The 57671-nt window shown below is 48.4% G+C and carries 57 protein-coding genes, 1 tRNA gene and 1 other annotated feature (1 of these 59 running past the window's edge); of the genes, 4 read left to right on the forward strand and 54 right to left on the reverse strand.

Annotated elements, in window-relative coordinates; genetic code table 11:
- From SOW26_RS04580 to SOW26_RS04635, 12 genes are all read right to left on the reverse strand, one after another.
- Positions 1–257 (reverse strand): ABC transporter substrate binding protein (locus tag SOW26_RS04580; RefSeq protein WP_320651969.1); only part of this gene is annotated, 257 nt, incomplete at its 3' end.
- 121 nt (positions 258–378) lie between these two features.
- Positions 379–617: a binding site (T-box leader), on the reverse strand.
- 113 nt (positions 618–730) lie between these two features.
- A complete protein-coding gene (locus tag SOW26_RS04585) occupies positions 731–2116 on the reverse strand; it encodes an alanine/glycine:cation symporter family protein (RefSeq protein WP_154478496.1) in 1386 nt (461 codons plus the stop codon).
- Between the two features lie 245 nt (positions 2117–2361).
- Positions 2362–2535, reverse strand: coding sequence for a hypothetical protein (locus tag SOW26_RS04590; protein ID WP_320651970.1), 174 nt, complete (start codon positions 2533–2535; stop codon positions 2362–2364).
- 243 nt (positions 2536–2778) lie between these two features.
- Positions 2779–3153: a RidA family protein gene (locus tag SOW26_RS04595; protein ID WP_154478494.1), complete on the reverse strand. Its 375-nt coding sequence runs from the start codon at positions 3151–3153 to the stop codon at positions 2779–2781.
- Positions 3150–4103 (reverse strand): ornithine cyclodeaminase family protein, encoded by a 954-nt coding sequence (locus tag SOW26_RS04600; protein WP_276958622.1) that lies wholly within the window; start codon positions 4101–4103, stop codon positions 3150–3152. Before SOW26_RS04600 ends, SOW26_RS04595 begins: the two co-directional genes overlap by 4 nt.
- A gap of 100 nt (positions 4104–4203) precedes the next feature.
- Positions 4204–5391, reverse strand: a complete 1188-nt coding sequence (gene dnaJ / locus SOW26_RS04605) for a molecular chaperone DnaJ (protein ID WP_154478490.1) — start codon at positions 5389–5391, stop codon at positions 4204–4206.
- A gap of 91 nt (positions 5392–5482) precedes the next feature.
- Positions 5483–7357 (reverse strand): molecular chaperone DnaK, encoded by a 1875-nt coding sequence (gene dnaK / locus SOW26_RS04610; protein ID WP_276958621.1) that lies wholly within the window; start codon positions 7355–7357, stop codon positions 5483–5485.
- Between the two features lie 13 nt (positions 7358–7370).
- Positions 7371–8018: a nucleotide exchange factor GrpE gene (grpE, locus tag SOW26_RS04615; RefSeq protein WP_416389717.1), complete on the reverse strand. Its 648-nt coding sequence runs from the start codon at positions 8016–8018 to the stop codon at positions 7371–7373.
- 17 nt (positions 8019–8035) lie between these two features.
- Complete coding sequence (gene hrcA, locus SOW26_RS04620; protein WP_320651971.1) at positions 8036–9085, reverse strand: heat-inducible transcriptional repressor HrcA; 1050 nt, start codon at positions 9083–9085, stop codon at positions 8036–8038.
- Positions 9086–9202: 117 nt separating this feature from the next.
- On the reverse strand, positions 9203–9496 hold the full coding sequence (locus SOW26_RS04625) for a hypothetical protein (protein WP_276958619.1): 294 nt from the start codon (positions 9494–9496) through the stop codon (positions 9203–9205).
- A 57-nt stretch (positions 9497–9553) separates the two neighbouring features.
- Positions 9554–10867 (reverse strand): replication-associated recombination protein A, encoded by a 1314-nt coding sequence (locus SOW26_RS04630; protein WP_276958653.1) that lies wholly within the window; start codon positions 10865–10867, stop codon positions 9554–9556.
- Positions 10764–11123: a hypothetical protein gene (locus SOW26_RS04635; protein ID WP_276958618.1), complete on the reverse strand. Its 360-nt coding sequence runs from the start codon at positions 11121–11123 to the stop codon at positions 10764–10766. Before SOW26_RS04635 ends, SOW26_RS04630 begins: the two co-directional genes overlap by 104 nt.
- Before the next feature lie 236 nt (positions 11124–11359).
- Here SOW26_RS04635 and SOW26_RS04640 point away from each other — a divergent pair, with 236 nt between their 5' ends.
- Positions 11360–12751, forward strand: coding sequence for an MATE family efflux transporter (locus SOW26_RS04640; RefSeq protein WP_320651972.1), 1392 nt, complete (start codon positions 11360–11362; stop codon positions 12749–12751).
- 106 nt (positions 12752–12857) lie between these two features.
- On the opposite strand, the gene SOW26_RS04645 is transcribed toward SOW26_RS04640, so the two are convergent.
- The 6 genes from SOW26_RS04645 to SOW26_RS04670 form a co-directional block, all read right to left on the reverse strand.
- Entirely contained in the window at positions 12858–13436 is a 579-nt protein-coding gene (locus tag SOW26_RS04645) for a hypothetical protein (protein WP_276958616.1), read from the reverse strand.
- 15 nt (positions 13437–13451) lie between these two features.
- On the reverse strand, positions 13452–13721 hold the full coding sequence (locus tag SOW26_RS04650; protein WP_276958615.1) for a capsid assembly scaffolding protein Gp46 family protein: 270 nt from the start codon (positions 13719–13721) through the stop codon (positions 13452–13454).
- Positions 13715–13870 (reverse strand): hypothetical protein, encoded by a 156-nt coding sequence (locus tag SOW26_RS04655; protein ID WP_276958614.1) that lies wholly within the window; start codon positions 13868–13870, stop codon positions 13715–13717. Before SOW26_RS04655 ends, SOW26_RS04650 begins: the two co-directional genes overlap by 7 nt.
- A gap of 297 nt (positions 13871–14167) precedes the next feature.
- Positions 14168–14512 carry a hypothetical protein gene (locus tag SOW26_RS04660; protein ID WP_276958613.1) on the reverse strand — a complete coding sequence of 115 codons (345 nt, stop codon included), beginning with the start codon at positions 14510–14512 and terminating at the stop codon, positions 14168–14170.
- Positions 14458–15162 carry a flavin reductase family protein gene (locus SOW26_RS04665; RefSeq protein WP_276958612.1) on the reverse strand — a complete coding sequence of 235 codons (705 nt, stop codon included), beginning with the start codon at positions 15160–15162 and terminating at the stop codon, positions 14458–14460. Before SOW26_RS04665 ends, SOW26_RS04660 begins: the two co-directional genes overlap by 55 nt.
- The gene (locus SOW26_RS04670) at positions 15159–16805 is read right to left on the reverse strand and encodes a putative manganese-dependent inorganic diphosphatase (protein WP_276958611.1); all 1647 of its coding nucleotides are present in this window, start codon (positions 16803–16805) and stop codon (positions 15159–15161) included. Before SOW26_RS04670 ends, SOW26_RS04665 begins: the two co-directional genes overlap by 4 nt.
- 173 nt (positions 16806–16978) lie before the next feature.
- Between SOW26_RS04670 and SOW26_RS04675 the strand changes: the two genes are divergently transcribed.
- On the forward strand, positions 16979–17662 hold the full coding sequence (locus SOW26_RS04675) for a S1 RNA-binding domain-containing protein (RefSeq protein ID WP_276958610.1): 684 nt from the start codon (positions 16979–16981) through the stop codon (positions 17660–17662).
- Positions 17663–17818: 156 nt separating this feature from the next.
- Here the strand turns inward: SOW26_RS04675 and SOW26_RS04680 are convergent, their stop codons facing one another.
- The 21 genes from SOW26_RS04680 to SOW26_RS04780 all read right to left on the reverse strand — a co-directional run bounded on the left by SOW26_RS04680 (position 17819) and on the right by SOW26_RS04780 (position 36110).
- On the reverse strand, positions 17819–18643 hold the full coding sequence (locus tag SOW26_RS04680; protein WP_276958609.1) for a hypothetical protein: 825 nt from the start codon (positions 18641–18643) through the stop codon (positions 17819–17821).
- Complete coding sequence (locus tag SOW26_RS04685; protein WP_320651973.1) at positions 18640–19209, reverse strand: hypothetical protein; 570 nt, start codon at positions 19207–19209, stop codon at positions 18640–18642. Before SOW26_RS04685 ends, SOW26_RS04680 begins: the two co-directional genes overlap by 4 nt.
- Positions 19203–19847, reverse strand: a complete 645-nt coding sequence (locus tag SOW26_RS04690; RefSeq protein ID WP_276958607.1) for an ABC transporter ATP-binding protein — start codon at positions 19845–19847, stop codon at positions 19203–19205. The genes SOW26_RS04685 and SOW26_RS04690 overlap by 7 nt, the downstream gene beginning before the upstream one ends.
- A gap of 3 nt (positions 19848–19850) precedes the next feature.
- Positions 19851–20657 carry a hypothetical protein gene (locus SOW26_RS04695; RefSeq protein ID WP_320651974.1) on the reverse strand — a complete coding sequence of 269 codons (807 nt, stop codon included), beginning with the start codon at positions 20655–20657 and terminating at the stop codon, positions 19851–19853.
- Positions 20647–21399: a hypothetical protein gene (locus tag SOW26_RS04700; protein ID WP_320651975.1), complete on the reverse strand. Its 753-nt coding sequence runs from the start codon at positions 21397–21399 to the stop codon at positions 20647–20649. Before SOW26_RS04700 ends, SOW26_RS04695 begins: the two co-directional genes overlap by 11 nt.
- 35 nt (positions 21400–21434) lie before the next feature.
- On the reverse strand, positions 21435–22142 hold the full coding sequence (locus tag SOW26_RS04705) for a hypothetical protein (protein ID WP_320651976.1): 708 nt from the start codon (positions 22140–22142) through the stop codon (positions 21435–21437).
- A gap of 110 nt (positions 22143–22252) precedes the next feature.
- Positions 22253–22645 carry a DUF2712 domain-containing protein gene (locus SOW26_RS04710; RefSeq protein WP_320651977.1) on the reverse strand — a complete coding sequence of 131 codons (393 nt, stop codon included), beginning with the start codon at positions 22643–22645 and terminating at the stop codon, positions 22253–22255.
- A gap of 245 nt (positions 22646–22890) precedes the next feature.
- Positions 22891–24816: an NAD(+) synthase gene (locus SOW26_RS04715; RefSeq protein WP_154478458.1), complete on the reverse strand. Its 1926-nt coding sequence runs from the start codon at positions 24814–24816 to the stop codon at positions 22891–22893.
- 14 nt (positions 24817–24830) lie between these two features.
- Positions 24831–25709: an Hsp33 family molecular chaperone HslO gene (gene hslO, locus SOW26_RS04720; RefSeq protein WP_154478456.1), complete on the reverse strand. Its 879-nt coding sequence runs from the start codon at positions 25707–25709 to the stop codon at positions 24831–24833.
- Positions 25706–26479, reverse strand: coding sequence for a class I SAM-dependent DNA methyltransferase (locus SOW26_RS04725; protein WP_276958735.1), 774 nt, complete (start codon positions 26477–26479; stop codon positions 25706–25708). The genes hslO and SOW26_RS04725 overlap by 4 nt, the downstream gene beginning before the upstream one ends.
- 27 nt (positions 26480–26506) lie before the next feature.
- Positions 26507–27532: a branched-chain amino acid aminotransferase gene (locus SOW26_RS04730; protein ID WP_154478452.1), complete on the reverse strand. Its 1026-nt coding sequence runs from the start codon at positions 27530–27532 to the stop codon at positions 26507–26509.
- A gap of 58 nt (positions 27533–27590) precedes the next feature.
- The gene (gene ilvN, locus SOW26_RS04735; protein WP_154478450.1) at positions 27591–28103 is read right to left on the reverse strand and encodes an acetolactate synthase small subunit; all 513 of its coding nucleotides are present in this window, start codon (positions 28101–28103) and stop codon (positions 27591–27593) included.
- A 15-nt stretch (positions 28104–28118) separates the two neighbouring features.
- Positions 28119–29822 (reverse strand): biosynthetic-type acetolactate synthase large subunit, encoded by a 1704-nt coding sequence (ilvB, locus tag SOW26_RS04740; protein WP_276958736.1) that lies wholly within the window; start codon positions 29820–29822, stop codon positions 28119–28121.
- 18 nt (positions 29823–29840) lie between these two features.
- The gene (locus SOW26_RS04745) at positions 29841–31187 is read right to left on the reverse strand and encodes a glycosyltransferase family 4 protein (protein ID WP_320651978.1); all 1347 of its coding nucleotides are present in this window, start codon (positions 31185–31187) and stop codon (positions 29841–29843) included.
- The gene (locus tag SOW26_RS04750) at positions 31184–31675 is read right to left on the reverse strand and encodes a dihydrofolate reductase (protein ID WP_154478444.1); all 492 of its coding nucleotides are present in this window, start codon (positions 31673–31675) and stop codon (positions 31184–31186) included. The genes SOW26_RS04745 and SOW26_RS04750 overlap by 4 nt, the downstream gene beginning before the upstream one ends.
- A 12-nt stretch (positions 31676–31687) precedes the next feature.
- Entirely contained in the window at positions 31688–32536 is an 849-nt protein-coding gene (thyA, locus tag SOW26_RS04755) for a thymidylate synthase (RefSeq protein ID WP_154478442.1), read from the reverse strand.
- A 184-nt stretch (positions 32537–32720) separates the two neighbouring features.
- Positions 32721–33002: a DUF2325 domain-containing protein gene (locus tag SOW26_RS04760; RefSeq protein WP_154478440.1), complete on the reverse strand. Its 282-nt coding sequence runs from the start codon at positions 33000–33002 to the stop codon at positions 32721–32723.
- A 40-nt stretch (positions 33003–33042) separates the two neighbouring features.
- Complete coding sequence (locus SOW26_RS04765) at positions 33043–33474, reverse strand: flavodoxin (protein WP_320651979.1); 432 nt, start codon at positions 33472–33474, stop codon at positions 33043–33045.
- Between the two features lie 25 nt (positions 33475–33499).
- The gene (locus SOW26_RS04770; protein ID WP_320651980.1) at positions 33500–34096 is read right to left on the reverse strand and encodes a DUF3793 family protein; all 597 of its coding nucleotides are present in this window, start codon (positions 34094–34096) and stop codon (positions 33500–33502) included.
- Positions 34097–34303: 207 nt separating this feature from the next.
- Complete coding sequence (locus SOW26_RS04775; RefSeq protein ID WP_331679569.1) at positions 34304–34594, reverse strand: type III toxin-antitoxin system ToxN/AbiQ family toxin; 291 nt, start codon at positions 34592–34594, stop codon at positions 34304–34306.
- A 136-nt stretch (positions 34595–34730) separates the two neighbouring features.
- Complete coding sequence (locus SOW26_RS04780; RefSeq protein WP_276958740.1) at positions 34731–36110, reverse strand: MATE family efflux transporter; 1380 nt, start codon at positions 36108–36110, stop codon at positions 34731–34733.
- A 207-nt stretch (positions 36111–36317) separates the two neighbouring features.
- Here SOW26_RS04780 and SOW26_RS04785 point away from each other — a divergent pair.
- A tRNA-Gly gene (locus SOW26_RS04785) sits at positions 36318–36390 on the forward strand.
- A 199-nt stretch (positions 36391–36589) separates the two neighbouring features.
- Here SOW26_RS04785 and SOW26_RS04790 read toward each other — a convergent pair.
- Positions 36590–37624 (reverse strand): DMT family transporter, encoded by a 1035-nt coding sequence (locus SOW26_RS04790; RefSeq protein WP_320651981.1) that lies wholly within the window; start codon positions 37622–37624, stop codon positions 36590–36592.
- A 33-nt stretch (positions 37625–37657) separates the two neighbouring features.
- Positions 37658–39208, reverse strand: coding sequence for an MFS transporter (locus tag SOW26_RS04795; RefSeq protein WP_320651982.1), 1551 nt, complete (start codon positions 39206–39208; stop codon positions 37658–37660).
- Between the two features lie 111 nt (positions 39209–39319).
- Here SOW26_RS04795 and SOW26_RS04800 point away from each other — a divergent pair, with 111 nt between their 5' ends.
- A complete protein-coding gene (locus tag SOW26_RS04800) occupies positions 39320–40156 on the forward strand; it encodes a glycerophosphodiester phosphodiesterase family protein (protein ID WP_320651983.1) in 837 nt (278 codons plus the stop codon).
- Here the strand turns inward: SOW26_RS04800 and SOW26_RS04805 are convergent.
- The 13 genes from SOW26_RS04805 to uvrC form a co-directional block, all read right to left on the reverse strand.
- Positions 40153–40776, reverse strand: a complete 624-nt coding sequence (locus SOW26_RS04805; RefSeq protein ID WP_320651984.1) for a hypothetical protein — start codon at positions 40774–40776, stop codon at positions 40153–40155. The genes SOW26_RS04800 and SOW26_RS04805 overlap by 4 nt on opposite strands.
- Positions 40777–41466: 690 nt before the next feature.
- On the reverse strand, positions 41467–43257 hold the full coding sequence (gene aspS / locus SOW26_RS04810; protein WP_320651985.1) for an aspartate--tRNA ligase: 1791 nt from the start codon (positions 43255–43257) through the stop codon (positions 41467–41469).
- Between the two features lie 36 nt (positions 43258–43293).
- Positions 43294–44550, reverse strand: coding sequence for a histidine--tRNA ligase (gene hisS, locus SOW26_RS04815; protein ID WP_276960294.1), 1257 nt, complete (start codon positions 44548–44550; stop codon positions 43294–43296).
- The gene (hemZ, locus tag SOW26_RS04820; protein WP_320651986.1) at positions 44547–45971 is read right to left on the reverse strand and encodes a coproporphyrinogen dehydrogenase HemZ; all 1425 of its coding nucleotides are present in this window, start codon (positions 45969–45971) and stop codon (positions 44547–44549) included. Before hemZ ends, hisS begins: the two co-directional genes overlap by 4 nt.
- Positions 45952–46605 carry an MBL fold metallo-hydrolase gene (locus SOW26_RS04825; protein ID WP_320651987.1) on the reverse strand — a complete coding sequence of 218 codons (654 nt, stop codon included), beginning with the start codon at positions 46603–46605 and terminating at the stop codon, positions 45952–45954. Before SOW26_RS04825 ends, hemZ begins: the two co-directional genes overlap by 20 nt.
- A gap of 5 nt (positions 46606–46610) precedes the next feature.
- On the reverse strand, positions 46611–48956 hold the full coding sequence (locus SOW26_RS04830; RefSeq protein ID WP_154478416.1) for a RelA/SpoT family protein: 2346 nt from the start codon (positions 48954–48956) through the stop codon (positions 46611–46613).
- Between the two features lie 26 nt (positions 48957–48982).
- Positions 48983–49507 carry an adenine phosphoribosyltransferase gene (locus SOW26_RS04835; protein WP_154478414.1) on the reverse strand — a complete coding sequence of 175 codons (525 nt, stop codon included), beginning with the start codon at positions 49505–49507 and terminating at the stop codon, positions 48983–48985.
- 136 nt (positions 49508–49643) lie between these two features.
- Positions 49644–51413: a single-stranded-DNA-specific exonuclease RecJ gene (gene recJ, locus SOW26_RS04840; protein WP_320651988.1), complete on the reverse strand. Its 1770-nt coding sequence runs from the start codon at positions 51411–51413 to the stop codon at positions 49644–49646.
- Positions 51414–51662: 249 nt separating this feature from the next.
- The gene (locus tag SOW26_RS04845; RefSeq protein ID WP_154478410.1) at positions 51663–52076 is read right to left on the reverse strand and encodes a hypothetical protein; all 414 of its coding nucleotides are present in this window, start codon (positions 52074–52076) and stop codon (positions 51663–51665) included.
- Between the two features lie 336 nt (positions 52077–52412).
- A complete protein-coding gene (gene secD / locus SOW26_RS04850; RefSeq protein WP_320651989.1) occupies positions 52413–54653 on the reverse strand; it encodes a protein translocase subunit SecD in 2241 nt (746 codons plus the stop codon).
- Positions 54654–54674: 21 nt separating this feature from the next.
- Positions 54675–56063 (reverse strand): thioether cross-link-forming SCIFF peptide maturase, encoded by a 1389-nt coding sequence (gene scfB, locus SOW26_RS04855; protein ID WP_320652009.1) that lies wholly within the window; start codon positions 56061–56063, stop codon positions 54675–54677.
- 134 nt (positions 56064–56197) lie between these two features.
- On the reverse strand, positions 56198–56341 hold the full coding sequence (gene scfA, locus SOW26_RS04860; RefSeq protein WP_154478406.1) for a six-cysteine ranthipeptide SCIFF: 144 nt from the start codon (positions 56339–56341) through the stop codon (positions 56198–56200).
- 291 nt (positions 56342–56632) lie between these two features.
- On the reverse strand, positions 56633–57671 hold the 3' portion of the coding sequence (gene uvrC, locus SOW26_RS04865; RefSeq protein WP_276958585.1) for an excinuclease ABC subunit UvrC. Its footprint extends 809 nt past the window's final position; the window shows 1039 of its 1848 coding nt (coding positions 810–1848); the start codon falls outside the window, past its right edge; it ends in the stop codon at positions 56633–56635.

Here is a 57671-nt window from a genome sequence, read left to right on the forward strand (position 1 = left end):
ATATCCGCCGCCGAATTTTTGTATTCCACCTTCAGATTGTCCCCTTCCTTGATCCCTTCTTCTTCCAGTCCCATCAAGAATCCTTCCCGGCAGTTGTCTAGGGATTTGTGCTCTGCAAACTGAGAGATTCCTATGGTATAGGTTTCCTTCTTGCCACTTTCTCCCGTTTTTCCTCCACATCCGGTCAGCATGGCTGCTGCCAGCACTGTCACTGCGATCCCTGCCGTTACTCTGTTTTTCATTGCTTTGTTCTTCATCTTTTTCTCCCTTCCTGATGCGGTTTCCGATCGAAAGAATTGGTTCATCCGGGGGAGTCGTCATGGTTTCCTTTCTGGGACACAGCTCCTGTGAAACAAAAAAATCCGCCCCAAACTGATAGTTTGAGGCGGTAATTCACATTATCGCGGTGCCACTCAAATTGACGACTGTCCACTCTTCTTGTGTACTGACATACACTCCTGATTGATAACGGGTTCGGTTCCCGACAGCTCCTACTCTTTTCATTTCAGGCTGCCCTCGAAAGTCCATTCACTGATCAGCTCTATATGGCAATCCCACCATCTGCCACTCTCTGAAATATCGCCTAAAAAGCTACTCCTCTTTCTCATCGGTTTTGTCTATGCGGTTACTTTACTGCAAGAAAGCAACTTTGTCAACAGTTTTTTCCGTTCTTTTCTTATTATTTCTTTTTTTGTAGCTTTTTATATCTTGAACCCTTCGCTTCCACTTCCTAGTCCTTGATCACGGGAACCGGCGTATCGTCTTTTGCATCCAGGTTGTTGATATACTTCTTCGTCTCTGCCACGATCTTATTGGACAAGAGCAGGATCGCCACTAGGTTGGGGATCGCCATCAACGCGTTCAGTGTATCTGCGATCAGCCATACCAGATCCAAAGCTACTACAGGAGCGATCGCCGCTACTGCGATATACAGGATACGATAGGGGATCAGTCCCTTGCTTCCTGCGAAGTATTCTACACAGCGTTCTCCGTAATAAGCCCATCCCAGGATCGTGGAATACGCAAAGGAGATAATACCCAGCGTCAGAATGATGGGACCAAGTACCGGAATCTGTCCGAATGCCAGGGAAGTCAGTACACCCCCATTGTCCACCTGATCTGCATTGATCGCCGGATTCTTCATGATGGTCGTTACCAGAACCAGTCCTGTCATCAGACATACTACAACCGTATCCCAGAAGGTTCCTGTAGAAGATACCAGAGCCTGACGCACCGGATTTCTTGTCTGAGCTGCCGCCGCTGCGATCGGGGCAGATCCAAGACCGGATTCATTGGAAAACAGTCCTCTTGCAACTCCGAAGCGGATGGCATACTGGATTCCGCCTCCCACCAGTCCGCCTGCTGCTGCGCCCGGCGTAAATGCCAGCTTGCAGATCACGCCGATAGCCGGGAAGATGAAGTCATAATTCATAACCAGGATCACGATACATCCGATCACATAGAAGATTGCCATAAAGGGAACCAGTTTTTCGCAAACATTTGCGATGGACTTGATTCCTCCAAAGATAACGATCGCTGTCAGGATCGCGATCACGATTCCTACGATCCAGGTAGGAACGCCCAGCGTTTCCTTACATACCGTTGCGATAGCGTTTACCTGTGTCGCACATCCGATTCCGAAAGAGGCAAATCCTGCAAAGATGGCAAACAGCATACCCAGCCATTTCATATTCAGTCCTCTGGAAAGTGCATACATGGCTCCGCCCTGCATACGTCCATCCTCTGTCTTTACACGGTACATAACTGCGATCAGAGACTCTGCATACTTGGTAGCGATACCAAACACACCGGTCAACCAACACCAAAGCACGGCTCCGGGGCCTCCAAGAGCGATCGCCGTACCTACACCGATGATATTACCCGTTCCGATGGTAGCTGCCAGAGCCGTCGTCAACGCCCCAAACTGTGAAACCTCTCCTTCCGCATCCGGATCCTTGGATACAGAAAGCTTGATCCCTTTTCCAACCGTGTGTCTCTGAATGAAGCCTGTCCGGACCGTCATAAAAACATGTGTTCCAAACAGCAGGATAATCATAGCCCAGCCCCAGACCCATCCATTCAGTGTCTCGACAAATCCACTAATTGCTTTTAACATAAGTTTCCCCCTTCTTTTCTTTCGTTCTCTTTTTGTGCATTTCGCACTAACTCTTAGTCATATTCTACCCAATTATAGACATTCCGGCAATAATTGTTATTCATTTAACATGTAATTCATCATATTGTACATTTTTTCTTCACTATGTCATTACAAACGCATTATTAATTGTACATTTTTTTCTTTTCGCAAATTATTCGGATTTCTATTTTTTGCTGTTTTATTTTGCTATTCATTTGACTTTTTTACATCCGAAATCCTTCGTTATTTTTTTCATAATCTCTCTTCGATCCGATTCCCCTTTCAGGAAAATCGTCTCTTTTTTTAATTTTCACAAGATCCTTCTTTTTTTCTTTCCCGCTTTTCCTGTGTGATCCTGTTCTTTCTGCTATCTTTTTCTCTATCCTTCTCTTTCTCACAGGATTTTTTATTCTTTCACCCCGCTATTTTGAAGATTTTTCTTTTAAAATCACTTTCTATTTTCTTCAAAACCACTGTCCGGATTTTTCCTGCTGCTGAGATTACAAGCTTTATCCGCAGCAAAAAACCGCCACACTCACTAGAATGCAGCGGCTTTTTTAATCCTATTCCACTTCTTATACCTTTTCTATCCTCCTGAGATCTCCTTTTTCACTCAGAAGCCTGTGTCGCAATCCGCAGCTTTATTCTGTGACAGCGATCACTTCCACCTCGCAGAGTACGTTTTTCGGCAACGTTTTTACTGCCACGCAGCTTCTTGCCGGCTTGGAGGTAAAGTACTTCCCGTACACTTCATTAAACGCGGCAAAGTCGCCCATATCTGCCAAAAAGCAGGTGGTTTTTAATACCTTGTCAAAGGAACTTCCTGCTGCCTCCAGCACAGCTTTCAGATTCCTGCATACCTGCTCTGTCTGCCCCGCAATATCCTCTGCCACAAGTTCTCCCGTTGCAGGATCCAGAGCGATCTGTCCTGCCGAATACAGAATATGTTCGTGTACAAATCCCTGGGAATATGGTCCCAATGCTTTTGGTGCCTTTTCTGTCGCTACTGCTCTCATAGATTGTTCTCCTTTGCTTTTTCTAATAGTTTTTTTGCAACACATACGTCAAACAGGCCCATTCCCACCGATTTAAAGCAGGTGGTCTGCCCGTAAGCCACATCTTTTCTGTCGCCTGCCAGATATTCATGCATCAGCACGATCCGATCCTGCGTAAGGATCCCTTTTTCAAGCGGAACACTCAGATCCCCGCTTTCCTCACAGGCGTAAGGAAGCTCGATCATCACCTGGTCTGCCAGCCGAAACAGCACGTCCGGAAGCTCCCGCATTTTGGGGGTATAAGAGCCTATGGCAATGATACACTTTCCCGTCAGAAGTCCTTCCTCTTCCGGCAGTACGGGAGTTTCTGAGGGCGTTGCCGTACAGATAATATCGCTGTTTTTCACCAGCTCTTCCGTAGTTGCACACTGTACCACCTTTACTCCCGGCCGCCCAATGGCCTGTTCCAGCTTTTTCAGATATTCTGTCAGGTCCCTGTCACTGTGATTAAAGACATAAACCGTCTCAATCGGCCTTGCCGCACAGGCATAAAGCGCCAGATGGAAGCCCTGCACTCCTGCTCCTATAATGCCCACAGTCCGGCAGTCTTTTCTGGAGAGATGGCGGATCCCCACGCCTCCTACTGCCCCCGTCCTCCAGGCAGTGACAGCCTGGCCGTCCATCACCGCAAGAGGAGTCCCGGTCTTCCCGTCATTCAGCAATACTACACCGTCAATGGCCGGAAGTCCCAGTTTTCCATTTTCCGGAAAAATGCTGAGTATCTTGGTTCCGATCACTTCCTCTGTATAACAAGGCATATACATCATGGTCTTGTTGTCATGTTCGATCACAGGACGGGGAGGCATATAAAACTCTCCCTTTCCAAAAACAGCGTAGGCTTCCTCTATCTGGTCCATCATTTCATTCAAATCCATCAACTTTTCGATGGTCTTCGCATCCAGTACCTTCATCCCGTTCCCCCTTTCTCAAAGCCTGTCTCTCGTTTCACAGATCCAGTTTCCTGTAAAACGATTGTCTTTTATGTCTTTTATATCTTTCATCCGTCGCAGCTTATCCCTCGAACGTTTCTTTCATCCGATCCATAAAGCCCTTCTTTTTCTTGCCGCCTTTTGCCTCCGGCTCTTTTTCCGTCTCCTGTTTCAGCGTATTGCCTGACAATTCATCAAATCTGCGCAGAGCCTCTTTCGCTTCCGAACTCAGTTTCTCCGGCGTCTGGATCACCAACGTCACATAATGATCCCCCCGTACCTGGGCGTTTCTGACAGAAGGTACTCCTTTTCCCTTCAAACGCACCTTGGTATCCGTCTTCGTTCCCGGCTTCACGCTATACACCACTTCTCCGTCCACCGTCTTGATGCGGATATCACTTCCCAGGGCCGCCTGGGCAAAAGATACCGGCACAGTAGAAAAGATGTGCATATCCTGCCTCTGGAACACCGGATGCCTGGATACTGCCACTTCCACCAAAAGATCCCCTCTTGGTCCGCCGTTTGTTCCCGGCTCGCCTTTTTCCCGGATCCGCACGCTCTGTCCATTGTCGATTCCCGCCGGAATGGAAACGGAGATCTTCTTTCGTTTGGAAATATAGCCGCTTCCGCCGCAGTCGGGACATTTCTCCCGGATCACCTTTCCACTTCCGTGACATTCCGGACAGGTCTGGACGTTTTGTACCATTCCGAAGATGGATTGCTGCGTGTAGACCACCTGACCCTTTCCGCCGCACTTGGGACAGGTCTGAGGGCTGGTTCCCGGCTTCGCTCCGGTTCCATGACAGGTGGCACATTCCTCCTTCAAAACCACATCCAGTTCTTTCTCGCAGCCAAACACGGCTTCCTCAAAAGAGATCCGGACAGTCTTGTGGATATTCATTCCTTTCATTGGCCCCTGGCTTCTGCCGCCTCTTCTTCCGCCGCCAAAAAAGTCGCCGAAAATATCTCCGAAAATATCACTGAAATCTGCTCCGCTAAAATCGTATCCGCCGAATCCGCCGGCGCCTCCTGCTCCTCCTTCAAAGGCAGCATGGCCGAACTGATCATACTGGCGGCGTTTTTCCGGATCACTCAATACAGCATAGGCTTCTGATGCCTCTTTAAATTTCTTTTCTGCCGCTTCATCTCCCGGGTTCATATCCGGATGGTACTTTTTAGCCACCTGTCTGTAGGCTTTCTTCAAGGTCGCATCATCCGCGTCCTTTCCAACGCCCAATACTTCATAATAGTCTCTCTTTGTTTCTGCCATGATATATCCTTTCTTTCCACAGGTTTTTTAACGCAAGGAAGTTCTGTGAAGGCAGCTATCTCTACCCTCACAGAACATCTGCTTTCATTTCTTATACTTCCTTATAATCTCCGTCTACCACATCGTCTCCGGAGAAGCCTTCCGGTGCCGGCCCTGCCTGCTGGGAACCTCCCATATCCGGCGTCGGACCGCCTGCTGCGCCTCCTGCCTGCTCATACATCTTGGCAAACAGTTTCTGCGCCGTCTCCATCAGCTTTTCTTTCCCTGCCTGGATCTCTGCGATCTGTGCGTCGGACAGTTCTTCTCCCGTTGCTTTCTCCAAAGTTTCCTTCAGAGCCTTGCAGTCTGCTTCTACCGCCTCTCTGTCTGCTGCGTCCAGCTTGTCTCCTGCCTCTTTTAAAGCCTTCTCCGTCTGGAATACCATAGCATCCGCATCGTTCTTGGCGTCGATTCCTTCTTTTCTCTTTCTGTCCTGTGCCTCAAACTCAGCCGCTTCTTTCACTGCCTTATTGATCTCGTCGTCAGACATATTGGATCCGGCTGTGATAGTGATATGCTGTTCTTTTCCGGTTCCCAGGTCCTTTGCAGAAACGTTTACAATACCATTGGCGTCAATGTCAAAGGTTACCTCGATCTGCGGAACACCTCTTTGTGCCGGCGGGATTCCATCCAGACGGAACTGTCCCAGAGACTTGTTGTCTCTTGCAAACTGTCTCTCACCCTGAACCACGTTGATATCCACTGCCGTCTGATTGTCTGCCGCCGTGGAGAAGATCTGGCTCTTCTTGGTGGGGATGGTAGTATTTCTCTCGATCAGTCTGGTAGCTACGCCTCCCATGGTCTCAATGGAGAGGGAAAGCGGAGTTACGTCCAGAAGAAGGATGTCTCCTGCTCCTGCATCTCCTGCCAGTTTTCCACCCTGTACGGAAGCTCCCAGAGCTACACATTCATCCGGATTCAGGGACTTGCTGGGCTCTTTGCCCGTCAGTCTCTTTACTTCTGCCTGAACGGCCGGGATACGGGTGGATCCTCCTACCAGCAGAACCTGTCCCAGCTCAGCCGCTGTGATACCTGCATCGGAAAGCGCTCTCGTTACCGGCTCGGATGTGCGAAGCACCAGCTCGTGTGTCAGCTCGTCAAATTTTGCTCTGGTAAGGTTCATATCAAAGTGCTTCGGTCCTTCTGCCGTAGCAGTGATAAACGGAAGGTTGATGTTGGTTGTCGTTGCAGAGGAAAGTTCTTTCTTTGCTTTTTCCGCTGCCTCTTTCAGCCGCTGCAGCGCCATCTTGTCATTGGAAAGATCTACTCCCTCCTGCTTTTTAAACTCTGCGATCATGTAGTCCGTCAGCTTCTGGTCAAAGTCGTCTCCGCCCAGTCTGTTGTCTCCTGCTGTGGACAATACTTCGATGACGCCGTCGCCGATCTCGATCACAGATACGTCGAAGGTTCCTCCTCCCAGGTCATACACCATGATCTTTTGTTCTTTTTCATTGTCCAGTCCGTATGCCAGAGCCGCTGCCGTAGGCTCGTTGATGATACGCTTTACATCCAGTCCTGCGATCTTTCCTGCATCCTTGGTAGCCTGTCTCTGTGCGTCGTTAAAATATGCGGGAACGGTGATCACCGCCTCCGTCACTTTTTCTCCCAGATATCCTTCTGCATCCGCCTTTAACTTCTGCAGAATCATGGCAGAAATCTCCTGGGGAGAATACTTCTTGTCGTCGATGGCCACTTTGAAGTCAGACCCCATCTCCCTCTTAATGGAAGAGATCGTCCGTTCTGCATTGGTCACTGCCTGACGTTTTGCCGGTTCTCCCACCAGCCTTTCTCCCGTCTTAGTAAAGGCTACTACAGACGGGGTCGTCCTTGCTCCTTCTGTGTTGGCGATCACTACCGGCTGTCCGCCTTCCATTACTGCCACACAACTGTTTGTTGTACCCAAGTCGATTCCAATAATTTTTCCCATAACTAATTCCTCCTTAATTTGCTACTTTTACCATACTGTGTCGGATAACGGTTTCTCTATATTTGTATCCTTTTTGGAATTCTTCCACTACGACATTTTCACCCTGCTCTTCATCCTCCACATGCATGACTGCGTTGTGGAGATTGGGGTCGAAGGCTTCTCCCACGGCGGCGATCACTTCTACTCCCGCCTCCGACAGAGTCGTCATCATCTGTTTGTAGATCATTTCCATTCCCTGTACGAAAGGCTGATCCTTTTCCTCCTCCTTCACGGCGGAAAGTCCTCTTTCAAAGTTGTCTACCACCGGCAGGATCTTTTCCACGATGTCTCTGGCTCCGATCTCATACATCTGCGCCTTTTCCTTCTCGGTGCGTTTTCTGAAATTATCAAACTCTGCCATCTGTCTGGTGACCCGATCAGTCAGTTCCTCTATCTTTTCATCTTTTTTGTCTTTCTTTCCCTTTTTTTCTTCCTCATCGGAAGTCTGCCGGGGATCTGCGGCGTCTTGTCCCTTTTCTTCGGACGCGCCTTCAGGCTCCTGGCAGTCTGCCTGCCTCTCTTTTTCCGCGTCTTCACAGGATGCTTTGCCCGCTGCTTCCTTTGCTTCTTTTACTGCCTCTTTTACAATTTCTTCCTGGCTTTTGTCCTGCCTGTCTTTCACAGCCATTTTCCACCTTCCTATTCTTTTCTATGAAACATCTGATCCAGCTCCTGCTGCAGCCTTCGCATGGATTTTAGTACATGCTCATAATCCATACGCTTTGGTCCGATGATTCCTATCGTTCCTTTCATTCCATCTCCCAGCTCATACGTTGCCGTGACCACACTGCAATCCTTCATAGTCTGTACCGGTGCTTCTTCCCCGATATACACCTGGATCCCCGTGTTTTCTTCCTGGGCCAGGGTCTGTGTCACAAGCTCCGTCAGCTGCTGCTTTTCCTCAAAGGCGCTGATGATCTCCTGCGCACTCTGCTTGTCGCTAAGTTCCGGATATTTGAAGATGTTGGTAGCTCCGCTGGTATAGATCTGCATCTCCTCCTCCAGTTGAATGGCATCTGCCACCGCATCCAGCACCATTCCCACCATCTCACCGTGGATCCCCGCCTGCTCCTTCAGCCTTGCGATCAGTCCCAGATTGATCTCCTCAATGGCCATCCCATTTAAAGAGGTATTCAGGAGCATATTCAGCTTCAGAAGATTTTCATTGCTTAGCGGCTCTTCGATCTCTATGATCTTATTCTTGATGACATTACCTCCCAGAACGATCACGGCGATCACATGGTCTTCATCTACCATGGATAACTGGATAAATTTCAGCTTGTTGGAACTGTTCAGGGGCGTAGACACCATCGTAGCATAGTTGGTGTTGGTGGCCAGCGCTTTGGCCGCCTGCTTTAAAAGCTGTTCCATCCGGTCGGCTTTTTCCAGCATCCGCTCCTGCATCTGGGTCAGTTCCTGCTCCTTTTCTTCCATGAGCATATCCACATACAAGCGGTAGCCTTTATCCGAGGGGATACGTCCTGCAGACGTGTGCGGCTGAAGGATATATCCCAGCTCCTCCAGATCTGCCATTTCATTTCGTATCGTCGCCGAGCTGAGATTCAGATCAGTATATTTGGAGATCGTCCTGGAGCCTACCGGCTCTCCCGTCTCCAAATAGTTCTGAATGATGGCATGCAGGATCCGGGTCTTTCGTTCACTCAGTTCCTGATTTGGATGCACCGTCATGTATCCACCTCCTTTTCTTATTAGCACTCAGAAAAATCGAGTGCTAACATCTTCGTTTATTAATGTAGCACTCGACCCTTCACTTGTCAACTATCTTTATACTTTTTTTATGATTTCTTAGCTCAGTTCTACTTTCACCGCTTTTTCCGGCTTGAAATCATTGGCCAGATCATAAATATTGTGTCCGGTAGATTCTCCCAGTACCCTGCCTTCCAGGGAATAGCAGCGGATAAACCGTTTCCCGTCCACACTGGACCAGTGCTCCACATCCCAGGTCAGATATCCGTCCACATCCGTCACTTTTTCCGGCAGGTAGAGATCTACCTGTCTTCCGTCCTTCATGATCTGAATCAACCCCTTGGTACCATCCACTTCCGTTTCTACTTTATTTACTGCATCATATACCTTCATCTTCCTTTCCAGGAGTCTTTTTTGACTTCCTGCTCTCCTTTCCCTATTCTCTGTCTTTTATGATACCTGATTTTTTTCATCTTTCAACCATTTCAGCCAATTTTTTATCTCCTTTTCTCTTCCCTGATCCGCAGGCTCATAAAATCTGCTGCCAAGGATCTCTGTAGGCAGGTACTGCTGCTCTACATAATGATTAGGGTAATCATGGGCATAACGGTATCCGGTTCCTCTTTCCAGATCCTTGGCTCCTTTATAGTGGGCGTCTCTTAAATGCGGCGGAACGGTCGTTTTCACTTTTCTCACACTGTCATTTGCTGAAAAAATCGCCAGGGTCGCTGCATTGCTCTTGGGCGCCGACGCTACATACAAGACAGCCTGGGCCAGGATCAACTGAGCCTCCGGCATTCCGATCCGCTCCACCGCCTGTGCCGCCGACACAGCTACCGTCAGCGCCATGGGGTCTGCATTTCCCACATCCTCCGACGCGCAGATCATGACCCTTCTGGCAATAAACCGGATGTCCTCTCCTCCATACAGCATTTTGGCCAGATAATAGACGGCGGCATCCGGATCCGATCCCCGCATGCTCTTAATGAAGGCAGAGATCACATCATAGTGGTTGTCCCCCGATTTGTCATACCGAATCGCCCGCCGCTGAATACATTCCTCTGCCACAGACAAGGTAATGTGTATCTTCCCGTCCTCTCCTCTGGGTGTTGTTAAGATCCCCAGTTCCAGGGCATTCAATCCGCTTCTGGCGTCTCCCCCCGCCATATCTGCCAGGAAGTCCAGCGCCTCCTCTTCTATCACCGCCCGGTAGCTTCCCATTCCCCGCTCCTCATCGGAAACAGCACGGCGCAGCAGCGCTTTGACCTCTTCCTTTCCCAAGGCATACAGTTCAAAGACATGAGAGCGGGACAAGAGAGCCTGATTCACTTCAAAATACGGATTTTCTGTCGTGGCTCCGATCAGGATCACCGTTCCGTCCTCTACAAAAGGCAGCAGATAGTCCTGTTGTCCCTTGTGGAACCGGTGGATCTCATCCACAAACAGGATAGTCTTTCTGCCATACATTCCCCGGAGTTCTTTGGCCTGCCGGATCGCTTCTTCCATATCTTTCTTCCCCGCCGAGGTGGCGTTGATCTGCACAAAGCTGGCGCTGGTGGTTTCTGCGATCACCTTCGCCAGCGTCGTTTTTCCGGTTCCCGGCGGTCCGTAAAAGATCAGGGACCTGAGTTTGTCCGCCTGAATGGCACGGTACAAAAGCTTATCCTTCCCTATGATATGCTGCTGCCCCACCACCTCTTCCAGAGAAGCCGGACGAAGCCGTACTGCCAGCGGCCCCGCTTCCTGTTTTTCTTTTTCTTCCATATATTCGAACAGATCCATTTTTTCTCCTTTTCCCCGCCCCATTTGCTGCTTTTGTGAACCAAAGGAGCCTTTTTCGTTTGCTTCTTATTATAGCATACCCTTCTGTTCCCGGCGCAAAAAACCTCCTTCTTCCCGCAGTTTTTCTTCTTGTTTTTCTTTCCTGCTTTTTTCTCGTTTTTTCTTCTCTTTTATTCTTCTCGTTTTTTCTTCTCGTCTTTTCTTCCCGTGTCCCCTTCCCCATCCTCTCTTCTCCCATCCTGCTATCTCCCCGTTTTGACCGCCTGCTGTTTTCTCTTCCTTTTCTTGCCAGAACCAGGGATGGGTGTTATAATTACCTTCATCTCAAAAACTGCCCGTCTTTATCTGACGGCAGTCACATACATTTCACACAACTTTTCCTGCCGCTGCGGCGGGATAGCGTCTATAGATTACCGGGATACCCGGAAGAAAGGAAAGCGCCGGTCAGAAAAACCGCCGGCGAAGCATAATCATATGAAAACAAACACACCCATAAAACCAGAACAAAATAAAATGGGAACGATGGAAATTTCTCCGCTTTTGATTTCCGTGTCTCTTCCCATGATGCTGTCCATGCTGGTACAAGCTCTTTATAATATTGTAGACAGCATGTTTGTGGCACAACTCAGTGAAGATGCGCTGACCGCCGTTTCTCTGGCCTTTCCCATACAGACTCTTATGATCTCTGTGTCGGCCGGACTCGGCGTTGGTATGAACGCCCTTCTTTCCCGGAGCCTGGGAGAAGGCAATCAGGAGAAGGTGAACAGAGCTGCCAGCAACGGTCTGTTTCTGAATCTTGTCTGCTGTCTGGTCTTTGCCATCTTCGGGGCGTTCGGTTCCCGCTCTTTTTTTGCTTCCCAAACTGCCGATCCCCGGATCATTCAATATGGCACGCAGTATCTGCAGATCATCACCATCTTCAGCATCGGCATTTTCTTGCAGATCACCTTTGAAAGGCTGCTGCAGTCCACCGGACAGACCTTCTATAACATGATTACCCAGGGAACCGGTGCCATCATCAATATTATCCTGGATCCCATTTTGATCTTTGGTCTTCTGGGATTCCCCCGCCTGGGCGTGACCGGCGCCGCCATCGCCACCGTATTTGGTCAGTTTGTAGCCTTCTCCTTGTCCATTTTCTTCCATCAAAGAAAGAACAAGGAGATCTCCCTGAAGCTTTCCGGGTTCCGTCCTCACCTGCCCACCATCTCCGTCATCTGTGAAGTGGGAATTCCTTCTATCGTAATGCAGGCTATCGGCTCTGTAATGGTATTTGGGATGAACAAGATTCTTTTACTCTATTCTTCCACAGCCGCCGCTGTCTTCGGCATCTATTTCAAGCTTCAGAGCTTTATCTTCATGCCGGTATTCGGTCTGAGCAACGGTATGATCCCCATCGTGGCATATAACTACGGAGCAGGACATGTAGCCCGGATCAAAAAAACCATTTCTCTCAGCTACCGGATCGCCATCGGCATCATGCTGATAGGACTGGCCATTTTCCAGATTTTGCCCCGGTATCTTCTGGTTCACCTGTTCCACGCTTCTCCTCATATGCTGGAGATCGGCGTCCCGGCTCTGCGGATCATCAGTCTCAGCTTTACCTTTGCCGGCTACGGAATCATGTCCGGTTCTGTCTATCAGGCGCTGGGGAATGGGTTTTACAGCCTGATCGCCTCGTTTTTAAGGCAGATCTGTGTCATCCTTCCGGCCGCTTACCTGCTTGCGCGTTTCTTCGGTCTGTCTGCCGTCTGGTGGTCGGTACCCATTGCAGAGATTGTGGCCGTTATCACCTTTACTTTCTTAAACCGCAGGATCTACCGTAAAAAACTGGATCCAATGGGCGTTTGTACTACTCCGACGTAACCCTTAAAAGCCTCGTAGAGTACAGGACAAAATATGTTGGTATGAAGTGCCTTGAAGCCTTGAAAATACTGAGGTTAAAGGAGTTTCATCTTCCTTGAAATAACGGTCACGGGAGGAAGGTTAAATGTATCAGATCAATTGTCCTAATTGTCCTGCTTGCAGAGAAAAATGTACTTGGCTGCTCCCAGATTACCTGAAGTTTCCCCCAAACGTTGGCCAGAGCTGCCTGCAATACTACTCCCGCAGCAGTTCCGCTTCCGGTTGCGAGGAATGTTGCGAAATTCTCCCTGATACCTTTCTGCACATCCTTGAGCATTTTCTTGTTAGTCTCGTTTACAGCCTGTCCGTAGCCTTTCTGGGAGATGGATTCCGCAGTAGTCTGTTTTCTCCATTTTTTCAACACAACTTCGCCGATGGCAGTGTATTCTGTCTTGTATTTAGACAGCGGAATCACTGCCCCTTCCTCCACTGCGCCATTTTCCAATGTTCCCGTAACCTTGAGAACTTTTAATATCTCTCCGGCGTTTTTCTTCTCCTTTCTAGTAATTCCCAGCATCTTCATCAGGGTGTCGAGCCCTGCAACAAAACGCTGCGTGAAATCAACATCTCTCACTTTCGCAAGATCGGATGCCTTGATCATTTTTTCGTCAACCGCAAATAACTGCAATACTTCTCTCTTCTTCATTCTTTCTTCTCCTCTCTAAATTCCAAATAACTCCCTGTTCTCGATCATTTTTTTCTGCCTAAGGTCGTCGTCCTTAATCGACATGATCTCTTCCTTCGTCATGGTTCCGGTTTTTCCGCCTTTCTTCGGCGATTCGCCTTTGAGCCGTTCCTTCACGGCTTCTTCTACCGCATCCGCAAAGGCTTTTGAAAATCCTTCAACGGCCGCTTTCGTCGCTTCTGCGTCGTCGGAAACCAGCATAACCACCACTTCGTCTGACACGCTGACGCCGTCGTCTTTCAGCATTTTTCTTCTTCCGCGTCAGAATTTAAGTAGATCTTCTCCAGCAGATAATAGATTTCGCCGTACAAATCGCCACCTTCGTCGCGTAGATTTTTAACCTCTTCCACAGAATAGGTTTTGTGCAGAATTTTCACTTTTTCAACCAGCTTCATGTTTTCCTCCTTTTTTTGCATGAAAAAACCACCAGCATTTTGCTGATGGTCTGTTGTTTCCTGCTTAACACCACGCTACCGTTCCGTGTTCTCTCCCCACAGGAATTCCGTGAAGAGCATGCCCCCGATAATAACCTTTCACATCGTCGCCAGAATCTTCAATCACATCTTTTGTTCCGTCATTATAAAACACTACCCGACCGGGCGACAAGTACCCTTCCGGGTAATATATATATATTAATCTTTCGTCGTTTTTCGATTCAAGTTTGTATTTTAGCACAAAAACCATCCTTTCCGTCAAGCGTCATGTGTTTTTAGATATTCCAACAGTGCCTTGCTATAATTCCATGTTTTTTCCACTTCATTATGCGCTTTTTCGTAAATAATTTCAAGGCCTTCCCCCATTATTTTTTCTTCTTCTAGTTCGTGTCTTAACATAATCAAGTCATGTTCCTGGATCCCTTTTCCGTCTCTTAATCTCTTCCATGAATGAGCCATGTAATAGTCTGGATAAAATTTGTGAATAGTTCCATCTGCAAAAAGGTGTTCTCTTTCGTAGATATGCGAAAATATTCTATCCACCTCATCTATGGAAACTTTTTCTTCTTCCCCGCGTGTTTCTTCTCTGTTTTCACGCTCCACCCGAATTTTCCCAGGCTTTTTCCAAGGCTCAGATACTCTCCGTGGGAATAAGCCAGAAGCCCCGACTGGTTCAGGGAAAATCTGCCGTTTTCTTCCAGGTAGGCTGTATCTGCCTGCACTGCCAGCACCTCTGCCAGAAACATATGATGACTGCCCAGCTCCTGGATCTGCGTGATCCGGCATTCGATGTTTACAGGACTTTCCTTGACGGTAGGCGCAAAAGCAAGGGCGCTTGCCCTGCCTCTTGTCAAGCCGGTCTCTTTCCATTTATCGTAGTCCCTCCCCGATCGGACGCCGCACCAGTCGGTGGCATACGCCAGATCTTCCGTCGTCAGGTTGACAACAAATTCTTTCGACTCCTTCAATAGCTCATAGGAATACCTCTCCGGTCTGACAGAGATATACAGCATGGCGGGATTGGTGCAGACCGTCCCTGTCCACGCCACCGTGATCAGATTATCCCTGCCGTCCTCTGTGGCCATACTGACCAGCACTGCCGGCAAAGGATACACCAGATTGCCCGGTTTCCAGACTTCTTTTTTTCCTGCCGTTTCCACCGTCTTTTCCCTGTCTTTCCGATGCACCCTTCCCCTCTTCTTTTCCGCTCTTTTCCGGTTTTCCGCTGACGTCCTTCCTATTCTCCCGCTCATTGATGCATCACTCCCACCAGCGCCGGAATCAACTGCTTCTTCCTGGATACCACGTCTTCCAGGATCAGTTTGTCCGTATCTTCCCGCACATCAAAGGCCTCCATCGCATACTCTTTCGCTCCGATTCCCACGCAGAGCAGTTCGGTGGACTCGCTTAAAATATCCGTCAGCATAAAGTACACCATCTGAAGTTTATGGTTTTCCAAAACCTCCGGCAGATAGGGAAGCAAAATGTCGCTTAGATCTGTCAGCTCTTCCTTGTTCATAGAATTGATCTGCCCCACGCCAAAAGTGATCCCGTTGACGGCAAACTGCTTGAAATCCTGGAAGCAGATCTCTTCCGCCGTCTTTCCCGACAGATTGCTTCCTGCCTTAAACATCTCCTGGGCCATCTTTTCCATATTCAATCCTGCGATCGCCGCCAGCTTTTTGGCTGCCTTTTCATCCACCTTGGTACAGGTGGGGGAACGAAACAAAAGGGTATCCGATATGATGGCGCTGCAAAGCAGTCCTGCGATCGTCGGATCGATGGCGATCCCCTCCTCCTCGTACATCTGACTGACGATGGTGGCAGTACAGCCTACCGGCTGGTTACGGAAAAACACCGGCCCCATGGTTTCGATGCTTCCCAGACGATGATGATCGATGATCTCCCGGATATCAGCTTCTTCGATCCCGTCCACCGCCTGTGATTTTTCGTTGTGATCCACCAGGATCACCTTCTTTTTACTCACATCCAGAAATCTCCGTCTGGAAATAAATCCTTTAAACCTGCCGTGTCTGTCCAGAATGGGAAAATCACGAAACTTCTTTTTTGCCATGACTTCCTTGATATCATCCACATAGTCACTCATTCGGAAAGTTACCAGCGGCATTTTCGTCATGAAATGCTTTACCGGTATACTTTGATTGATCAGCCTTGCTGTGGTAAAGGTATCATACGGCGTGCGGATGATCACGATGCTTTGTTCCTCCGCCTTCTGGATCAGTTCATCGGATACTTCTGCATTCTGGCAGATCACCAGGCAGCTGGCGTCAATGTCTACCGCACACTCCTGAGCTTCCCGACGGTTTCCCAGGATCACCAGATCGTCCTTTTCGATAAATTCTGCCATCAGATCCGGGTTGGAGGCGCCGATGGTCACCTTCCCCTTTGTAAAATACCCATGCTCGTTGCCCGTTACCAGCACTCCGTCCAGCGTCCGTATGATATTTTTGTACTGCGTCTTAGCCTCCGAAAGCTTCCTTCCATCGTCTACATTCATGTAGGAGGTGGCAATATCCCCCGTGGAGATCACCCCTGCCAGTTCTCCGTCCTTCAGGACCGGTATGGTCTTTACATTGTATTCTTTCATTTTGGCCCAGGTATCCTTAATGGATACATTGGTTTCCACTCCGTCGATCTTGTGGATATCCATGTCCTTTACCTGAAGCTTTACATTTGCCAAAAGAGGCGGCTCCTCCACCTGAAATTTTTTCAGCACATAATGCGTCTCTTCGTTGATCCGCCCCGCCCGCCTTGCCACATAATCTTCGCCTGTTTTTTTCCTTTTTAAATCAGCGTAGGCAATCGCAGAACAGATCGAATCTGTATCCGGGTTTTTATGTCCTACCACGTAGATTTTTTCTGCTTTCTTCCCCATGATACCGCTCCTTTTCCTGATATTCTATGATAAGATTGCCATGTTTTCCTGTTACCGTCAACCAAAACTTCCCCTCCCGTCTGTTTTTTTCTTTGAACACCTTCCCTTCCTATGTTATAATGATTCCAAGCGTTGTGAAACGAAACAGAAATCTACAGGAAGGAATGTGAGTCATGAGCGAAGAATTATTACAAGAAGAAACCAATCTTACAATGCAGGATCTGGAGGAGCATTTTGATGATGCCAATCCCTGGAACCTGGTGATGAAGTACCTGGAAGAAAAGACCGTACTTCCCGTTAAAATCGAAGGGATCGTCAACGGAGGCGCCATTGCCATGGTGGAGGGACTGCGTGGATTTATTCCTGCTTCCCGTATTTCCCTTTCGTACATCGAAGATCTGGAGTCCTGCCTTCTCATGGATATCGAAGTACGCGTCATCGAGGCAGACCAGGCTGAAAACCGCCTGATCCTCTCTGCCAGAGAGATCCTGAAGGAAAAGGAGAAAAAAGAGCTGGAAGAAAAGATCGCTGCCGTCAAAGTAGGAAGCGTAACTTCCGGTACGGTAGAATCTCTTCAGGATTACGGCGCTTTTGTCCGTCTGGAGAACGGGCTGTCCGGCCTGGTACATGTTTCCCAGATCAGCCAGAAGCGCATCAAGCATCCAAAAGATGTCCTGCATACAGGCGACACCGTACAGGTAAAGATCATCGGACTCAAAGACGGAAAGATCAGCCTCAGCATGAAAGCGCTGGAGGAAGCCATCGAAGAGCCGGAAGAAAAAGTGGAGATCCCCAAATCCGAGAAGATCGGTACCAGCCTGGGAGATCTGTTTAAAAATATCAAGCTTTCTGAATAGTCTGCTCATAAAAATGCCGTTATCTTGCTATATCCCGGGATTACGGCATTTTTTCAATTTCTGAAATACAGCAAAAGATACCGCAGACTCCTGCATGATGTGAGTCTGCGGTATCTTCCTGACAGCAGTTCTAAAACAACGCCCTCTAGAATTCTTTTATAGAATGTCCTCTTTTTTGCCCAGGATATAAAAGAGCAAGGCCGTCAAACAAAATCCGATGATCAGATGCCCTGCCAGAACTCCTGCACTTGTAATTCCAAATCCCGGCACTAAGAAATATACATTGGAAAATTCCAGCTTTCCCATTAGCATTGTAATGGTGTAAATTCCCATCTGTATGAAAAAAGGAAAGGTATATACAAAAATCTTCCATTCTGAAAAAAAACTGACTGACAATGCCATCGTAGCGTAAATCCCCGCAAACACAAAGGTAAGTGCCAAAAAAATCCCCAGATAGAGCCCCGGCTTTGTAAAGAAAAGATGCTTCCACAAACTCTCATAGGTGATGTTATTACTTTGCAGCGCCGATTCTGCCAAAAGGTTTGGCACAAAAAGCAGGGTTCCCAGCCAGTTCACAAGCAGGGGAATGATCACCGCAGTTCCTCCCGACAAAAATACCGCCAAATACTTTGCCTTCAGATAGCTGCTTCTTTGCTCTCTGCTGTAAATTTGTCGGATAAATCCTCCTTTTACATCTTCATAATAAGATTGTCCATACGGAAACACTGCCAGAAGCGGAAGTATGGCATAAAATACAAATCCCTCTATGTTGTAGGTATTCCCGCCCATCCACAGTTCACTTGCCGACACCGGATGTAACAGTCCTTTGTATACTCCGCCCAGGCTTCGCAGATATCGATAATGCGGGATGCCACATCGAATCACATGACAAAGAGAGATCCCACAGCCTATAAGCAAGGTGATCCGGTAAGACAGTCCCTGAAATGCTCTCTTGATTTCCATTTGATAGACTTTTTTCATTTTTTCTCCTTTTTCTCCTGCATGGGCCCGATGGCTATTCTGCATTTTTCCGGATACAGCTTGTAGGTAATAAAAAAGTCATGTGCCAGCAGTGTTTCTCTCTTGCTTCTGTCGGAGTAGTAAAAAAGATACGGGATTTCAAATACCTTTTTCTCTTCGGGCGCCAGCGTCTGCCGAAGTGGTTCCCCCTGATTCAGAGCCGAAAACTCCGTCATTCCAACTCCGTTTGTATATCCTTCCGCTTCCAGACACATCTCCGTCAGATCCAGCAGGGATTCTTTATCACTATGGTTCACTGCTTCCATCTGCACAATCAGAATGTCATCCTTTTCCCCGGTGTCCGTATCACTGACTGCTTCCATTAATCTGGTATCTTCGCTTCTGGAGAGAAATCGTGTCTTTGTCACACAGATATCCACGTCCCTGGTATATGCGATCACCTCTCCCACCTTTTTTTCCAACAGCTTCGGCCTGGGATAGGCCTGATTCAAATGGATAAATCGAAACAGCCACAGACCTGCCAGAAGAAGCATCACTCCCACGTATATGATCCGCTTTTTCAACATTTCATCTCCTTTTTCTTAATGCGGCCTGCATCCATGTAGATCATTTCATCTGCCAGATCCATAAATTCCTCCGGATTATGGCTGGAGATCAGCAGCAAGGCTCCTCTTTCTTTTTCCTCCCGCAGAATTTTGAGACAATCCTGCACACTTTTTTCATCCAGCGCATTGGTAGGTTCATCCAGGAGGATCAGATCCGGCTGCTCAAAAATGGCTGCTGCAATTCCCAGCTTCTGCTTCATTCCCAGAGAATATTTTCGATACTTCTTATGCATGTTTTCTTTCAGCCCCACCTTTTCCAGCGCCTGCAGCACCTCCCTTTCCCCTACTTTTTTGCGGATGGAGGCAAGAAGCATCAGATTTTCATATCCACTATATGCTTTCACAAAACCGGGGTTTTCCAACAAAATCCCCATGCTTTCGGGAAAAGAGATCTCCTTCCAAAGCCGCTTTTCATTGATCCATATTTCTCCCTCATCCAGACGGATCAACCCACTGATGGCCCGCATCAGCATCGTCTTTCCCGCCCCGTTTTTTCCCAAAAGCAGGTAGGCCTTCCCCTTTTCCATCTGCAAATCAACCTGATTCAGGACCATTTCCTGCTTAATCTGTCTGGACACGCCTTTTATCTCTAAATACATTGCTCACCATATATCCTTTCTTTGAATCAAGAAATACCCTATCCCCATACACGCAGCCTGTATTCCCAGTAAAACCCATATCTCCAGTCGAAAATCGATTCCTCTTCCGGTCAGTTGAACGTTTCTCAAAAACATCATTCCATTTCCCAAAAATCCTTCCTCGCACCAATACAGACCACTAAAAAAATAAAAAACAAAAAGCAGATAACTCAGTCTTGGAGAAAGCAGCAACGCACAAGTCTCCTGTAAGGTAGCCAACGTCATCAGCGCCAGAGGCGGTACCAGCAGCTGCCATCCGCCGCCCTGTCTTAAAATCCCTACTTCCAGACCTGCCACCTTTTCCTGGAGAAGAGAATGGATCTGCCACCCTCCCCGAAACACAAAAACCCCTGCCACAGCACATACCAAAACCGTACAAAGCAAACAGATCGCCCCACTCTTCCAAAGCCGAAAAACCTGACGGGTCCATATCTGTGTCCGCTTCCTTCTTCGCACGATCCTCTGTCTGCCGGCTTCCGAATATTCCCGCTCTCGCTGGATACTCTGCAGCAAAAGGAAATAGGCAGCATACACGAACAAAAAATATGGAATCTTCAAAAGAGAACGGGGATTCGCCTCGAACACTTCGCTGCCTCCGAAGAAATTTAGGTAAAAATCTCCTGCTCCCATCTGATAGCCTGTTCCCGACACGATTCTTTCATTTTTTATTCTTATCGCAAACGTCAGGCAGCTGCATACCGCGATCAGAATGGGGAAACTATACATTTTCAGAAAATTCATCACATATACGCCGCTTTTTTTAAGAAACATCCAGTATATCCCTCCTGCCGGAAATCCTCCTGCCTATGACATACACACCTGCCGCCAGCACGATTCCTCCTGCTAAAAGTCCCATCGTCCATCCCTTCCTGTTCCACAAAAAATCTTCCGGATAAAATACCAGAAAGAAAAATCTCCCTCTTTGAAACGCTTCAATCGCTCCCAGCGCCACCACCAAAAGCCAAATGTATTTTTGTGATTTCGGAAGCAAAAGAAAGACTTGATGGAGGAGAGCCAAAACTGTGATCTTTATCCAGATCAGCAGCAGGTTGACTGCCATCACCCATACCCAGGAGACAGATACCAGCATCTGACTTCTCATATAAAACACACTTTCATATTGATCCCAGTTGCACAGGCTGCCTGCTTTTAGCCGCCCCACCACAAAGGCTGTTCCGCCCAAAAGGAGGGTGAAGATCCCAGAGTACCACAACACCTTCTTCACGATCCGATTCCAAAGGAATATCCTTCCCTGCATCCGGCAATAATAATTCAAAGTCTTTCGATCCTTTGTCTGTTCCAGAAGCAGAAACAGGATGACAGGCATGATCAACACCCCAAACAGAAACGGCTCCTGCACGTTCCTGTAAAAGTCACAGACGCATACTGTCGCCAACAAATGATATCGGTTTGCACTTTGGCTGAGGATCACAGCAAGAATCAGAACAAGCCCTGCGCTTTCCGCCCCAAATTTTATCTTGCTTTTCAGAAAGACACCCTTTTTTTCACTCACGTTCCGCCTCCATCCTTCGGTCCATACGCCGGCCCCTATTGCCCCCAGGTAAATTTGACCGCTTTCACATATTCATTACGCACCCCATCCTGATAAGCTCCCGTAAGATTAAACACGAGATACGCCTCCCGCTTTTCTATCTTTTCGTCCTTTTCTATGTACACCAGCTTCAGATCTTTGCTTTCTTGCGGCTGTAATCTCAACTCCATATAATTGTGCCCGTCACTTTCTTCCACAGTCCTATCTCCCCGCATAAAGGCCTCCGCTGCTTCTTCTTCCATCCCCCCGGCTCTTAGATAGATCGTGTTCAGATACATGAATTGTTCTTTCTGTGCCGGATTCGTGATGTTTAAATCTACGATCACATAAGAATATTCATTCCTGATCTGTCCGGTTTCATCTATCTGTATACTCTCCTGATCCCACATCCAATCCTCTGGGGATGTCGGCAGTTGAAATCCCTCCGGCGTCTTTGTAACAGCCGCGCTCTTTACCACACAGTCAAAGCGTTGTTCCACATCTGCTATCTGAATGGTCTCTCCCATACTTGCCGCCCGGTCTATCGCATACTGGTCGGATTCTTTTTCTGCCTTCCGGTCCTCCTTTCCCTTCTTCTCCTGTTTGCTTTCCCTCGAAACATCCTGATTCCCATATCTGGCTTTCCCCGCCATCCACAGAGTCCCTGCTGCCACACAGATGGTAATCACTGTAATTGCCACGCCTACTCCTCGCTTTTTATCCATAGCATGTTCTCCTTCGTTTTGAAACACCAGAAAATTCTACAAAAGGAGGGTATTCCCCTCCACAAAAACTATTGCCCTGTGTCTGAGTCCCCTCCTTTCATTTCTTTCACCTAGATGCTGTCCGGGCTCCATACGCCATGTAGTGTAGTGGGGCTGTGAGTAGTTGGTGTTAATTGCAAACAACAACTTCTGTATCCTCTTTCATAAACTAGATTATATAAATATCTTGCCTGACCCACATTTACATGATAATGATATGCGCCATCCGTAAGATTTATTCCGTTACTTTTTACCTGAACATAAGCTGACACATTCCCCTGATGATAAATATAAGCTGAAGAAGCATCTGTCTTAGCTCTAATCGGAGTTTGCACATCGCCTCCGTCTCCGTTATAGTACAAGCTATAGTATGTATCACCGTGATTATTTGCCCAACTCACTAAGGTTCCTCCCAAGCATGTCATCATTAAAACACCCATAAAAACCGCCGCTACTTTCTTCATATTTTCCCTCCTTACAAACCGTTGTTTCGTTTACAGGCGAACTTTTCCTCCTTTCCTGTCCACCTCCAGAGTAAAAACTACTGACGTAACCGATCGGCCTTCTTATCTAGCTGTTTTTAACATAGCATATATTGATGTAATTTGCAATCCCTGCCTTTGTTGTTTATTGATCTATTTTTTCTATATTAAAAGGGCAGTCATAGATGTTTTCTCTATCACTACCCTTCCTCTTTTCTTCTGCGTATTTATTTTGAATGGAGCCTTCCCCACTCTTCTTCCAGATCCTTCAGCCAGACCGTGCTGCCTGCATCGCTTGGCATCCGCAGATCTCCTCTGGGAGACACCGCTACCGTTCCCACCTTAGGGCCGTCCGGCAGGCAGGAGCGTTTAAACTGCTGACCGAAAAACCGGCGGAAAAAGACGGTTTCCCACCGATAGATCACCTCTTCTTCGTAGATCCCTGCAAATGCCTGCCGCGCCAGTCGAAGGATCTTCCCCGGTTCATATCCAAAACGCAACGTGTAATACATGAAAAAATCATGCAATTCATAGGGCCCCACCAGATCCTCTGTCTTTTGCGAAATCTCCCCCTCTTTGGGAGGCAGAAGTTCCGGACTCACAGGAGTGTCCAGCACATCTTCCAGGATTGCCTGCAGATTTGCGTCTCCGCAGGTTCCGGCATAATGCTCCACCAGATACCGGACCATGGTCTTGGGAACAGAGCTGTTGACTGCATACATGGACATATGATCTCCGTTATAGGTTGCCCAGCCAAGCACCAGCTCTGACAGATCTCCCGTCCCTACCACGATCCCACCGGTCTGGTTGGCCACATCCATCAACACCTGTGTCCGTTCTCTGGCCTGCGCATTCTCATACGTTACACTGTGATCGTTCCTGCTGTGTCCAATATCCGCAAAATGCTGCAGCACCGCCTCTTTGATAGGGATCTCCCGAAGGGTCACTCCCAGTCCTTTCGCCATCCGGCAGGCGTTCTGATAGGTTCTGTCCGTCGTACCAAAACAGGGCATGGTGACGGCCGTAATCCCGCTTCTGTCTTGTCCCAGATAATCAAATGCTTTGACTGTGACCAAAAGAGCCAGCGTGGAATCCAGTCCCCCTGAGATCCCCACCACCGTACTCTTTCCGCCGCAATGTGCCAGTCTTTTCTGTAATCCCTTGGCCTGAATGGTCAGGATCTCTTCACACACCTTTCCTCTCGTGGCTTCTTCGGGGATAAAGGGGGTTGGAGATATGAATCGGCTCAGCTTCGTCTCTTCCCATCCTACAGAAAACGGGATCCTGTCCGTCACACCCTCTCTTCGATGGAAAGTCGTGTTTTTTCGCCTCTCACCGAGGATCCGTTTCACGTCGATCTCACTGACGGTGATCTCCTGGGTAAACACCGGGCTTTCCTTTAAGATGGCTCCGTTTTCCGCAATCATATTGTGTCCGGAAAACACCACGTCTGTGCTGGATTCTTCCTCTCCCGCATTGGCATAGACATACCCGCACACCAAACGGCTTGCGTGCATCCGCACCAGATTTCTCCGATATTCCGCTTTCCCTAAAAGCTCATTGCTGGCAGACAGATTTACCAGGATCACCGCCCCTTTCTGTACTGCCTTTGCCCCCGGAGATTCCACAGACCACAGATCCTCACACAGCTCTGCCGACACCCTCAGTTCTTTCATGGTCTCTTCTTCAAAGATCAGCTGCGGTCCAAAGGGGAGCCTCTCTCCGGCAAACAAAATCTCCTCCGGCTCCTTGGGTCCCTCCGTAAACTGTCTCATCTCATAAAACTCCCCGTAATTCGGCAAAAAAGACTTGGTGGTAAAGCCCAGGATCCTTCCCCGGTTTACCGCCGCAGCCACATTATAAAGCTTTCCTTCCTGTTCCAGCGGAAGCCCTACAAAGAAAAGACCATCCATCTCCCCGGAAGCTTTTGCGATCTCTTTCAGCCCCTCTTTTGCCGCCTGCAGCAGAAGATCCTGGGCAAACAGATCCCCGCAGGTGTATCCGGTGACGGAAAGCTCCGGAAATACCGTGATTTTTATTCCCAGTCTGGATGCTTCTTCCATTTTTTTGCAGATCTCCTGCGTATTGTATGGAACATCTGCCACTCGTAACCGAGGTGTGACAGCCGCCACTTTCACAAACCCATGCCGCATGTTTTTGTCCTCCCTTAGACTTTTCCCTGTTTCATGATCTCTTTTAATTCCTCTACCGTATAGAGATATGCCTGATTGCAGAAGTGACACCGGACTTCCATATCCTCTCCTTCCAGGATCAGGTCTTTCAGATCCTGCTTCCCGATGCTTGCCACAGCCCGCTTTACCCTCTCCTTGGAGCAGTTACAGAAAAATCTGGTTTCTACTTTGTCATGGATCTCCAGATCCAGTCCCTGCAGCAGGATCTCCAGCATACTCTCCGGTGTTTCTCCCCGTTCCAGAAGTTCTGTTACAGAGGTCACTTCCTTTAGATTCTGTTCCAGCTGTGCAATGGACGCCTCTTGCGCAAAAGGCATCAGCTGAATGATAAATCCTCCTGCACAGCTCACCCGGTTGTTTTTTTCCATCAGAACACCCAGTCCCACAGAAGATGGCACCTGTTCTGAATTGGCAAAATAATAGGTCAGATCCTCTGCGATCTCACTGGATACCAGAATCGTCTGTCCGGAATACGGTTCCTTCAGCCCCATATCCTTGATCACCTGAATCAGACCGATGCCCACAGCGCCTCCCACATCCAGCTTTCCGTTCTTGGGCGGCAGCATCACATCCGGATGCCGCACATACCCCTTGACATTGGCATGACTGTCTGCCGTTACCGTGATTCCCCCCAGCGGACCGTCTCCTTGTATCTGTACCGTCAGCATATCCGTTTCATTTTTCATCATGCTTCCCATCATGGCTCCTGCACACAAAAGCCTGCCCAGCGCCGCTGTCGCCACCGGGCTGGTCTGATGCCGCCGTCTTGCCTCTTCCACCAGGTGCTTCCCGGTAATGGCAAACGCCCGGATCTGTCCGTTTGCCGCCGTTGCTCTTACAATATAATCTTTCATCTGCCCGATTCTCCTTCTCCTTTGCCCTGCTCCTTTGCCACCACTGTGATCCGCTCACTGCAGGAACGGGGCAGGGTTCCTGTATAGGCATCAAACGCCTGACAAAATTCCAGTCCGCTCCGCTGCAAAAGCCGCCGGATCTCTCCCAGCGTATATCCTCTTTGTACATGTGTTTCCTGGAACTTCCGGTAGAGATCCTCCTCTTCCCGGACAAACAAGGTCAGGTCACAGACGTTTTTCTTCTTTTCCTCGTGATAGAAGTTGTTCCAGATAAAACTACATTCCTCCCGATCCTCTGCGATCACCTGCTCTCCCAGGATTTTTTCGTATTTATAGGTGGTATTGAAATCAAAGAAAAAAATGCCTCCCGGATCCAGATAATTGTTGACCAGGCGAAAGACTTTTTCCAGTTCCTCCTCTTGCAGGATATAATTGACGGAATCACAGACGCTGACAACGGCCCGCACCGTTCCGTACAGTTCAAATTCTCTCATGTCCTGCAAAAGATAGAGAATATCCCTTCCGGAACTCAGTTTTTTCTCCTGTGCGATCTCCAGCATTTCCAAAGACCGGTCTATTCCTATCATATCGTAACCGGCCTCGGCCAGACACTCCGTCAGACTGCCTGTGCCACAGCAAAGATCCAGCACCAGTCCGTCCCGGATCCCTCTGCTTTTTAAAATCTCTTCAATGTATGCCGCCCATTCCGCGTACGGCACGTTGTCCATGAACACATCATATACCTGTGCAAAATTGGTATAAGCTTCCACAAAGTTTCCCTCTCTTTTTCCATGCATTTAGCAGACCTTACAGATCCACCCTTCCGGCGCCGGAATCTCCTCCAGGCGGATACCCTCCAGCGTGTCGTACAGCTTCTGCAAAACCGGTCCCATTTTTTCCATTCCGCTTCGGAACAGGATTTCTTTTCCGTGGTCTGTGATCTTTCCTACCGGGGAAATCACCGCCGCCGTTCCGCAAAGACCGCACTCTGCAAAGCTTTCCACCTCTTCCAGCAGGACCTCTCTTTCCTCCACTTCCATTCCCAGGTATTCCCTGGCTACATAAAGAAGAGACCGTCTGGTGATGGAGGGAAGTATCGTAGGCGATTTCGGCGTCACAAGTCTGCCGTCTTCCGTGACAAACAGGAAATTCGCTCCCCCTGTTTCCTCTACCTTCGTCCTTGTGGCTGCATCCAGATACAGATTTTCATCATACCCCTGCTTGTGGGCGTCCATGATCGCATACAGGCTCATGGCATAGTTCAGTCCCGCTTTCACGTGGCCGGTTCCGTGAGGCGCCGCTCTGTCATAGTCGCATACCCGAAGGGAGATGGGCTTTGCCCCGCCTTTAAAATAGGGGCCCACCGGAGTGGCAAACACACGGAATTCATATTCTTCTGAAGGTTTTACTCCGATCACCGCATCGCTTCCAAACATATACGGCCGAATATACAGGCTGGCCCCTGAACCGTAGGGAGGAACATAAGCCTGGTTGGCTTCTGCTACCTGGCGCACCGCCTCCACAAACTTTTCTTTGGGAAATACCGGCATCTCCAGACGCCTTGCACTTTCCTCCATCCGTTCTCCGTTCAGATCCGGGCGAAACAGGACCACATTTCCTTTTTTTGTGGTAAAGGCCTTCAGCCCTTCAAAACAGGTCTGGGCATACTGAAGAACGCCGGCACATTCGCTGATACGCACCGTCGCATCCTCTGTCAGTCCGCCTTCCTTCCACGCTCCGTTTTTGTACTGTGCAACAAACCTCTGATCTGTCTGTATATATCCAAATCCCAGGTTTGACCAGTCAATTGCTTTCTTATCCATGTATATCCCTCCGATTTTCGTGATTTCCTACCCTTTGTTCTTCTTATTTCCTATGTACTTAACGTTCCATCATACTGATGGATTCGATCCCGACGCTTCCTCCCCGCACCACTTCAATACTCTGAAAGGACTCCTTCATCAGCTTCACCACCGCGTCGTTTTTGGTGGCGGTCTGCACAAACTCCAAAAGCAGCTCCTCTTTTCCGTAGTCGATCACCTTTGCCTTGAAGGTCTCCGCGATCTGGAAGCATTCTACCTTATGTTCCGGAGAGCATTTCTTTACTTTCACATAAAGGATCTCTTTCATACGGACAAAAATATCTGTAAAATCAATGACTTTGATCACTTCCACCAGCCTGTTCAACTGTTTCTTGATCTGTTCAAAGGTTTCATCGTCACTGACGGTTGCGATCGTCATTCTGGAAATCGTGGCATCTTCCGTCGTTCCCACCGTCAAACTGTCCAGGTTGTAGGATTTTCCGGAAAACAGACCGGAGATCTTGGATAACACACCTACCTGATTTTCCACATACAGGGAAATCCACCGTTTTTTCATTCCGCTTCCATACATTTTTTCTTCCTCCCGTTAGTCCAGTATCATGTCCTTTAATGTTCCTCCCGGCTGGATCATAGGATATACCAGTTCTTCCGGATCCAGGATAAATTCGATCACTACCGGCGTCCTTTTGCTTTCTCTTGCCTTTTGGAACGCCTCCTTCACCTCTTCCTGTCTGGTAACCCGCAGTCCCACGGCTCCATAGCTTTCCGCCAGCCTGACAAAATCCGGAACATAGGGCCAGTCTTTTGGTACTTCTGTTTCTGTTTCCAGATTTGTCATGGAATACCTTTTTCCGTAAAACAGCTTCTGCCACTGTCTTACCATTCCCAGCACTCCATTGTTGAAAATACAGCAGATCACCGGTACTTCCTCTATCACCGCCGTAGCCAGCTCCTGAATACTCATCTGGATCCCTCCGTCGCCTGATATGGCGATCACCGGTACTCCCGGATTGCCGATCCCGGCTCCTATGGCTCCCGGAAGTCCATAACCCATGGTTCCCAGACCTCCCGACATATGCAGCCTCTTCTTTCTGGTCAGTTCCAGGTACTGGGCTGTAAACATCTGGTGCTGCCCCACGTCCGTGATGACAATGGCCTCCTCAAACATCTCATTGATGGTTTCTATGATAGACCTGGGTGTCATGCCGGCTTTTTTCTTCGTCCCTCCCAGCGGATGCTCCCTGTCCCACGCTTCGATCCTTTCAAGCCAGGCCTCCCGCCGGCAAGGCGTCACATAGTCCAGCATCCTGCTGACAGCCTCCTTGGCATCTGCCACTACAGGCACGTCCACCTGGACATTTTTGGAAATCGCCGCCGTGTCGATGTCAATGTGAACGATCTTGGCGTGAGGGGCAAAGGAATGCAGTTTTCCTGTGATCCTGTCGTTAAAACGGGTTCCGATGGAAAACAACAGGTCACATGCGTTGACCGCCATGTTTGCCGCATATTTTCCATGCATCCCCAAATTTCCCACAAACAGCGGATGGTTGGTGTCGATGGCGCCTCTTCCCATGACGGTAGTCACCACCGGCACCTGCGTCCTTTCTGCCAGTTCCTGAAACAGCTCTCCCGCTCCGGCAATGTTTACCCCGCCTCCTGCCAGAAACAGGGGCTTCTGCGCCTTTTCCAGCATTTTGACCGCCCGTTTCAGCTGGCCGATATGCACGCCCGTACTGGGACGATAGCCGCGGATATTTACAGTCGCCGGGTATTCTGCGCTTCCCAGCTCTGCCATCACATCCTTGGGCAGATCCACCAGAACAGGTCCCGGTCTTCCGGTTCTGGCAATGTAAAAGGCTTCCTTTATGATCCTCCCAAACTCCTCCCTGTTTCGTACCGTTACTCCATATTTCGTGATGCTTCTGGTGATCCCTACGATGTCCACTTCCTGAAACGCATCATTTCCGATCAGATGCCTTGCCACCTGTCCTGTGAAGCAAACCAGTGGAACACTGTCATAGTAAGCGGTTGCAAGTCCCGTGACCAGATTGGTGGCTCCCGGTCCACTGGTGACCAGACAGACTCCCGTCTTTCCTGTAGTCCGCGCGTAGGCGTCCGCTTCATGTACCAGCGCCACTTCCTGCCTGGGCAGTACGATCCGCAGATCTCCCTGCTTATAGATCTCATCTCCGATGTCAATGGTACAGGCTCCCGGATATCCAAAAACCACCTCTACCCCTTCCTCCTTCAACGCCTTGACCAACAGCTTATTTCCACTGATCTTTCTCATCTGTCCGCCTCCTTTTCCTCACTCTGTTCCTTTTTTCTTCCACCTTCTGTCACGCCTCTTTTTTGTACCTGCCTTCAGCGGCTGCTCTCGCAACCCTTTTCCTGGAAGCGTTTTCAGGCATCCGCTGATACCGCTTTCCCCTCCGGGTTCTGCAGCAGAATTTTGAGATGCGACTGCTTCCATGACTTTTTCTGCAATCCGATCCCAGGAGATCTCTCCCGTATCTGCCCGGCCTTTTTGGGGATGGTTCAGACTTTCCCGTATCTGCTTCGCCAGGTCCCGCTCAAACCTTGCCAGTTCCTCCGGCCGTGCCTGTTCTCCCTGCGCCGGAAGCTTCACATAACGGATATCCCCCTGTCTGACGTAGGTGTCCAGCCATTGTCTGACGCCTTCAAACTCTGACAGGACCACACGGCTCCCGCAAGCCAGAGCCTCGATCACACAAAGCGGCAGTCCTTCTGCAAAAGAGGGAAGAACGAATACATCCCCCTTCCGATAGACTTCGGCCAGCTCCTCCTGCGGCAGTTTTCCCAAAAATCTGACCGGATAGGGCGCTTTCTCTGCCAGCTTCCGGATCTCCTCATATTCTTTTTCGCTGCCGGCTCCTCCTGCCAGCAAAACCTCCAGAGGATACGCTTCCTCTTTCAGGTAGCACAGGCTCCGAAGAAGACTTTTGACTCCTTTTTTTTCGGAAATCTTTCCTGCAAATACCAGACGCAGCTTTCCATCCTCCGGTCGGCCGCCCGCCGGTCCGTCTCCCTCCGTATAAAAAATGTGGCTGTTATACCCGGCTCCCACCACCTGTATCTTTTCTGTCTCCACCCCAAACATCCCTGCGATCTCTTTTTTCTGTTCTTCATGCAGGGCAAAGATTCCATCCAGTTTCCTGATCTGTGTCAGGATCCGTTCTTTCTGAAACGCTGTCTGGCGAAGCTGCAAAAGATCCGTATTGTGGCAAAACCCGTAGATCCGCTTTTGGGGAAACCACTCCCTCACCAGGGAGGTGAGAAAGTATAAATGGTGGCACAGGATCACATCCGGCTGAAATTCCGTTACCGCCTGAAAGATCCTGCGCCGGAATCCCTGCAAAAACTGCGCCGTCATTTCCTCATCCATATCCTTGTAGCGGGTACTGGGATAAGGCATTTCATCCGACATGCCCACTATGGGGTAGGGAATATCCTCCTGGAACCATACCGGGTAGTGCCGTATCTCTGTCTCAAATTCCCGGACGTCCTCCCGGTAGATCCCGGAAACCACCGCCTGAGAGACCCGGCGCCGCTGCAGCGCCTTTACCAGCTCCGTCAGATAGACCCCGCTTCCTGTACTGTGAGGCTTCTGCGCCGTAATGCTTAATAGCTTCATGATATCCTCTCATAAATGGAAAATATATATTCCAGATCAAAATAGGTCTGTTCCTCTCCCACCTGGGTCATCTTCCACCCTTCTTCCCTGTCCAGATCAGGGAAATAGGTATCTGCATCATACTTGTGGAACACTTTGGTAATGTAAGCTTTCTTGCAGTAGGGCAGGAACTGCCGGTAAATGCTTTCTCCGCCTATGATATAGACGTCTTCCTCCGCATACTGCTTCAGTTCTTCCAGTACCTCCTCCATGCTGCCGCATACTACCGCGCCTTTTGCCTGGAATCCGGCGTCTCTTGTCAAAACAATATTGACCCGGTTTTTCAGGGGCTGCCCGCCCGGAAAGCTCTCCAGTGTCTTTCTTCCCATTACCACTACTTTCCCCGTGGTAGTTTCCCGAAAAAACTTCATATCCTGGGGAATGCTGACTAACAGCCGGTTTCCCTTCCCGATCGCCCAGTTTTCGTCTACCGCTACAATCAGATTCATCTGTTCTCCTCCTTATATCGCCACCGGAATCTCTGTGATCTGCGGATGTGTCTGATAATCCAGCAGCTTTACGTCTTCCCTGGTAAAATCGTAGAAATCCTTGATCTCCGGATTCAGCCACAGTCTGGGCGCCGGAAAAGGTTCTCTTTGGATCAATTCTTCTATCATAGGTACATGCCTGTCGTAAATATGGGCATCTGCGATCACATGCACAAACTCTCCCACCTGCATATCGCACACCTGGGCCAGCATATGCAAAAGAATAGAATACTGGCACACATTCCAGTTGTTTGCCGCCAGTACATCATTGGACCGCTGGTTTAAGATTCCGTTTAAAGTCAGCTTCTCCTGTCCGGCTTCCTTGGTCACATTAAAGGTCATACTGTAGGCACAGGGGTACAGATGCATCTCATGCAGGTCTTCATGCACATAAAGATTTGTCAGGATCCTCCTGCTGTAGGGATTGTGTTTCAGGTCGTAGATCACCCTGTCTACCTGATCAAACAGCCCCTCTTTGTACATGTGTTTTTTCTGCATCTGATAACCGTAGGCTTTTCCGATGGATCCCGTTTCGTCTGCCCAACTGTCCCAGATATGACTGTTTAGATCCTGGATGTTGTTGGATTTTCTCTGCCAGATCCAGAGCAGCTCGTCGGTGCAGCTTTTGATGGCCGTTCTGCGCAGGGTCAAAGCCGGAAATTCTTTTGCCAGATCATACCGGTTCACTACTCCGAACTTCTTGATGGTATAAGCCGGCGTCCCGTCCTCCCAGACAGGGCGGACTTTTTCCCCTCTGGTATCGGTACCTGTTTCTATGATATCCCTGCACATCTGTATAAATAGATTGTCTGCATAGCTCATTCTGTGTATTCCTCTCTGATTTTACCTTATTTACATACCCTATAGTGTATCATGGTTTTTACAGAAAGAAAAGACATTCTCCTTAGCCTATTTTGTTCTCTTTCTGCCGGATTTTAACAAAAAACAGGGATAAAAGCTTTGGCTGCCTTCATCCCTGTCCGATATGGTTTCCCATGCTCCCCTATTAACTACAACATCCTGCCAGCACAGATTCCAACGCCTTGGCGCTGCTGCTGTGGGCCCGTTCTACCGGTATGTCATACCGCTGTGCTTCCTTTAGTGCACAATGCACCATTTTGTGTGCTACGGTGGAGGTAAACAAGATGATCAGATCCGGCTGTCCGATCTGTGTCTTCAAATTGCCTACCATTCGTGTGAATACCTTTGCCTTACATTTGTGTTTTCTGCAAATTTCTTTATACTGCTGCTCCATTCGCTCGTTTCCGCCGATGATCACAACACTCATACGTTCACTCTCCTCTTAGCCGCCTCAAAAATCCACTTTTCTATGCGTTTCCCGCCAGCGCTTTTCCGGCACTTTTGCATAGATCAATTGCTTCCTGATCCGGTTCCATGTTCGCTATGACTCCTGCGTCCCCTGACAAAACAGCTCCCGCATTCTTCATTCTCTCTTCCCAGCTGCGCATCCATTCTCCGTCTCCCCAGTCATAGGAACCAAATAAAAGAATCTTCTTTCCTGACACCTTGCCTTCCAGCGCTTCTACGAATGGTTCCATTTCCCCTTCTTCCAGAACCTCTTCTCCCATTGCCGGGCATCCCAGCGCAAATACTGCATTCCCCGCCAGCTCCTCCGGACTGATGGCATCGATCCCCAGTACCGTTACCTCTGCTCCTCCTTCCCGGATTCCTGCTGCAATGGCCTCCGCCATCTTTTCCGTATTCCCCGTTCCACTCCAATAAACTACTGGTATGCTCATTGTTCCATCCTCCTTGACTTTGTATTTAAGCAGTTTTTTTCAAAATGTCCTGTATGTTTTTTCCCAGGAAAAACTCCCGCACCGCACATTCTCTCGCTTCATCATAGGTTTTGAAAATAGACCTGGCCTCCTCCGGATTGTGATAGACCTTCCAATATCCGGAAAAAAGACAGTCCTTTCCTTTCCGGCGGATAAAGCTTTTGACATCGCACAGCGGGTAATCCAAAAACACACCGATCTCATGAGGAAATCCTCTGTCTGCCTGAAAGTATCTGTTTACCCTCACTTCCAGTCTTGCCAGCTGCTGCTTCAGCCCCTCTTCCCTGTAGCCAAACTCCCTTAGAAAACATCTGGCCTCCCGTCTTTTCAGACGACGGCCCAATGCTTTTTCCCAATAAAAAAATACCAAAAATCGTCCTTTTCGTTCCGACAGGATCCTGTATTTTACATCTGTCCCGTTAAATAACGTATATAATTTTTGATAGTCTTTCTTTTCCAGGGTTATGGCACAAGACGGCTTCAAACCTTTTAAAAAGGGGGAGCACTGCAGGATCAGCTGACATACCAGCCTTTTCCCGGCATGTTTCTGTGAAAGCAGATAAGACACAAGCTTTGCCGACATAGTTCCTCCTTAAGTTCTCATTTTGAAATTGATTCTCATTTACAAGAAATAATATATCATACCCTTTTTTCTTTTTCAACTATGATTTGATATTTTTCACATTTTTTGATGTTGTTTGATGTTGGATTCTTTCTTGTCCCTCTAAAGTTTTTTATAAATCTTCCCCTTGCATAAAAAAGAGAAGCAGATATCACTCCACTTCTCCAATCATTCATAAATAAATTTGTAACTATCTCCATTTATAGTAATGCTATTATCAATTACCTCGTAAATCAGAAAATGCTCATCGGAAACATTCTTCCATCTTTTCTGTTTTTCTTTTGCAGAAGAAATTGGAATAAAATAATTATAACTTTCTATCCCAACAATAATTCCAACAAATGGTTTAATACTGCTTCTATATGACGGGTTGGAATAAACTTCCGAATCTATTTGATTTAGATATTCAAGGTAATCTGGATTTACAGTATAAAATCCATATTTAATCGCTTCTGCCATTTCCTTCTCCTAAAAAAACAGAGAGGTTTTATCCTCTCTGTTCAGACTGTAGACAAAATAAAGCTGAGATTTCTCTCGACTTTACTCGGCAACTTTTGGTTCAATGGAACTACAGGTGAGGCCCACACAAAAACACCTAACATCCTTCCTTTTCTCTGCGCATCCGCCGCAGTTCTCTTCCTGCAAACAGGATCGCTACCAGCGCCGCGGCACCATCTGCGATGGGGCCGGCGTACATCACGCCGTCTATCCCAAACAGCAGGGGAAATAGCAGGATCAGTGGCAGCAAAAACAGGATCTGTCTGGTCATAGACATAAACACTCCCAGTCCGGCTTTTCCGATAGAGGAAAAAAATCCGGTAGACATAGGCTGGATCCCATTGATAAACACCATGAACATGAAAATCCGGAAATATCTGCGGGCAAATTGAAAGTATTCTTTACTGCCTGTCCCAAATATGGATACCAGTTGATCCGGAAACAACTGAAATAGGATAAAAAACAAAATCCCTACCGCAACTGCCACCTGAAAAGCCCGCAGGTAGGTTTTCCTGACTCTGTCATAGTTTTTGGCTCCGCAGTTAAAGCCCCAGATGGGTTGGCAGCCCTGGGAGATCCCAATACAGATGGCCATAAATACCATGTTTACTTTGGAGATCACTCCCACACAGGCAATGGGAATATCCGACCCATAAACGGAATCTGCCCCGTATCGCCGCAGCACGTTGTTCAGCGTGATCTGAACGATCGCCATGGCCACCTGGTTCAGACTGGAAGCGACTCCCAAAGAGGCAATGACCTTCAGATAACGCCATCTGGGTACCAGCATTTCTTTTCGAAGTACCATCTTTTTCTGTTTCCAGAAATAAAAGAGCACCATCAATCCCGATACGGTTTCTCCCAATACCGTTGCCCACGCTGCTCCTTCGATCCCCCATCCAAACACAAAAATGAACAGCGGGTCCAGAATCGTGTTGAGAATGGCTCCTGTCAGCATGCAGTACATGGAGTAGGCCGGACTTCTGTCAGCCCGGATCAAGTGGTTGCCTCCTGTAGTCAAGACAAGAAACGGAACGCCAAAGGCGGTGATCCCTGTATAGGGTCTGGCATACTCCAGGATCTGCCGGGTTCCGCCAAACAGATGCAGTAGCGGATCCAGAAATACCAGCGTAATGATCGCGATCACAGCCCCGCTGAACAAAAGCATGGACAGACTGGTGCCGGCAACCCTGCTGGCTTCCTCTCTTCTGCCCGCACCCATCAGCAGGTTATAATTGGAGGCGCCTCCGATCCCAAGCAGCAAAGCGACTGCCGTACAGATAATGGACACCGGAAAGGCAATGTTTGTCGCTGCATTTCCCAGCATTCCCACGCCCCTTCCGATAAAGATCTGGTCTACAATGTTGTACAGAGAACTGACCAGCATACTGATAATGGCCGGAAAAATAAATCTTGCCATCAGAATCCCGATTTTTTCCTCTCCCAAAGGATTCCTTGTGTGTACTTCTTCTTTCATCTTTCTTTCCCTTCTTCCTCGTATGACTACAGTATAACACGTCTCCTGTCGAATTTCTAAGGGGAAATCGCACAAAGGCATGTCTGACGGGAACGGACTTCTTGAAAAATCAGTCCATAAAATTCTTGAAAATGGAAATTGTATAAAAAAGAATTGACATTTTTCACCATTTGTTGTAGACTAACTATTGTTCGTAAGAACGTCTTTGCGACAGTGGCTCAGCTGGTAGAGTACGACCTTGCCAAGGTCGGGGTCGCGGGTTCGAACCCCGTCTGTCGCTCTCTCAGAAACAGTATCCTGGATGATCAGGGTGCTGTTTTTTGTTTTCGCAGGAAAATTGCGAGTTATATTTGAATTATAGGACAAAATATTTCAAGAGTTATAGACCAACACGTTTTTTCCTATAAGCCGAAATTGTGGAGTTATAGAATTATAAAGTTGTAGGATAAAATGTGTTCCATGAAACAAAAGCTCCCTCTTTACTTGTGATGCGGATCCTGTTCCATCGTTCTTCTCCTGTGATAATGCGCATGTTGCGCTTCTGTCTTTATATGCGTATGGACATGCTCGTGCCGGATCACATGAATGTGTGTGATGCCGCCGTGCGTATGAAGGATCCTGTGTTCATGAAGATGCGAATGAGATTTCATGAGAGTATCCAGGATCACAAAGACCGTCCCCACGATCATGACCACCAGGGCAACGCTATAGGCTGCCGATAATTTTTCCCCCAATAACACAAAAGATAAAAAGGATCCTAGAAACGGAGCGGTGGCATAGTAGGCGCTCGTCTTGGCTGCGCCCAGGTCTCTTTGTGCTCTTATATATACAAATATGCTAAGGCCGTAGGATGCAAATCCCAGCAGCATCGCCGATAAAAGATATGGCAGCTTCGGAATAGTTTCTCCCAAAAACAAACCGATTGTCAGCGCTCCTCCCCCTGAAAAGAGTCCCTTTATGATGACGATCTGATAGGTGCTTTTCTCCGCTATTTTGCGGGTGCAGTTGTTTTCAAATCCCCAGCAGATGGTAGCAAGAATGACGAATAGGGAGCCGTGTGTGATTTCCAGGCCTGCCGTTTTCTGGTAAGAAAGCAGGATGCTTGCCGTCGTTATCAGGGAAATGGCGATCCAGAGTCTTTTCGTGATCTTCTCTTTAAAAATAACGAGAGCAACGAGCGAAGTTGCGACAATTTCAAAGTTTCCCAAAAGAGAAGCCCCGGCCGAAGAACCGTACCGGACCCCCAGCATCAGGAGAATAGGCGCCGCAATATCAAGAAGGATCATGCCAACTACATAAGGCAGGTCTTCTTTTGCAAGTTTGTCCTCCTCTCTCCTTTTCTTTCCAGAGAAAAGGCAGAGGATTCCCACGCCGGTCCCGGCTCCCAGATAAAGCAATCCCGCCAGAAGCGTCGGTGAAATATAAAGGAAAAGCATTTTGGAAAACGGCACGTTTATCCCGTAAAAAACTGCTGCCAGTAACGCATATATAATCGGCAATACTTTCTTACTCATCAAACCTTCCTCATACCTCCTCATTTTCTGTTCCTAATCCATATCCTCAAATGCAGACAGTCCAGTCTTTGCGATCTGTTTCGAGTCGCCATGCCTCACAAAAAACATAGTGACAAAGGCCGCCGTCACAAAAATTGCCGCATAAGGGAATAAGGTTCCCATTCCAAACTGATCCATCAACATTCCCGAAAGAATCGGCGTGGCTACCTGCGCTGCCATGGATGCAGTATAGTAATAGCCTGTATATTTTCCCACATCACTTCCACTGCACATTTCTACCACCATCGGAAAGGAATTTACATTGATCGTAGCCCAAGCGATCCCTGCCAAAGCAAAGAATAGATTCATCAGCAAAGCGGGACTGTCGGAATTTAATGTCATAGCCCCCAAAAATGCTGCCGCCAGCATTATCACTCCTGCCATAATCGTCTTTTTTCTTCCGATTCTTGAAGCAGCGATCCCGACGGGGAGATAGGATACGATCGCTGCGATCTGTGCGATCATAAGGGTCAGATTATAGTCTTTATGGAGAACCGTCGTCGCGTACACAGAGTATTTGGATGTGACAGCATTATATCCCATGAACCAGAACACGATAGACGCCAAAAGAAACAACAGCGACTGAAACTGCCCCTTCCCCAAGTCTCTCTTCTCTGAAATTTCCTCTTTTTCTTCCTCCTCCAATCCATATTTTCTACTTTCTTCCCTCATTTCTTTCACAAATGTCACTTCATCGACGGTAAATAAAAACACTACCAAAGCAGCTATCATCAGTCCTCCGATCGCAGAAAAGAAGGGCAGATAACTCATCATGGAATTTGAAAGGGCACTTGTTTTGAAGAAAACCCCCAAAATAAGGATCAGTATTCCTCCTGCCGTTCCCATTAAATTTATTACGGCATTGGCTTTGGATCTGAGAGGCTTCACCGTTACGTCCGGCATCAATGCTACCGCCGGCGCCCGGAAGGTTGACATTGCCAACAGAAGGAGTAGCAAAATCGCCATGAACAGGAAAAGAACCCACTTGGAATCTCTGGTGATCTCCCGGACATAAGCCTGTCTTGCCGGAACGACATAATTGGTATAAGCATGATTGGTCTTTGTTTTTCCCTCAACCAGAACAGTGCTTGGAATGGAGGAAAACGTCTCCTTTTGAAATTTTTCCCCAAGAGTAAACCTCTCTCCCTGAGGCGTGACCAGCTCCCTGTCTTCTACCGCTTCGTAAATGGTAGACAACGCCGCTCTGTCGTCAATTTTGGATACCTCTTCTATCTTCGACAGCTGTATCCTGTCAACGAAAGAAAGTGACAGCAGTGCAATGACCGCAACGATCGTACCTGCAACAATGAAGGGAGTGCGTCTGCCTCTGGGGTTTTTGGATCTGTCTGAAAGGGCGCCAAAAAGAGGAAGCATAAATAAGGCAAGTATATTGTCCATTGCCATGATAAAACCGGACCAGGACTGGGACATACCAAATTTATTCGTTAAAATCATTGGAATCGTGTTGTCATAAGCCTGCCAGAACATACAGATCAGAAAAAATGCAAATCCTACACAAAGGGTTCTTTTATAATTTAGTTTCATAAGAGTACTCCTTTTCACAAAAGTCTTCTGGTTGGAATTGTTTACATCAGGTTCAAATATGGTACAATATGAGGAAAGGAAATCTCACATGAAAAGAGAGGAAAAACCTACATGGTATTTATTTTTTATATACTTTTTATCCTGTTCTTAATTTTCTGCCTGCTGGCATTTTTAGCGGCCCCCTCTCTTAATGGGCTTGGCAGGTTCAAAGCTCTTGATACCCGTTACTTTGCCCATCGGGGTCTTCACACAAAAGACAGAACCGTTGCCGAAAACTCTTTGGAAGCCTTCGCCCTGGCCTGCGAAAGGGGATATGGGATCGAGCTTGATGTGCAGCTTTCAAAAGACGGAAAGGTCGTTGTTTTTCACGACGATACGTTAAAGAGAGTATGCGGCATTGACAAGAGAGTTGACCAATTGACTTACGAAGAACTAAGAAACTTAAAGTTACACCAGACAAAAAGTAACATCCCCCTGTTTTCAGAAGTCCTTGCTCTGGTAAATGGCAGGACTGCTCTGATCGTAGAACTGAAAACCGGTAAAAACAATCCGGTTCTCTGCAGAAAAACTCTGGATCATCTGCGAAGGTATGAAGGGAAATACTGCATTGAAAGCTTCGATCCGCGGATTGTCGCCTGGTTTAAAAAGCATGCTGAGAATGTTGTCCGTGGGCAGCTGGCCGCTCCCGTAAATTCCTATGGAGAAAGTGCATCCAGGGGAGTCTCTCTCCTGATGTCCTTCTGCCTTTTGAACTTTATGGGCCGCCCCGATTTCATTGCCTATAAAAATGTTCCACGTCCGTTGCCCGTAAGATTAAGTGAACTTATGGGTGCGGCAAAGGTTTGCTGGACCAGCAGACAGCCTCACGACAATACCGGAAACACCGCGGAAATTTTTGAATTTTATGAGCCTGAAAAAACCTGCGCCTCACTGATACAGCCTTTTTAAGAGAATTCTTTCTTGACCAGTTCCTTTTTGTACCTCTCATACCACTCCTGGAAGCTTCCGTCTCCCTGCGGATCTTTCTGGAATTTCTTCCTCAGGTCTGCCGCCATTTTTTCCACCGGAAGCAGCTTTTCATAGACCTTTTTTTGATACTTCCAGTACTCTTCCTCTCCACCGTACCCCTCGATCACATCCTCCATCATCTTTTTGGAGGTTTCATCCAGTTCGTCCATGTTCTGAAGTTCTCTGATTCGCTCTTCTATCTCTTTCTTGCTGGCTGTGTAACCCTGTCTACGTGCTTCTTCTTCCAGCGCCGCCGACTCTTTTACATCGATTTCCGCCTGCTCCTTTGCCTGCTTTTCTCCCATCCCCTGTAATGTAAAAAAATAAACGGTCCGCTCATAATCTTCCATGGTGATCACGGCATCCTTTCCCTCCAAGTAAATTTCCTTCGTTGCTCCTGATCTCCCAGTTGATCTTTGATACCGGCCCCATTCCTTAGCTGCGTCTTTGTTCACTGTCCCATTTTCTCTTGCCGGATCCTCTGCTTTGGTTAACGAAACCCCATATAATCCGCCCATACCCAACAACATCACCAGCACAAAAATAAGCCTTTTTTTCATTCTCCCACCTCGCTTTCAACGGCATTTCTAACACAACACTTCTGCTCGACCAAATAGCGCCCCTGCACCAAATAGACATTCCTGGTTTTCCTTTTATGGAGCCTTAGTACCTTTCATTTTCGCCGGCGGCAAAATGATCCTTCCCTCCATAAAGAACGCTTTGTTATTTGTTATTATATGTTTATTTCATTGTTTTATCAATTTATTTCTGTATCGCTATCCTTTTTTTAATTTTCTTTTTTATGTCAATCTGTTTCCACGTTTCTATTTGTTCATACATTCCGTAATTATCTTGTCATTTTTGCCGTTTCTGTAACAGGAAACATGTCTTAGATCTGTTTCGAAATAACATTTCTTTTAATAGCTGCCAAATATTATGGACCATTGAATTTTTTCCTGTTTGGCCAGTATCCTGCCGCTATTTCCCGGTTTCTTTTTTGTCTGCTTGTTTTGTCAGCATAAAAAAACACCGCCTTTCTGATTCCGTTCTGTCAGAAAGGCGGTCGTAAACATAGAAAACCCGGCTTTTCTCAGGACTTTGTCCATAGCCTGCCGCGTCCTTATAGGACTTTTATACGTCGTCATAATTCCAAATCATTTCCGCAAATCCACCACACGATAGCGGTCTGCCGGAGATTTCAGCCGTCTCGGCACATTCGTAATGCCAGCCTTTTCTGATATCAGGCATATCTATAACGGCTGCTCTGTCGTTCGGATGGCAAGTCCCAGCTCTTCCAGTTGGGAGGTCTCTACCCTGCCCGGCGCTTCCGTCATCAGATCGGAGGCATCCTTTACCTTGGGGAAAGCGATCACATCTCGGATGCTTTCTTCTTTCGCCATCAGCATGGCAAGACGGTCCAATCCGTAAGCCAGTCCTGCGTGAGGCGGTACCCCGTAACGGAAAGCTGTCAGAAGGAAACCAAACTGCTCCTGGGCCTGTTCTTTGGTAAATCCCAAAACTTCAAACATTCTGCTTTGGATAGATGGATCAAAGATCCTGACACTTCCGCCGCCGATCTCATTGCCGTTCAGGACAATATCGTAGGCTTTTGCGCGGACACTGCCCGGATCGCTGTCCAGTTTTTCCAGATCCTCTTCATAAGGCATGGTAAACGGATGATGCATGGCAGTATAACGCTTCTGATCCGGATTCCATTCCAGCAGCGGGAATTCCGTTACCCACAGGAAACGGAACACGTCTTTGTCTGCCAGTTCCAGCTGTCGCGCCAGTTCCAGCCGCAGCGCTCCCAATACGTCCCAGACGATCCTGGTTTCATCTGCCGCAAACAAAAGCAGGTCTCCCGGTTCTCCTTCCATGGCGCCGATCAATTGCTGCATTTCCTCTTCTGTCAGGAATTTGGAGAAGGAGGATTTGATGGTTCCGTCCGGCAGGATCCCCAGATAGGCCAGTCCCTTTGCTCCGTATCCCTTCGCAAAGTCCACCAGCTTGTCGATCTTTTTCCTTGGCATCTCCGCCTGCCCCTTGACGTTCAATCCTCTGACTGTGCCTCCGCCTTCAACGGCTCCCCGGAACACGGCAAAAGAAGTGTCCTTCACCGTTTCCGTCACGTCAGTCAGTTCCATATCAAATCGGATATCCGGCTTGTCCGAACCGTAACGGTCCATGGCTTCCTGCCAGGTCATCCGCGGAATGGGAAGCTCCACCTTTTCTCCCAGGATTTCTTCAAACAGGGATGCCAGAAGCCTTTCATTCACATCCAGCACATCTTCCACGTCCACAAAAGAAAGTTCCATGTCTATCTGGGTAAACTCCGGCTGCCGGTCTGCTCTTAAGTCCTCATCCCGGAAGCATTTTGCCACTTGAAAATACCTGTCGTAGCCGGCACACATCAAAAGCTGCTTAAACAGCTGGGGAGATTGAGGCAAAGCATAGAAATTCCCCGGATGTACCCTGCTTGGTACCAGATAATCCCTCGCCCCTTCCGGGGTGCTTTTGATCAGTACCGGTGTTTCTATTTCCAGAAATCCTTCCCGGGCCAGAAACTGACGCGTCAAAGTTGCCAGTCGGCTTCGCAGGATCAGGTTTCTCTGCAGATCCGGTCTCCTAAGATCCAGATACCGATACTTCAGCCGCAGTTCCTCCTTTGTCCTGGAATTTTCCTCAATGGGAAACGGCGGTGTTTCGGACTCCGACAGGATCCGAAGTTCTGACGGGAGGATCTCAATCTCTCCGGTAGCCAGATTTGTATTTACGGCTCCTGATCGTCTTGCCACCTTTCCCCGGACTGCCACCACATATTCCGAGCGCAGAGAAGCCGCCTTTTCCCGCAGCGCTTCGTCTGTCTCATCGAATACCGCCTGGATGATCCCGGAACGGTCCCTGATGTCTGTAAAGACCAGACCTCCCTTATTTCTGTTTTTTTGTACCCATCCCATGACGGTAACTTCTTCGCCCACCTGTCTGTCTGACAATTCCGCACATCTGTGGGATCTTTTCAACCCCTTCATTGACTCTGCCATATCTACTCTTTCCTTCCTTTTATCCTTACCCTCTTCTCAGATAGAATCCACATAAAAATCAGTGATCTCCTCGTATCCTTCTGCCTGCAGCTGTTCTTTCTGAAACCTCTTATTTTTCTTCATGTATGTCACCAGAACCTGATGCCCGCTTCTTCTTTCCGCAGCAGCCCGCTCCAGCATCTTCTGCACCTGCGCACCTGACAGCTTCTTTTCCAGAAGATATGCTTTTTTCGCTTTATGATGCGGGATTCGATACCCTCGTTCCAAAAGAAGCATAACGATCCGTTCAAATCCAATGGAAAACCCGCATGCCGGAACATCCTGCCCGGTAAACTTCCCGATCATCCTGTCATATCGGCCGCCTCCTGCAACAGAGCCTCCAAAACCATTCATGCGGATCTCAAAAATCGTTCCGGTGTAATAAGACTGTCCCCGTACCATGGTAGGATCAAAACAAATCGAAAAGTCTGCCGACTTTGCTTTGTCAACACTTTCCATGATCTGCTCCAGTCCCTCTGCCGTCTCTGTTTTCAGATGGTCTCCCAGAGTGTCTTTCAGATACCGGATCCCTGACACATCCGGACTGACGGTGTCAAAAAGATCCAGGTAGGTGGCGATGTTGGTCCGGGCATATCCCATCTGCGCCAGTTCTTCCGCTACTTTTTCTTTTCCGATCTTGTCCAGCTTGTCCAGAATGATAAACACCTCGTCGTAATCCTTTTCCTGGAATCCGCTGTAGGAGGCCATGGCTTTTAAGATGTTTCGGTCATTGATACACACGGTAAAGCCGGAAAAATCCAGTTTTCCCAACAGCTCCGTCGTAGCGAGGATCAACTCGATCTCCGCCAGATTTCCTGCTTCTCCCAGAATGTCAATGTCACACTGGACGAATTGACGGAATCTTCCTTTCTGGGGATGGTCTGCCCGCCATACCGGACCGATCTGCATGGCCCTAAAGGGAGACGGCAGTTCACTGACATGGTTAGAATAATACCTTGCCAACGGAACCGTCAGGTCATACCGAAGCCCTCCGTCCACTACGTCTATTTCTTCCTGCGCTTCCCGGATCTTCAGCTTTTTTCCTCTTTTTAAAATCTTGAAGATCAGCTTCTCATTGTCTCCCCCCTGCTTGCTGCACAGGTTTTCAATATGCTCCACACAGGGAGTTTCCATGGAGGAAAACCCGTAGGTTTTATAGGTTTCTTTTACCAGTCCGAGCACATGATCCCGGATCTCCATTTCCTCCGGAAGTATATCCTTCATACCTGTTATCGGCTTTTTCTTCAACGTCATAACCACTCTTCCTTTCTTGCCAGCATCTCCTCCACACGATCCATATAGACGTCGATCGCTTTGCTGTTTTCTATACGGATCAGATTCGTCATTTTCCCTTTTTGCTCCACCGCTTCCTTCAGCAGGATCTTGGTGGAAGCACCGGCTCCCGCCGCCACGATAGACTGCTTTTCTTCCATAATTAGTATATTGTATATTCCCGCTTTGTCAACCTTTGCATATCCTACGTTTTCAAAGTTTCCCGCGATATTTTTCTGCCGGTAGAGATAATAGGGATGCAGCCCCATGAACCGGGCCGCCTCTGCCGAGATCCTCGTCATTTCCTCCATTTTCCTGGCAAACGCCTCTTCTCCGGCTCCAAAATCCTGAACGGAAAGTTTTGCCGCCCGCTTGATGGCCAGCGCATGAACGGTCAGGCTGTCCGATCCCAGTCGCTCCACCTGCCGCATGGTATCTGCCACATCTTTTGGCTCCTCTCCCGGAAGTCCCAGGATCAGATCCATGTTGATATTATCAAAGCCCTCTTCTCTTGCCTGTAAGAAAGCTTCCTCTACCTGTCTGACGGTATGGCGTCTGCCTACCAGATCCAGGGTCCTTTGCTGCATGGTCTGCGGATTGATGGAAATCCGTGTTACCGGATGTTCTTTTAATAGCTTCAGTTTTTCTCCCGTAATACTGTCCGGTCTTCCTGCTTCCACCGTATATTCCAGCAGAAACTCCTGGGAGAACTGCCGGTCTATCACCTCCAGAAGCCTTTTCAGCTGACGGGCATGCAGGGCGGTGGGGGTTCCGCCTCCGATATAAATGGTATTCAGCCGTTTTTCCTTACAGGCCCGCCCCAGAAATTCCAGTTCCCTGCACAGGGCATCCAGATAGGCGTCCGACCGGGATTCCCACGTTTCCCAGGTTCCCGACCCAAAAGAACAATAGCTGCACACGGTAGGACAAAAAGGAATCCCCACATACAGGCTGTACCCTTTTTGGGTATCCAGTTTTTCCAGGATTTTTGCTTCTCTTTCGGAGATCTCCCAGGCCAGCCTCCCTTTTTCTTCACCAACCCGATGGGTCTCGTAAAACCATCTCAGAAACTCCTCTTTTTCCATCCCTTCTTCCATTTTTTTCATGGCAAGTTTGGTAGGACGAACGCCGGAAAGCTTGCCCCAGGCCAGCTTTTTCCCCTTGTAGTCCGAAAGTGCGTCGTACAGCTTCCGCTCCATTCTCTGCTTATATTCCCGATCCGATTCCCCTGTTCGGATGTCCTCCGAAAGAAGAAGGATCTCTTTGCCGTCTGCCCATACGCCCACATAATGAGAGGCTTCCTCCTCCACCCGGCATTGAAGCTTTGCCGATGGGAAAAAAGCCTGCACCATATGATAGGCATGATAGACACTCATCTCCCTCTTACAAATGATCGATATCATGCACATCCCTCAATTTACAGTATGGATTGTTCCGTTTCTCATGGCCGATGGTCGTCTCTCCCATATGCCCCGGATAGACCAGTACCTCATCCGGCAGTACAAACAGCTTTTCCCGGATAGCATCCAGCAAAGCCTGGGGATCACTTTCCGGAAAATCCGCTCTTCCTATCGAATTCTGAAACAGGGTGTCTCCGCTGAACAGGATCTGTTCTGACTCCACGTAGTAGCAGCAGCCTCCCGGCGTATGTCCCGGCGTGTGGATCATGCGGAAGATACAGCCTGCCAGTTCCAGCTCCTGGCCATCCCGCAAAAAGGTTGCGCCTTCAAAAGAATATCCCTTCGTATAAGTCAGGGAAAGATTTTTCCGGGGAGCAGACAGGATCTCCTTTTCTGCCTCGCAGGCATATACCGGTACCGGATATTCCCGGAGAAATCCCTCGATCCCCATGGTATGATCAAAGTGGCCATGTGTCAGAAGGATCGCCTCTACCTGCAGCCCTTCGGTTTTCATATGCTCCATCAAATAAGAAGGACACGCTGCCGGATCGATCACCACCGTCTTTTTCGTCTCCTCGCAAATCGCCAGATAGCAGTTTGTGCTTAAGATCCCTGTTGCAAAACGTTCTACTTTCATCTCTTCTATCCTGTCGTCCTTTCTATGTCGATCACGCCCTCAATCTGCCGGAATTTCTGGATAAGTCGGGACAACTCCTCCCTTCCATTGACAATAAAGCCTGTCTCAATGGTAGCCGTTCCTTTCTTGCTGGTGCGGACGTTCAGGGATTTCACGTCTACCTCTGCTTCTGTAAAGATCTTGGACATCTCCATCAGAAGTCCCTGCCTGTCCTGTGCATACATCTTGATCTCCGCCAGATATCTGCCTCCTGCTTTTTCTACCACATCCGTCTCCCACTCTGCATCGATCAGCCGGTTCCGTTCGGCCTCTGTCAGGTGGATCATGTTGACGCAGTCCGTCCTGTGGATGGAAAGACCTCTTCCCCGTGTTACAAACCCCACGATCTCATCTCCCGGAACGGGGTTACAGCATCTGGAAAAACGAACCGCCATATCATCGATCCCCTTCACCACGATACCGCTCTTGGATTTGGCAATGTGTACTTTATTTTTGGCTGCCTCTGCCACTCTCTCCAGTACTACCTCGTCTGTCAGCTCCTGCTTGTGGTCTTTGTTGTATTCTTCCACCAGACGGTTGACGATCTGGCCTTCCTTCAAGCCGCCATGCCCCACTGCCGCCAGTACTGCCTCCCAGTCTTTAAATCCGTACTTGTTCTGAACGACAGCCTGGTACTTGGGGATCATCACCTGTGGCATGCTTACCGCCTTTGCCTTGCAGTAGGCGGCTATCATCTCTTTCCCCTTTACGATGTTGCCTTCTTTGAACTCCTTTTTAAACCACTGGTTGATCTTGTTCTTGGCCTGGGTGCTTTTTACGATCCCCAGCCAGTCCCGACTGGGTCCTCTGGAGTTTTGCGAGGTCAGGATCTCGATCCTGTCCCCATTCTGTATTTTATAGTCAATATGTACCAGCTTGCCATTGACCCTGGCTCCTACCATTTTGTTACCCACCGCACTGTGGATCGCATAGGCAAAATCAATGGGCGTAGAGCCATTGGGCAGGTTTTTTACATCACCCTGTGGGGTAAAGCAGTACACATCCTCCGCAAACAGATCCAGGTCTCCCTTGATCAGATTCAAAAATTCCCGGTTGTCTGACATGTCTCTTTGCCATTCCAGGATCTGTCTGAGCCAGCTTAGCTTTTCTTCTTCCTGACTTCCCACATTCTTCTTTCCGTCGCCGGATTCTTTATATTTCCAGTGGGCTGCGATTCCGTACTCCGCCGTTTTGTGCATCTCCTGTGTCCGGATCTGGATCTCAAAGGGTTGTCCCACCGAACTCATCAAGGTGGTATGCAAAGACTGGTACATGTTTTGCTTCGGCATCGCCACATAATCTTTAAACCGCCCCGGTACCGGCGTATACATCTCATGGATGACCCCCAGCGCCGCATAGCAGTCCTTTACAGAATCCACAATGATCCGAACGGCAAACAGGTCATAGATCTGATCCACCGTTTTATCCTGGTTGACCATTTTCTTGTAGATGCTGAAAAAGTGCTTGACCCTTCCTTTGACTTCCGCCCGGATCCCTGCCCGCTCCATGTGGGCAGACACTTCTTTTACGATCTGCTGGACAAATTCTTCCCTTTGCGTCTTTCTGGCATTGATCTGCTGCACCAGATCAAAAAAGGTTTCCGGCTGAGAATACTTCAAGGCCAGATCATCCAGCTCCGTTTTGATCTTGGAAATACCCAGACGCTGCGCGATCGGCGCATAGATGTCCATGGTCTCCTTGGCCTTTTCCTTTTGCTTTTCTGGCGTCATAAACTGAAGTGTCCGCATATTATGCAGGCGGTCCGCCAGCTTGATGATAATGACGCGAATATCTTTCGCCATGGCCAGAAACATCTTCCGCAGATTTTCTGCCTGGACCTCCAGCTTGTCCGACGAGTAGGACAGCTGTCCCAGCTTGGTAACGCCGTTGACCAGAAGCTCTACTTCCTCTCCAAATTCCCTGCGAACAAACTCTTCATCAATGTGGGTATCTTCCACCACATCATGAAGCATTCCTGCTACGATCGTTTCCTTATCCATCTCCAGGTTGGCCAGGATGATGGCTACCCACAGCGGATGAACGATATAAGGCTCTCCGGATTTTCTGTATTGGTCTCCGTGAGCCTCTCTGGCAATCCGATATGCCTTTTCGATCATGGATACATCCGTGGACGGATGGTATCTGCGGATGCGGGAAATCAGGATTCTAAAAAGCGCGTCCGGATCCTCGTAAGCCTCCTTTGCCTTTACCGCATGGCCGTCTACCTGCTCCAGCCCCAGCAGACTGTCGGGACTTAGTAAGTCTGCTGCGATCCTGTCGTCTATTGCCTCGTATGTAGTTATCTCTGACATTACCAATCCCTCCTTTCTGCTTTTCTCTATTTTCCCGGATAGATCAGAACAGAATCCACATCATAGCCCTGAAGCCGGTCTCTTCCCTTCAGTCCTGCAAGTTCCATCAAAAATACCGTTTTTACCACGATCCCTCCCAGACCTTCGATCAGGGAGATCATCGCCTCATTGGTTCCTCCCGTGGCCATCAGGTCGTCAATAATCACGACTCTTTGCCCTTTCTGAATGGCGTCCCGGTGGATCTCCAGCTCTGCCGTCCCGTACTCCAGATCATACTGAATGGAAACGGTCTCTCTTGGCAGTTTTCCCTTTTTTCTGATGGGAATAAACGGTTTGTGCAGGTTGTACGCAATGGGAACACCAAAAATAAACCCTCTTGATTCGGGTCCCACGATCAGATCAAATTCTATTCCCGCCAGCTTTTCCTGCATCAGATCCACTGCCAGACGAAGTCCGTCTGCATCCTGCAGAACACTGGTAACGTCCCTGAATATAATTCCCGGCTCCGGAAAATCCGGAATACTTTTTACATATGCTTCTATCGGCTTCATTTCCTGTCCTCTTTTCCAATTGAAATACATTTTTCAGTATAGCATTTTTTTCCTTGATTTTCAAACAATTCTGTCATTTCTGTTTCGTTTCTGTTTCGTTTCCGCCCTGTTTTCTCTCTCCTTGCGGTAGCGTTTCTTATTCCGGATCTCTGATCCTGAAATGCGTGATTACGATCTGGGGCTGCATCCTGCCTCCGTAGGCATTGATCTGGGGATAGAAAGTCAGATCTACCTTCATGGTTCCCTGGCCGGCAAACAGTACTTCTTCTGCCTGCTCCCCGTATTTTTCTTCTGCTTCCTTCAAAAATACTTCCGTCCTGGAAAAGCAGAGTCCATCTATCCAGGTATTCCTCTGATCCGCCAGCATCAGCTTCAGAACATTTTTCTGCTTTCCAAGAAGCCTTGCCCCCATGACCCGCACATTCCGCACTCCGAATACCGGTTTTTGGTTCCCCTGTCCAAAGGGCTCCAGCAGGGACAGCTCCCTGACAAACGTCTCTGTCACTTCTGAAAAGGGAAGTTCCATGTCGATGCATACTTTTTCTGCCAGATCTTCCTGTGTCAGCCCGCTGGTGTTCTCCAGTCTGTTTTCAAACGCCTTCAGCTTGTCTTCCTCCAGAGAGAACCCGGCGGCTCCTTTGTGTCCTCCGAAACGGATCAGAAGATCCTTGCAAAGAGACAGCCTTTCGTACATGGGATAAGCGGGAATGGATCGACCCGAACCCTTTAGCCCTTCTTTTCCCTTGGTCACCACGTAGGCCGGACGGTGGTATCTCTCCCGGATCCTGCCTGCTACAATGCCTGCCAGACTCTCGTGACAATCCGGCAGATACGATACCAGCACCTTCTCCTGCCTCTCCTTTTTGGCCTCTATCCTCTCGGTTGCCTCTCTGACAGCCGCCTCCGTCATGGCTTTTCGCTCTTCATTTAACTCTGCCAGTTCTTCCGCCAACTCTCCGGCTCTTTCTTCCTCCTCTGCCAGAAGCAGTTCCAGCGTCTTTTTGGCCGTGCGAAGCCTTCCTCCTGCATTCAGGCAGGGGCCGATCACATACCCGATGGTGTAGCTGCTGATTCTATCCTGCTCTATCTCTTTTTTCCGAAACAGCGCCTGAAGTCCCGGATTCTTCGTATGTTTCAGCCTGCTCAGCCCCTCTTTTGTCAGGATCCGGTTCTCTCCTTGCAGCTCCATCACATCTCCCACTGTCGCAATGGCCACATTTTCCAGCAGATCCTCCAGTACCCTCCTGTCTGCCCCTGTCGCTTTATACAGGACTTCCAGCAGCTTGTACGCCACCCCTGCCCCGCAGAGCCCGGAAAACGGATACGTTTCGTCTTCTCTTTTGGGATCCACTACAACGTCTGCCGGAGGCAGGCGGTACTGTTTTTCTCCTGCCTGTTCCTCATAAGGGATTTCATGGTGATCCGTTACGATCACGGTCATCCCCTGTTCCTTCGCATACCGGATCTCTTTTTCTGCCGCGATTCCATTGTCGCAGGTAATAATGGTATCTATCCCATCCTTCAGAGCCCTGTCAATGAGATCCCTGCTGATGCCGTAGCCGTCTGTCATTCTGTCCGGAATATCACTATCCACCTTTGCTCCCAGGAAGGAGCAGCCTTTTAGTAGGATATAGGTGGCATTGACTCCATCTATGTCATAATCCCCAATGATCCGTATCCTGGCTCCCTGCTCTATCTTTTCCTGCAGGAGCGACACCGCTTCTTTCATTCCCTTCATCTGCGCTCCGTCATGCAGATACTTTTTATCCGGAAACAGATACGCCTCCATCTCTTCTTCCGTAACATCTCTGTTGCGGATCAGGGCTGCCAGCCTGGGACTGATGCCAAACTTTTCTCCCAGCTTCTGGAAATCCCCTCCTTTTCTTACCAACACCCAGTTTTCCATCTTATTTCCCCTCCATCCTCTCGTTGGTGGCACCACTGGTGACAAAAGTATCCACCACCGATTTTGTTCTATCATTCTATTTTTCCATTAAAATACCGACCTTCAATCGTTAAATTTGGGTTCTAACTTCTGAGGGTCGGTGCAGTCACTGGCCTTTATGATTCTAGCTCATTTCTAAGTCATACTAAAAACATACACGCTTCATTGATTTACTATTTCATCAATTCTAACTACGATATTCAAAATATTTTATGATTCTTTTTTAGATATATATTCTAACATTGATTGCAGAAAAACATACATTATAACACATATAACAATAATATAATTTATATGAAAACTTGATAATCCAATACCGTTTTCTATCTTAACATTATAGAAAATAAACTCGACCACTGACATAACTATTAATAATCGCCCAGTAACTCTAACCTTTTTAGTTAATGCTTGAATATTCATATTTTTAAAAACATCATTAATCTTCACCATATTATACGCTATAAAAAACAGCAAAACACAAAATATTGAATTATATGCGGAACAAAACGCTTGAACTAAATTTTTGCTTATACAGCCTTTTATAAAACCAAATAAACCAACAAAAGAAAAACACAATAACAAAACCAACATAGCACACACAACCCATTTAACAACTTTTTTCATAATGTAACCTCCTAACCTTTATAAGTGTATTATTTAATGCCAATAATACCAACAACTAGATTCAACAGTCTTAGAATAAATACAGGTCTTGACACGAAACCAAATCAACTAAATATTAATGAGATTGTAGCATATAATGCTCTAATAAGCAATGAAGTCACCACAACAAACCCCCATCAAAAGAATCCTATCTGATAAGATTATGCAGATAAATGAGGACTTGATAAAGGGTAACGTATAGCCTTCTTTATTGCAATATCTGCCTACTCTTTCAAAAAGGGCGCTCCTTGTCCTGTTACGACATAGAGGCGCCCTTTTCCTTCTTCTTTTTCTGTTCTATTTATTTTTGGCTTTCTTTTCCTTCATCACATACCACAGCGCTCCGGTAATGCATACGGAAGAGTATGCTCCGCAGATGATTCCTACCATGAGAGGCAGTGCAAATTCCCGGATAGAGCTTACGCCCATAACATAAAGGACTGCCACCATCACAAAGGTGGTAAGAGAAGTGTAGATACTTCTGGTCAGTGTCTGGGTAATGCTCTTGTTTACCAGTTCTTTCAGGTCGGTAGACCGGGTACGGTACCGCAGTTCCTCACGGATACGGTCAAAGATAACGATGGTGGCATTGATGGAGTATCCCACGATCGTCAGGATACACGCAATAAACGTATTTCCCACCGATACCCGCGCAATTGCGTAAAAGGCCAGCACCACCAGCACGTCATGCACCAGGGCGGCAACGGCACTGGTCGCAAACCGGATATCCTTAAACCGGAACCAGATATAGATCAGCATAAAGATCGTGGCGATCACAACTGCCACCACTGCGTCCTGACGCATCTCCTTACTCACCGTCGAGCTGATATTTTCTGCCGTGATCTTCTCGGCATCTACTTTAAAATTCTCTGCCAGCGCCTGGTTCAGTGCTTCTCTCTTCTCCAGGTTCAGAGTAACTGTCTTAATGATCACCTGATTGGTCCCGGCTACTTTCTGTGTCTGGACGTTGGCGTCTCCTGTGACTTTTTCTACGACAGGAACGATCTTGCTGTCGATCTCCTCGATTGAGTAGTCCTTATCAAAGGTTACATTGGTGGAGGTTCCGCCTTCAAATTCCAGACTGTATGCAAAAGCGCCCTTTCCGCCGGTGCCGTTGATTCCCATGAATACAAATCCCGCCAGGATCATCGCTACGGAAATTCCGAAAAACACCTTTCTTCTGGAAAGGAAATCGATGGTTCCTCTCTCTTTTCTTTCCTTGTAATACAGGGAAGTCTTGCCACAGCCCACTGCATAAAAGGCGAAGATGATGATCCTTGTGATCACAAGGGCTGTAAACATGGATACGACGATACCGATAGCCAGCGTCTGGGCAAAGCCTTTCACTGTACCGGATCCCTTAAACCAGAGAACCGCAGCGGCTACCAGCGTGGTAACATTTCCATCCACAATGGCGGACATTGCCTTCTGGAATCCGGTCTTCAGTGCGTTTCTCACACTTTTTCCCCGGTTCAGCTCTTCTCTGACTCTGGCAAAGATGATGACGTTGGCATCCACTGCCATACCGATGCTCAGGATGATACCTGCGATACCCGGAAGGGTCAGGGTCACGTCAAAAGCATTCAGCGCCAGAAGCACCAGTTCCGTATAGATCAGAAGCGCCAGACTGGATGCAAGCCCGGGCAGATAGTAAACTACGATCATAAAAATGAAGACGATGGCAAGACCGATGGCTCCCGCCGTCAGACTGGTGCTGATAGCCTTTTCTCCCAGCTGAGCCCCTACCACGTTAGAACGCAGCTCCTTCAGTTCCAGCTTCAGTCCTCCGATACGGATGGTGGAAGCAAGGGCAGACGCCTCTTCGTAATCTTTCATACCGGAGATCTCCGCCTCTCCTGCTGTGATCTCCTGCTGCACTCTCGGCACGCTGACAAATTTCCCGTCATAATAGATCCCAATGCTCTGGCCGGCTTCGTATGCCTTCTTGGTCGCCTGGGCAAATTTCTCCGTTCCTTCTTTTGTGAATACCAGCGACACCACATGCTTCTTCTGCTTGGTCGTCTCGTCCTCTCTCGTGTTGGGAGAGGCGCTTTTCACATCGCTTCCTCCCAGTACGATGCTGCCGTCCGCCTTCAGCTCCTCAATGGTTCTGGTCAGCACATACTCTCCCTTGCTCTGGTCATAGGTATAATTCTCCTTGCCGTCTGCACCTGTCTGGGAAATAAAATACAAAGCTCCCGGCTGTCCCAGTTCTTCCAGGATCTTGTTGGCGTCGGACACGCCCGGGATCTCAATGTTGATCCTGTCGTCTCCCTCCTGGTATACACTGGCCTCCGTACTATACTGCTCTACCCTCTTCTGAAGCTTGTAGATGGTATCACTCATCTCTTCACTGCTTGGGTTTTTATCCTTCACCTGATACGTGATGCTGACGCCTCCTGCCAGATCCAGTCCAAGCTTGATATTTTTCATTGCTCCGGTCCGGTCTTTTCCGATCCCCACCAGAGAAGCAAATCCCAGAAGTCCTATGATTACTACCGTAAGAATAAGACTGATGATGCCTTTTTGTTTACTCATCTTTCCTTCCTCTCTTCCCCTTTATTCTTCTGCAAGTGCCGCCTTTATCATGATGGCACACTCCACACGTTTTCTCTGCATCTCACAGCCGATATCGTAGGTATCATGGATCGTCCCGTGAAAATGCTCCGAATTGGCCATACAGCCGCCGCTGCAGTAAAACTTCGCAAAACAGCTCCTGCATTTCTCCTTGGAATAGACGCTGCATCCCCGGAATTCATCGGCAATCTCCGGCCGTTTGATCCCATCGTTGACATTTCCCATCCGAAACGCATCCTGCCCCACAAACTGATGGCAGGGATAGAGGTCGCCCCACGGGGTCACTGCAAGATATTCCGTCCCTGAGCCGCATCCTGAAAGTCGTTTTGACACACACGGCCCACCGTCTAAGTCTATCATAAAATGAAAGAAATTAAAACCATTTCCTTCCTTTTCCCTTCGGATCATTTCCTTTGCCAACCGGTCGTATTCCTCCATGATCTGTTCCAGATCCTCCGCTCGAATCGCGTAGTCATCCGTTTCTTCTCCTACCACCGGTTCCACGGATACCTGCTGAAATCCCAGGTCTGCAAAGTGGAGCACATCTTTGGAAAAATCCAAATTGTTGCGGGTAAAGGTTCCCCGGATGTAGTATTTTTCCTGTCCTCTGCTGTCTGCCAGTCTCTGAAATTTGGGGACGATCCGGTCATAGCTTCCCTGCCCTCCGCGGAAAGGGCGCATCCTGTCGTTCACTTCTTTTCTTCCGTCCAGGCTAAGGACCACATTGTCCATCTCCCGGTTGACAAACTCCTGTACCTCATCATTTAGTAGGACCCCGTTGGTGGTCAGGGTAAACCGGAACCTTTTTCCGGCTTCCTTCTCCCGCTCTCTTCCATAGGCTACTAGATCCTTTACCACCTGCCAGTTCATCAGAGGTTCTCCGCCGAAGAAATCCACCTCCAGGTTTCTTCGGTTTCCCGAATGGGCAATGAGGAAATCCAGAGCCTTTTTCCCGGTCTCCAGATCCATCAGGGCTCTTCTTCCGTGATATTCCCCCTCTTCGGCAAAGCAATATCTGCACGCCAGGTTGCAGTCATGGGCTACATGAAGGCAAAGAGCCTTGACAACCGTCTTTCTCTGTTTTACCGCATCGATCATCCCTTCATAGATGTCTTCCGTAAACAGCTGTCCCGCCTCCGCCAGGCCACTGATATCTTTCAGTATTTCTTCCAGTTCTTCTGCCGAAACCGTCCGGCTGACCTGCTTTCTCAGATCCTCTCTGTCGCAGGCCCGAATCGCCTCGCCGGTGGTCAGTCTGTTTCTGTCCAGGTAGGCGATCACATCATAACATGCCTCGTCTACCACATGGACAGCTCCGCTGTACACGTCCAGCACAATATTGTATCCGTTATTTTTATATTGATGAATCAAGGTCTGATACCCCTTTCTACTGCCATACATAAATGTTCTGCCTTCCTCTGCCGCCGACGGGAGACTTTTGGAAAGCGACGCAAAAACAGCGACCCTCGGATCGCCGTTTCAAACTACTTTCTTACAAGCAGCGACTATTTTTTTTGCTCGCACACTTGGTTTCCTACCGTACAGGACGTCTTGCACGCTGACTGGCAAGATGTCTGGCATTCTCCGCATCCGCCTTTTTTCACCGTCTGGTTCAGGGTCTGCGTATTCAATGTCTTGATATGTTTCATGACCATCTCTCCTCCTTACCTCTTCAACTCCGGTTATTATAGCATTTCACAGTCGCTTACGCAATCCTTTCCTTTACAATTTGTAATCTTGTAATCTATGAATATTTTGGAAATATCAATATCGAATAGTAATATTTTTTATGCCGGAATATTTTGGACGGTTTCGTAAAACTATTCAACATGCAAATAGCCGATGTGTAAAAAAGCAACTTTCGCTGCCTCTCACACCTTACGATGCTTCCATGCTCAGATCGTTGCCGGCAAATGGGCCGTCAAAACTGAATGTGCGATCTATCTGGCCCTCGGATGGAAAAATTCATAAACGCTGACGGCCGCCGCCTCATTCATGGCAGCCGGCTGACTCAGTTCCCGGATGTCTGCCTGCCGGATCTCCTCCAGGCTGGAAAAATGTCTCATCAACGCCTTCCTTCTGGCAGGCCCGATTCCCGGAATATCATCCAGCACGGAATGGATCTGCTCTTTTCCTCTGAGGCTTCTATGGAAAGTAATGGCGAAACGATGTGCTTCATCCTGGATCCTTGTAATAAGATGGAAGGCCTGGGAGTTTCCCGCGATGGGAATTTCTTCCTCCCGATAGTACAGCCCTCTGGTTCTGTGCCGGTCATCCTTCACCATCCCGCAGACCGGAATGGTAAGCTTCAGTTTTTCCAGTACCTGCTCTGCCACATGCACCTGTCCCTTTCCTCCGTCCATCAGGATCAGATCCGGAAAACGGACAAAGCCCCCTTTTTCCGAAGCGTTTTCTTTCTCCTGCAGTCCTCTTGAAAACCTTCTGGTAAGAACTTCTTCCATACTTGCATAGTCATCCGGTCCCTGTACACTTTTGATCTTGAATTTTCTGTAATCGTTCTTCTTCGGCTTGCCCTGTTCATAGACCACCATAGAGCCTACCGAAGAAAACCCGCTGATATTGGAGATGTCGAAAGCCTCCATCCTTACGATCCCCGACAGTCCCAGAAGCCCCTCCAGTTCCCGGACGGCTCCTGTTGTTTTTTCTTCTTCCCGCTTTAACCGGTCTTTGTCGGTACGAAGGACCATCTGTGCATTTTGGGCTGCCAGCTCCATCAGTCTCTCCTTGCTGCCTTTCTGCGGAACCTTCAGATGTACCCTCTGGCCTTTGATCCGGGACAGCCACTGTTCCAACAGTTCTTCCTCAGGAAGCGCTGCAGGAAGCATGATCTCGGAAGGCACATAGGGAGTTCCGCCATAGAACTGTTTCAAAAAGCTGGCCAGGATCTCCTCTCTTTTTTCTCCCTGCGTCCGCATATAGAAATGATCCCGTCCGATCAGACGGCCGCCGCGGATAAAA

The organism is Suipraeoptans intestinalis, assembly GCF_034091795.1.
Taxonomy (GTDB): Bacteria; Bacillota; Clostridia; order Lachnospirales; family Lachnospiraceae; genus Suipraeoptans; species Suipraeoptans intestinalis.

Bases quoted from the DNA above. Each gene is read 5' to 3' on its own strand.
- aspS (WP_320651985.1), bottom strand. From the start codon at position 43,257: ATGGCAGAGTCAATGAAGGGGTTGAAAAGATCCCACAGATGTGCGGAA.
- SOW26_RS04680 (WP_276958609.1), bottom strand. From the start codon at position 18,643: ATGAAAAAAGTCTATCAAATGGAAATCAAGAGAGCATTTCAGGGACTG.
- ilvN (WP_154478450.1), bottom strand. From the start codon at position 28,103: ATGTATGGAAGCGGAATGAAAAAACGGTGGATTTCCCTGTATGTGGAA.
- SOW26_RS04705 (WP_320651976.1), bottom strand. From the start codon at position 22,142: ATGGATAAAAAGCGAGGAGTAGGCGTGGCAATTACAGTGATTACCATC.
- SOW26_RS04775 (WP_331679569.1), bottom strand. From the start codon at position 34,594: ATGGCAGAAGCGATTAAATATGGATTTTATACTGTAAATCCAGATTAC.
- SOW26_RS04645 (WP_276958616.1), bottom strand. From the start codon at position 13,436: ATGAAGAAGAGAGAAGTATTGCAGTTATTTGCGGTTGACGAAAAAATG.
- SOW26_RS04625 (WP_276958619.1), bottom strand. From the start codon at position 9,496: ATGAAGGTATATGATGCAGTAAATAAAGTAGAAACGGAAGTGGATGGT.
- SOW26_RS04595 (WP_154478494.1), bottom strand. From the start codon at position 3,153: ATGAGAGCAGTAGCGACAGAAAAGGCACCAAAAGCATTGGGACCATAT.
- SOW26_RS04760 (WP_154478440.1), bottom strand. From the start codon at position 33,002: ATGAGTGTTGTGATCATCGGCGGAAACGAGCGAATGGAGCAGCAGTAT.
- hslO (WP_154478456.1), bottom strand. From the start codon at position 25,709: ATGAAAGATTATATTGTAAGAGCAACGGCGGCAAACGGACAGATCCGG.
- SOW26_RS04675 (WP_276958610.1), top strand. From the start codon at position 16,979: ATGAGCGAAGAATTATTACAAGAAGAAACCAATCTTACAATGCAGGAT.
- recJ (WP_320651988.1), bottom strand. From the start codon at position 51,413: ATGGAAAACTGGGTGTTGGTAAGAAAAGGAGGGGATTTCCAGAAGCTG.
- thyA (WP_154478442.1), bottom strand. From the start codon at position 32,536: ATGAGCTATGCAGACAATCTATTTATACAGATGTGCAGGGATATCATA.
- SOW26_RS04695 (WP_320651974.1), bottom strand. From the start codon at position 20,657: ATGTTTCTTAAAAAAAGCGGCGTATATGTGATGAATTTTCTGAAAATG.
- secD (WP_320651989.1), bottom strand. From the start codon at position 54,653: ATGAGTAAACAAAAAGGCATCATCAGTCTTATTCTTACGGTAGTAATC.
- scfA (WP_154478406.1), bottom strand. From the start codon at position 56,341: ATGAAACATATCAAGACATTGAATACGCAGACCCTGAACCAGACGGTG.
- SOW26_RS04780 (WP_276958740.1), bottom strand. From the start codon at position 36,110: ATGAAAGAAGAAGTACACACAAGGAATCCTTTGGGAGAGGAAAAAATC.
- SOW26_RS04825 (WP_320651987.1), bottom strand. From the start codon at position 46,605: ATGAAAGTAGAACGTTTTGCAACAGGGATCTTAAGCACAAACTGCTAT.
- SOW26_RS04690 (WP_276958607.1), bottom strand. From the start codon at position 19,847: ATGTATTTAGAGATAAAAGGCGTGTCCAGACAGATTAAGCAGGAAATG.
- SOW26_RS04665 (WP_276958612.1), bottom strand. From the start codon at position 15,162: ATGAGCGGGAGAATAGGAAGGACGTCAGCGGAAAACCGGAAAAGAGCG.
- SOW26_RS04765 (WP_320651979.1), bottom strand. From the start codon at position 33,474: ATGAGCATACCAGTAGTTTATTGGAGTGGAACGGGGAATACGGAAAAG.
- SOW26_RS04650 (WP_276958615.1), bottom strand. From the start codon at position 13,721: ATGCTGAAAGACGACGGCGTCAGCGTGTCAGACGAAGTGGTGGTTATG.
- SOW26_RS04800 (WP_320651983.1), top strand. From the start codon at position 39,320: ATGGTATTTATTTTTTATATACTTTTTATCCTGTTCTTAATTTTCTGC.
- SOW26_RS04600 (WP_276958622.1), bottom strand. From the start codon at position 4,103: ATGAAGGTACTGGATGCGAAGACCATCGAAAAGTTGATGGATTTGAAT.
- dnaJ (WP_154478490.1), bottom strand. From the start codon at position 5,391: ATGGCAGAAACAAAGAGAGACTATTATGAAGTATTGGGCGTTGGAAAG.
- SOW26_RS04710 (WP_320651977.1), bottom strand. From the start codon at position 22,645: ATGAAGAAAGTAGCGGCGGTTTTTATGGGTGTTTTAATGATGACATGC.
- SOW26_RS04845 (WP_154478410.1), bottom strand. From the start codon at position 52,076: ATGAAAAAAGTTGTTAAATGGGTTGTGTGTGCTATGTTGGTTTTGTTA.
- SOW26_RS04830 (WP_154478416.1), bottom strand. From the start codon at position 48,956: ATGTCAGAGATAACTACATACGAGGCAATAGACGACAGGATCGCAGCA.
- SOW26_RS04745 (WP_320651978.1), bottom strand. From the start codon at position 31,187: ATGAAGCTATTAAGCATTACGGCGCAGAAGCCTCACAGTACAGGAAGC.
- SOW26_RS04630 (WP_276958653.1), bottom strand. From the start codon at position 10,867: ATGGAAGAAAAAGAAAAACAGGAAGCGGGGCCGCTGGCAGTACGGCTT.
- SOW26_RS04750 (WP_154478444.1), bottom strand. From the start codon at position 31,675: ATGAATCTGATTGTAGCGGTAGACGAAAACTGGGCGATCGGGAAGGGA.
- hisS (WP_276960294.1), bottom strand. From the start codon at position 44,550: ATGACGTTGAAGAAAAAGCCGATAACAGGTATGAAGGATATACTTCCG.
- SOW26_RS04685 (WP_320651973.1), bottom strand. From the start codon at position 19,209: ATGTTGAAAAAGCGGATCATATACGTGGGAGTGATGCTTCTTCTGGCA.
- SOW26_RS04585 (WP_154478496.1), bottom strand. From the start codon at position 2,116: ATGTTAAAAGCAATTAGTGGATTTGTCGAGACACTGAATGGATGGGTC.
- SOW26_RS04795 (WP_320651982.1), bottom strand. From the start codon at position 39,208: ATGAAACTAAATTATAAAAGAACCCTTTGTGTAGGATTTGCATTTTTT.
- SOW26_RS04655 (WP_276958614.1), bottom strand. From the start codon at position 13,870: ATGAAGCTGGTTGAAAAAGTGAAAATTCTGCACAAAACCTATTCTGTG.
- ilvB (WP_276958736.1), bottom strand. From the start codon at position 29,822: ATGAGAAAGATCAGTGGAAATAAGCTGTTGGTCAAGGCGTTGAAGGAG.
- dnaK (WP_276958621.1), bottom strand. From the start codon at position 7,357: ATGGGAAAAATTATTGGAATCGACTTGGGTACAACAAACAGTTGTGTG.
- SOW26_RS04715 (WP_154478458.1), bottom strand. From the start codon at position 24,816: ATGCGGCATGGGTTTGTGAAAGTGGCGGCTGTCACACCTCGGTTACGA.
- SOW26_RS04730 (WP_154478452.1), bottom strand. From the start codon at position 27,532: ATGGATAAGAAAGCAATTGACTGGTCAAACCTGGGATTTGGATATATA.
- hemZ (WP_320651986.1), bottom strand. From the start codon at position 45,971: ATGATATCGATCATTTGTAAGAGGGAGATGAGTGTCTATCATGCCTAT.
- SOW26_RS04635 (WP_276958618.1), bottom strand. From the start codon at position 11,123: ATGGGAGAAGAGAGGATGGGGAAGGGGACACGGGAAGAAAAGACGAGA.
- SOW26_RS04790 (WP_320651981.1), bottom strand. From the start codon at position 37,624: ATGAGTAAGAAAGTATTGCCGATTATATATGCGTTACTGGCAGCAGTT.
- SOW26_RS04670 (WP_276958611.1), bottom strand. From the start codon at position 16,805: ATGGGGAAGAAAGCAGAAAAAATCTACGTGGTAGGACATAAAAACCCG.
- SOW26_RS04640 (WP_320651972.1), top strand. From the start codon at position 11,360: ATGAAAACAAACACACCCATAAAACCAGAACAAAATAAAATGGGAACG.
- SOW26_RS04835 (WP_154478414.1), bottom strand. From the start codon at position 49,507: ATGAAGCCGATAGAAGCATATGTAAAAAGTATTCCGGATTTTCCGGAG.
- hrcA (WP_320651971.1), bottom strand. From the start codon at position 9,085: ATGACGGTGCATCCAAATCAGGAACTGAGTGAACGAAAGACCCGGATC.
- SOW26_RS04770 (WP_320651980.1), bottom strand. From the start codon at position 34,096: ATGTCGGCAAAGCTTGTGTCTTATCTGCTTTCACAGAAACATGCCGGG.
- SOW26_RS04805 (WP_320651984.1), bottom strand. From the start codon at position 40,776: ATGAAAAAAAGGCTTATTTTTGTGCTGGTGATGTTGTTGGGTATGGGC.